Consider the following 51,753-nt stretch of genomic DNA (forward strand, 5'->3'; position numbering starts at 1 on the left):
CGTTCATGATCTTGCCCTGCACTGATCATCTCTGTATAGGGTATGGATACTTTCTGGAAAAAGCGGTTTCTACCTACCACATCCTCGCTCCTCAATTCGACGGAAAACAATCTGGAGGCTTGAGCCATTGCGAACAATACAACGAAGGATGCTAGCAGGATTTTTAAATATTGGTAAAAGAGCCAAGAGCCCAACTCCATGTCGAGTTGGGTTTTGTATGTACTGAGTGCAACAAACCCGACAAAAATCAATGTGATAAATATAAAGAACCGCTTGCTCATAGAGAGTAATGGTTGTTTCCAATTTAATGAATATTCCATTGTTTATTCCAGCTGGATAAAAATAACGTCCACTTAATCAGTGAATGGCAGAAGAGCTCCACCGTGTCAGGAAAGTTTGCTATCGAGATAGTGGGTTATTAGGATTTTTTTGGGGGGGGGCCGATTTATTCGCGATTGTCCGAATACGCTTCGCTATTCGAACCTACGAGTAGCCGTTCAGTTTAAATTCTCTAGCAAACTCATTTTTATGATTTCAATTCGTTAGTAATCCCGAGCGCTAAAGCAACTTCAGTTTGACGTTTAAGACTAAATTGCCATGCTTTTTTACCATCCCCAATTGATACGAATTGTCCATGTAAATCATCTGGCCATTGATGCTGCTCACTTACACCATAAACGATGAATGATTTAGGTGTTCTTTTCTTCATAAATATATCGATGGTAGTTGTATTGATTTCTTTTTTGAGACTTACTTTATCAGTTGATTGTTGTTTTGCACTTTCTTTAATAAGCCGTTTAACTTGCTTGGTTTCTACCGTAGGCATTGTAATCATTTCATCCATTACAATGGATAAATGACGAATAAGTTGCATGGATAAGTCACTGTCACCAATAAAATCTGCTTGAATACCACCAGTTCTGATTTCTCTTTTAAAGGCAGTAAGTTGTTTCCATTGTTCTGGATCGTGATCTTGGGGGAGTGGTTGTTTTGAGAAATATACAAGGGCTGGTCTCTGTTCTTTTATGAAATACTTAATTTCCTCAACAGTCCCTGATTTTTCTGTGCCAGTATTGGATCCTAATCGAGACCAAAAAACAGCAACTATTATGTCGCATTTTTTGACCATTAAATTATTAAGGATGCCTTGTGGTCTATCTCCTTGTAGTGGAGCTGAATCAGATTCCCACATGACAGGGATCAGTGTTTTTTCTTTATCTATACCATTAATAGAGTTCCATGTATGTATTGCGGATTCAACGATTTTTTTTCGTTTGATACATCGGATGGAGAGCCAATAAGAACTTTATATGCAGTGACTGGGATAGGCATTAAAACTCCGAAGTTACATTTGTAGTTAAATAATAAGCAGTGGTTGGCTAATTGATGATATTCATTTCATTTTCTAAAACTGAATTTCTACTGACCCAGCACTGCGCTTTGCCTCGCCGTGATAAACCGCTTCGATATTATTGCCATCCGGATCGAGGACAAAGGCGGCGTAGTAGCCGGGGTGATAATTTCGCTCGCCGGGGGCGCCGTTGTCTTTACCGCCATTGGCCAGAGCGGCCTGATAAAAGCGATCCACCATGGCGCTGTCTTGCGCCTGAAAGGCGAGATGGTGGCGACCGGTCAGTACTCCCAGCGCGGCGGGGCTATCGACAGTGGTGACAAACAGTTCGTCTGCCCAGAAGTAGCCATCACCGGTGCCGCCCAGCGGAATATCGAGGGCGGCCAGGGTCGCGGTGTAAAAGCGCTGGCTGGCGGCGAGATCTTTTACCACCAGCTGGATATGGTCGATCAGCCGACCACGATGCAGGGTTTGTGTTTCCATACACCACCTTGATTTGAATGGTTTGAGTAGGTCATTGGCTTGCCGGTTGCCTGGCGTTGACAGGAAAGGGGTCGGGCAAGATGTGGTATGGCTACCGCCCCTGAATTTCAGCCTCCAGTCTGCTGCGTTTCACCAACGGGATAGGGTTGGCATGGCTCATGAGAGACTCCGACGAGGCGTATGTTGCCAATTGGCTATATTAGCGGCGGGCGTGCTGAGGGAAAGGGGCAGATAGCCGATTCCTGAGCAAGCTCAACAAATTGATTGATAAAGCGGTCGAGTCGGCAGCTGGCGGGATGGTGCAAGCCTTGAGTGGGAGGGCTAAGGTGGGCGGGGAGTGGTGTAGAAGGAGCGGCTTGTGTTGCTCGCCGCTGGTTGGTTTTCAGATTTCAAAGAAGCGGAGCGGCCGTGCCGCTCCCTATCAGATTCACCCCTTGGTCGGATTTTCCATGCAGGTGAGGGTTGGCTGGCCGTAACGCTCCAGCGTGGCGTCGTCCCCCTTGGTGAAGAAGGTGAGGTTTTGCCCTTCATAACGGGCGCCGCTGGCGCTGGGGGCTTCATAGGCGAGCACTTGTTGCTGCTTGTCGCCCTCGCTCAGGTTGATCACCGCGGCGGGCAGCTTGGCATCGTTATAGAAGTAGGTGGAGAGGGTGACGCTCTTGCCGCACTGGTAGTTGATCGGGGTTGGTACCATCAGCTGGCCGCCGCTGATCTGCAACTCGGTGATCCGCAGCCGGTAGTTATCCTCCACACACTGGCGCAGGTCCTGCCCCTTCCAGCAGTCGTTGCGACCCTTGATCCAGCCGCGCTGCATGGCGCGCTCGGTCTTGAGCTGTTCGGGAGAGAGCGCGGCAATTGCCTTGGGGTAGAGGGCCGCCAGTTCGTTATCAAGGGCGGCCAGTCCGGCATCCTTGCAGATCAGGGTTTCGACCGACCCGGAGGCTTTGGCGCAGTCAAAGGAGGGGGTCGCGGCACAGGCCAGCAGAGGGGCAAGCAGCAGAGTGGCAAGCAAGGTCTTGTTCATCGATAGATTCCAGCAATGAGGAGGGCATATCTGCCTACTACAGCACACTCTACAGGGCAATGCAGCAGAGGTGCCGAGCACTTTTTGCGGCGCGGTGCATGCTGGCGAGCGGTTTTGTCGTTGCACTTCGGGGAGGGGAACCCTTGCAGGTTGAGACTTTTATGTGTGCAAAAAAGTCAGGAACGGTCGCTATTTTAAGCATTCAGGTTGGGCTGCGGCATTGCGGTTTCGCGCTGGCCCAAGTGGCGTGCTAGATTGCCGGCTTTTGTTAATTACAAGCAGGCTAAAAATATGTTCAGGTTTTTGCTCGGGGCCCTGATGGCCATCACGCTGTCCGGTTGTGCGGCCATGTTCAACGGCGCAAGCCAGCAGGTTTCCATTCGCAGTCAGGATCCGGATGCGGAGATCTACGTCAACGATATGCTGCTGGGCCATGGCAATGTGATCACCTCGTTCAAGAAGAAAGAGAATTACACCATCACGGTCAAGCGTGCGGATTGCTACTCGGTGACAGTGCCGGTCTCCAAGTCGTTCGATGCCACCACCCTGCTCGGGATCTTTATCGATTTCGGCGTGGTCTCCATTCTGGTGGTCGATGGGGTCGGCACTGGTGCCTGGCAGAAGTTTGATCAGAGCGCCTATATCGTTGACCCACTCTGCAAGAAAGCCTGACAGGCGTTGGTGGGGCATCGGGTGATGCATCCAGATACAGAGCTTTGCTGATGTGAAAAACCCGACACTCCTGGCCGGAATGTCGGGTTTTTTGTGGCCGCGATAAAGGGGGAGGCGGGTTGCCCGGTCGATCAGGCCAGCGCCAGTTGCTGACTGCGGGCGCGCCACAGCCGCTCGTGGAAGAAGAACACCATGGTGTTGATGGCCGGTTCGATCATCGCCATCACGCCGCCGGTGAGCAGCTCGCCGCTCAGCAGGAAGGCAACCCCGAAGGCGACGCTGAAGTGCACCAGTGCGAAGCTGCTGGTCTTGGCCTGCAGGCTGTGGTCTGGCTTGAGCTTGTGCCAGCCAAGGTCATGAAAGTAGAAGGCGACCGTGTTGACGGCGGGCTCGATCAGGGCGATCAGGCTGGCGGTCAGCAGCTCACCGGTCAGCAGGTAGGCCACGGTAAAGGCGACACCGAAGTGCAGGATGGCAAAGCTGATGGTCTTTTTCATGATGGCGGCTCCCTCTGTTGATGGTGAGAGTATCCGCCGAAATGAGATTAAATGAAAACTATTCTCATCTATTGCCAGGATAGAGAGAACCTATCAACGGGCGCGTTGCCGGTGCGGTTCAGCGGTTGCCAATCGCAGCCAAGGCGATAAAGTACAGGTTCTTCACACTTGCCCATGAAAAAGGATCTTTCATGAATATCAATGCCACCCTGCTTGGCCAGTTCATTGCGTTGTTGATGGTCATCGTCGGCGTCATCGCCTGGCGACTGGCGCGCCGCAAGAGCGAGCATCCGGCGCTGGTCACCCTTATCTGCTCCCTGCTCTGCCTGTTTCCGCCCTTTGGCCTGCTGGCCCTGTTGCTGGTTGCGCTGAAACAGGATCTACCTGCCCGCTCATGGGGCGCGCAGGTTCAGGCTGCTGCACACACCGGCCGCACCAATAGCAAAAGCCCCGTGATGGGGCTTTTGCGTTTCAACTCGGTGGTCGCCTTGGGGCGGGGGATTAATCCTCGGCCTTGTTGAGCCACTCCACCTTGTACTGGGCGCCGGCACCCTGCGCCAGCTTGGCACAGAGGGGTTTCAGGAAGGCTTCAATCTGCTCGTCCAGCATCCAGGGCGGGCTGATGATCAGCATCCCTGAGCCGTTCATGCCCCAGTCGGCGGTCTGACCGGCCACTTCCAGCTCGGCCACCAAGACGTTGCCGAAGTTCTCGCGCTTGATGGCGCGCAGCATGTCGCGGGATTTGTCCGCCTCTTGCCCGAGGATCGGATACCAGAGGGCGTAGATGCCGGTCGCCCAGCGTTTCTGCGCCTTTTTCAGGGTATCGACCACGGCGAAGTAATCTTCTTTGAGCTCATAGGGCGGGTCGATCAGCACCAGCCCGCGACGCGGGGTCGGCGGCAGCAGGGCGATCAGCCCCTCGAAGCCGTCACGGTGGTGCACGGCGACGCGAGGGTCATAGCCCATGTTGGCGCGCAGATCGTCCACTTCGTTGTTGTGCAGCTCCATCAGCGCCAGCTTGTCCTGCTCGCGGGAGAGGCGGCGGGAGAGCTCCGGCGAGCCGGGGTAGTAGTGCAGCTCACCGTTCTGGTTCATCTCTTCGATGATGCCCAGATAGGGGGCTATGGCAGACCACTGGGCCCGCTCGTCCCACAGGCGGCCGATGCCGTCGGCATACTCGGCCTTCTTCTGGGACCAGTCGCCGCGCAGGTCGTAGAGACCGCCACCGGCATGGGTGTCCAGCACGATGAAGGGTTTCTCCTTCTTCTTGAGGGACTCGATGATCAGGGCCTGAACGGCGTGTTTCAGCACGTCGGCATGGTTGCCGGCGTGAAAGGCGTGGCGGTAGCTCAGCATATTAGATCTCTGAGGGGGCCCTGCTGGGCACCCAGTAACGATAGATAGTTCAACAAATTGCGGCTGTTGCCGCGAAACAGGGAGAGGCTGCGCAGGGTCTGCAACAGGACGCCCTGCTGCAGCCGCTCCAGCTCCAGCTCATGGGCCAGCATCGACTGATACTCCTGCTCGTCGAGCCGCGCCTTGGCGCTCTGGCGCAGGGTGCGCCACGGGGTCAGCACCGTTTCGGTCTGCACCAGCGCCGGTTGCAGGTCGGTCAGATCGACCACGATGCCGAGTTGATCGAGCCGGTGCAGCAGCAGCGCCAGATTGACGTTGCCCCCCTGCGTCTGCACGGTGAGCCAATCCTGGCTGCGCTCACCATAGACCTTGCCGCTCCAGTGCCAGAAGCCGATCGGCGTCGGCAATTCGTGGACCGCGACCCGCTCGCTTGCCATCAGCTGTTCGTCACGCAAAGAAGGCTTGCTCCATGGTTTCCAGCTCTTCGGAGAGGCTCATCCACTCCAGCTCAACTTCTTCCAGCTGCTCCTTGAGAGGGCCCTGGGATTTGAGCAGCTCGGAGAGCTTGTTCTTGGCGCTCTCTTCGTAGATGGCGGGGTCGGCCAGCTGGCTCTCGATGTCGCCAAGCTTGCCTTGCAGCTTCTCCATGCTCGCTTCGAGTTTTTCCAGCTTCTGGCGCAGGGGACGGGTCGCTTGCCGGAACTCCGCCTCGCGCCGTTTCTGATCCTTGCGTGCTACTGCCGAGTTGGCAGAGACGGGGCCATCCGCCGGTTTGGCGTTGGCCTCTTTCTCCTGCTCGCCGAGCCACTTGTGGTAGTCGTCCAGATCGCCGTCGAACGGCTCGACCCGGCCACCGTGTACCAGATAGAAGTCATCTGTGGTGGTGCGCAGCAGGTGCCGGTCGTGCGATACCACCACCATGGCCCCTTCGAAGCCTTGCAGCGCCATGGTCAGAGCGTGGCGCATCTCCAGATCCAGGTGGTTGGTCGGTTCATCCAGCAGCAAGAGGTTCGGTTTTTGCCAGGTGATCAGCGCCAGCACCAGCCGCGCTTTTTCACCGCCGGAGAAGGGGGCAACCTTGTCGAGCGCCTTGTCACCGTGGAAGCCGAAGCTGCCCAGATAGTTGCGCAGCTCCTGCTCCGATTTGTCCGGCGCGAGGCGGGCCAGATGATCGAGCGGGGTATCGTCGAGGCGCAGGGTCTCCAGCTGATGCTGGGCGAAGTAGCCGATACTGACACCGGCGCTCACCTCCAGCTTGCCCGACAGCGGCGGGTTGGAGCCGGACAGCATCTTGATGAAGGTGGATTTACCGGCGCCGTTGCGACCGAGCAGACCGATACGGGAACCCGGTACCAGATTGAGTTTGATCTTCTCCAGGATCACCTTGTCGCCGTAACCGGCGCTGAGGTTCTCCATGGCGATCAGCGGGGTCGGCAGGGCCGACGGCTCGCGAAACTCGAAGCTGAACTCGGAGTCGGCGTGGGCGGGCAGGATCTTCTCCATCCGCTCCATCGCCTTGAGGCGGCTCTGGGCCTGACGGGCCTTGGAGGCCTTGTAGCGGAAGCGGTCCACATACGCCTGCATGTGGGACATCTCCCGCTGCTGCTTCTCGTACATGGATTGTTGCTGGGCCAGCAGCTCGGCGCGCTGCAGTTCGAAGTCGGAGTAGCCGCCGGTGTATTCGTTGAGCTTGCCGTTCTCGATATGGATGATGCGGCTGATGACCGAATCGAGGAAATCGCGGTCGTGCGAGATCAGCACCAGCGTGCCCTGATAGCCCTTGAGCCACTTCTCCAGCCAGATGACGGCATCGAGATCCAGGTGGTTGGTCGGTTCATCGAGCAGCAGCAGATCGGAGCGGCACAGCAGTGCCTGGGCCAGGTTCAGACGCATGCGCCAGCCACCGGAGAAGCTGCGCACCGGCGAGCTCAGTTGCTCGTCGCTGAAACCGAGGCCGTGCAACAGCTCGGCGGCGCGGGCGCGAATGCTGTAGGCGCCGATGGTATCGAGGCGACCGTGCAGCTCGGCCACCAGCAGGCCGTTGTCATCCTGCTCGGCCTGTACCAGCTGGGCCTCCAGCGAGCGGAACTCCTTGTCGCCGTCGATCACGTACTCGAGCGCCGAGCAGTCGAGCGCCGGGGTCTCCTGCGCGACGCCTGCGATCTGCCAGCCCGCGGGCAGGCTGAAGGTGCCGCTGTCGATGGCCAGCTCGCCCCGTACCAGTGCAAAAAAGGTGGACTTGCCACAGCCGTTTTTGCCCACCAGACCCACTTTGTGGCCGGGGTGAATGGTGGCGGAGGCGTTGTCCAGCAGCTTGCGGCCGCCGCGGATCAGTTCGATTTGACTGGCAACTATCATGGGTGGGATCTGCTTGCTCAAAATGGAGGAGAAAAACTGGCGCGGATCTTACGTGAAATGACGCAGATTTGCACTGTAGCGAAGGGCTGGCCACTGGCTGACGCTGCAAAAACATGCCATAACAGTGAAACCAGTTTGGATACCGGAGGTTAGCATGCATATCAGGGATATTATGACGACCCGAGTCGCCACCGTTTCAATGGATGATCGACTCAGTGTCATCAAGGATATCTTCGAGCAGGCTCACTTTCGCCACCTGCTGGTGCTGGAGGAGGGCGAGCTGGTGGGGGTGATTTCGGATCGGGATCTGTTTCGCGCCATCAGCCCTTACCTCGACTCCGAAGCCGAGATGAACCGCGATACCGAAACCCTCACCAAGCGGGCCCACCAGATCATGAGTCGTCAGCTCATCACCATCGCGTCTCATCTCACGGTGCGCGACGGCGTCAAACTGATGCTGGAGAAGGGGGTCTCCTGCCTGCCGGTACTGGAGAATGGCGCCCTGGTCGGCATCATCAGCTGGAAAGATTTTCTGAAAGTGGCGCTGGAGAGTGACGCGCTGGATTGAACCTGCAGTTCATCGCCACCAGCTGACAGAGAACCAACATGCAGAGAGGGGAGCCAAGGCTCCCCTCTCTCTATTTGAACGCCACTGATAGAGCACCACGGACGCCGCCGGGTAGTGTGCTGTTTGGCTCACGACGACTCGGGTCGCCCCTCGATAAGGCAAGAGGGGCCACTGGCGGAGAGGTGCGGCTGCAGGTGGCTGCGGATCTCGTGCAGGGTGCGGTGGTACTGCTGGGCATGTTGATCGAGAAACGCGGGGCTGTGTTTGAGGCGCCGCTCCAGGGTATCGACCAGTAGTGCCACTCTGGGGGCGGCCATGCCCGCTGGCCAGCAGTGTTGCAGCAGCTCCAGCAGTTGCCAGGCATCGCCGGGCAGGGCGGGGAACTCCTCCAACAGCTGCAAGCCCGCTTGCAGTGCGGTCTGATACTGGCTGGCCTGCATCGCCTTGTGGCGCAGCTGGCGCAGTTCGCTCAGGCGCTGCTCTCTCGCCGTCAGGCGCTGGCCCAGCTCGGTCACCAGATGGTGGAACTGCTGATGGGTGAGCGGGTGGGGCGCCACTCTGGCGCGGTAGTGGGTCAGCTGGGTCAGGTAGCGCCGGGCGTGGTGCGGCAACCCGCAGAACTGGCTGACCGCAAAGCCGAGCAGCAGGGCGAGGTGGTTGTCGTTCCCCTCGTCCGGCTGGTGGTGGGCAATCAGGATCAACGCCTCGTCGAAGCGGTAATCCAGCCCCAGCATCAACGCCTGCAGCAGCTCATATTCGTGGGGGGCCAGCGTGGCGGTGCGTTTGAGGTGCTCCCACTCCTGTTGCAGGGAGCGGATCCGGTTGCTGGAGGGGGCGTGCCACAACACCGCCAGACTGGCATTGAGCATAAAGCTGTCGATGGCGAGCCGAGTACGCTGCTCGCTGAAGTGGCGCAGAGTCAGACTGTTGGCCTGCTCCAGCACCTTCTCCTCATCTTGCAGCACCAGCCCGAGCAGCATCGCCAGCTGATGCCAGCGTGGTTGATGGGGGCGAAGCTGCTGCAGCTCCCCCATGGTTTCCCACGCCGCCAACCAATGCTGCTGGTGCAGTTGGCTGGCGAGTCGCAGCTCCAGCCGGGTGGCGGAGGGCAGCCTGGCCTGATGGCGCTGCAGGTCGGTCTGGGCGCTCTGCAACTTGCCGAGCCCCAGCATGGCGTAGAAGAACCCGGCCCTTGGCCAGCTCGCCTGATATTCGTTGGCACAGAGGGCGTAGTGCTGGGCGGTGGTGACCCGCTCGGCCGATTGCAGCAGCAGGTAGCCCTTGAGCCGATCCAGCCAGGGGGTCAGCTCGCGATGCTCCCGCTGAAACAGCAGGTCTTCGCACAGGGCGGTAGCCAGTTGCCACTCCCGCAACAGAATGGGGGCGGCCAGGGTGCGAGTCAGGCTGCTTAATTTCACCAGCGGGCCGAGCACGGTGGCGAGCTGCCGGGTCATGAAGGGGAGCTGCAGATAGAGGGAGAAGTAGAGATCCGAGGGGAGAAACTCCTGCTCGTTCTGATCGGCATCGAGCAATAGCAAAACGCAACCGGGTTGCAGCAGGCCGAGAAAGTGAGCCTCGTGCAGCAGCCGGGCCCCTTCAAGGCCCTGTTGCTTGTCCTGCTGACAGATGATGGCGTCGAAGGGTTGCTGTTGCAGCAGCGTCAGCAGGCCACTGCGCTCCTGGTTCGGATGGCTGTGGTAGTGGATCCGGTCGGCGGGCACACCCTGTTCGGTCAGTTCCCGGGTGATGGCGCTACGGAGCAGGGCATCCTCTTCGAGCAGCAGTATCGTCATGCACGCACTTCCTTTGAGCAGACCATTGAATGGATCATGGTAGAGCCAAGGCGCACATAGGCCCAGTTTTGGGCGAGTGAAAAGTTGACAGTAGTCAGCAGGGCAATAGATGGCGCATGATGGACAGTTATTGTACTGGTGCGCTGCTGGCCAGGAAGCTGCATTCGGTCTGCCGGATCAGGCGAGATCCATCCCCTCTCGTTCCCTGCCAGTTCAGATCGAGCTGTCCGAGGCGGCCCAGATGGCGCAGTTCAAATTCGTAGCGCTGGCAGAGGTTGTCCTGAGGCAGGGTCGCCATGCTCGCTGGCAGTCGGTATTGATAGTGAAGGATCGGCCCATCCTCCAGCTTGCTGCTGACCGGCACCAGCCCCTCGGCTGTGGGCTGCGGGGCACCCAGATAACGGCGCAAACTGAGCGGTGCATCGATCGCTTTTTGATAGTGCAGGCCGTTCATCGCCGCCAGCTCCTCTTCCAGCCGTTGCAACTCCCCTTCCAGCCCATTGAGCGCAGCCCCCAACTGCTGGTGAGTCGTTGACGAGGCGCAGCCACCCAGCAACAGGGTGGCAAGTAGCAGGGCGGCTCTCATGGGGGGCATGGCTTCTCCTTGGCAATGACGATAAAGAGTGACGGTCAACTCGGCTGGCCCTGACTATAGCAGGGGGTTGCTGGGGGGCGTCCCCTGCAGCAGTTGCGCCAGTCGGGCCAGCCCTTCGCCGACCCGGGCGTCGGTGGCGGGTTGGCTCAGGCTCAGGCGCACCCCTTGCGGGGCGGCAAACTGGCCGGCGGCGAAGTGTTCCCCGCTCGCCACGCCGACGTCAAGGGCATCGGCGGCAGCGGCAAACTGCTGGCTGCGCCAGGGCTCCGGCAGCGGCAGCCAGGCGTGCATACTGCCCGGCTGCCAGCGGGCGGTCGGCAGCAGGTGGTGCAGCAGTTCTCCGCGGCGTTTGAGGATCTCCCGCTGCTGCGCGATGAGCGGCATGATCTGGCGCTGAGAGACCATTTTGCAGGCCAGCTCGATCAATAGCGGGCTCACCATCCAGCTCGACAGCCGCATGGTCTGGGCGAAGGCGCTGCGCAGGGCGGGGGGCGTCAGCACAAAGCCGACCCGCAATCCGCCGCAGGCGATCTTGGCCAGACTGCCCAGATAGATGACCCGCTCCGGTGCCAGATTGACCAGTGGCTCCGGGTGGGGCTCCGGCAGCAGGCCGTTGACGTCATCCTCGATGATCAGCAGATCGTGGCGACGGGCGATTGCAATGATGGCCTCGCGCCGCGCCAGACTCATGATGGCGGTAGTGGGGTTTTGCAGGGTTGGGGTGAGGTAGAGCAGCTTGGCCCGGCGGGTGCGGCAGGCGGCGTCCAGCGCCTCGGGCTGCAGCCCCTCCTCATCCATCGCCAGCCCCACCACCTGATTCTTCAGCTGGCGAGCGTTGCCCAGCATACCGGGGTAGCTCAGCCCCTCGCACAGGATGGTCTCCCCCACGCAACCGGTCGCCAGCAGCGCCAGCATGATGCCGTGCTGGGCGCCATGGCTGAACAGCAGGCGATCCTCACTGCAGGCCACCCCTTGCTCCGTCAACCAGTCGACAAACTGTTGGCGCTGATCCGGCCGTCCCGCCTCCTTGTCGTAGCCGAGCAGGGCGTTGAGATCCCCGTCCGCCACTTCTCCCAGCATGGGGCGGATGATCGCCGCCCGATCCAGCTGCACCGGCAGGTTCTGCCACAGCTCGATGCGATGCCCCTCCTCCTGGCGGATCACCCACTCACTGGCGGGATCCGTGTTTGCCCCGTTGACCCCGCGCGCCTTGACCCAGGTGCCGTGCCCCACCCGGGCGGCCAGCAGGCCGCGTCGCTCCGCCTCGCCGTAGGCGCGGGTGATGGTGCCGACGGTGACACCCAGTCGATCCGCCAGAGATCTGTGGGTGGGCAATCGGGTCTGCGGGGGCAGCTCGCCGCTTGCGATCCCCTGTTCGATCGCCTTGACCAGCTTGAGGTAGAGGGGGCCATCGAAGGCCGCCAGGTCGGGAGTCCAGATTGTCATGGTGACAATAAATCCATTGATCCAAGTTTGTTCCCAATATAGCGTGAATTTCAGCCTATTCACAATCAAATAGCACACATTGTATCGATACAATGTGGCAAGTAAGGAGTCACAATATGACGATGGAGTGGTATGTCACCCTGTTCGGGTTTGCCGTGCTCACCTGCGGTACGCCGGGGCCCAACAACCTGATGCTGACGGCCTCCGGCGCCAACTTCGGGGTGCGCCGCACCCTGCCACATCTGCTCGGGGTGGGGGTGGGGCAGCCGGTGTTGCAGCTGGTTCTGGCGCTGGGGATCTACCCCCTGTTCGAGCGCTGGCCTTTGCTGCGGCTCGGTTTGCAGATCTTCGGCAGCCTCTACCTGCTGTGGCTGGCCTGGCGTATCGCGGTGGCCGGTGCCCCGGGGGATCCGGCCCGACGCGCCCGTCCGCTGACCATGCTGGAGGGGCTGGGCTTTCAGTTCCTGAACCCCAAGGCGTGGATGATGGGGATCTCCGCCATCAGTCTGTTCAGCCTGCCCGGCGCCAGTTACTGGCCGAGTCAGCTGGCGGTGATGACAGTGTTTGTGCTGGTGGCGCTGCCGGTCTGCTTTGTCTGGGTGCTGTTCGGCCATCAGCTGAGCAACTGGATCAGCTCGGATCGGGGCTGGCGGCGGCTCAACGGCTCCCTCGGCCTGCTGACGGCGCTCTGCGTGGTGATGCTCTGGTATTGAGCCGTGTTGCGCCGATGGGCGAGGGGCCGAGAAAGAGGCATTTCTGACTTGTCGCCACGGGGTCGGCTCTGCATATTAGAAGGCTTTCCCCATAACGGGGGCGTTGCATCGACAAGAGGTTGAGATGGATCTGAACTGGTTACTGCCCCTGGCGGGGTTTGCCCTGGTTACCTGCGGCACGCCGGGGCCCAACAATATGCTGCTCACCAGTGCCGGGGCGGCGCAGGGTTTTCGCCGCACGATTCCCCTGCTGGTGGGGGTGGTGGGGGGGATCAATCTGATGATCCTCGCCACCGCGCTGGGGCTCGGCGTGGTGTTCGAGAAGGTGCCGCTGCTGCACGATGGCCTCAAGTTGATCGGCTCGGCCTATCTGCTCTGGCTGGCGTGGAAGGTGGCGACCGCCAGTGGCCCGGCCGAGGGCAACCGGCCGCTTATTCCCGCCCATCAGGGGGCCATGCTGCAACTGCTCAACCCCAAGGCGTGGATGATGGCGCTCTCCGCCATCAGCGGTTTCACTCTGGCGGGGGAGGCTTACTGGCCCTCCGCGCTCTGGGTGCTGGTGATCTTCTTCATTACCGGCCTCTACACCGGGGCGTTCTGGGTGCTTTTTGGTGCCCAGGTGCGGCAAATCATTCGCACTGCCCGGGGTTGGCGGCGTTTCAATCTTGGCATGGGGCTGGCGACGGCTGCCTGTGTCGGGATGATCTGGATTTAGCCCGGGGTTGACCCGGGCCTTTACCGGCTGTCTTGTTGGCCCCGCGGGGCCTTTTTTATCTCGCCCGCGTGACCTTGCCTGCAAGGTGGCGCGGTGCTGCCATCCCTTGGGATGAAAGGAGTTCCTATGAAATGTATCGGTCTGCTGGGTGGCATGAGCTGGGAGTCCACCGTCAGTTACTATCAGGCGCTCAACCGCGGGGTGCGGGCACAGCTCGGCGGTTTGCACTCGGCGCGGGTGTTGCTCAACAGCGTCGACTTTGCCGCTATCGAGCGGCTGCAGCATGCCGGTGACTGGCCCGCCACCGCCCGTCTGCTGGCGGCGGAGGCGCGCAAGCTGCAGGATGGCGGCGCCGATTTCTTGCTGATCGGCACCAACACCATGCACAAGGTCGCCCCCGAGATTGAGACGGCCATCGATATCCCGCTGCTCCATATCGCCGATGCCACCGCGGCCAAATTGCAAGCTGACGGGGTAACCCGGGTCGGCCTGCTCGGCACCCGCTTCACCATGGAGCAGGATTTCTACAAGGGGCGCTTGCAGGAGCGATTCGGGTTGGCGGTGCTGGTGCCCGATGAGGCAGGACGGGATCGGGTGCACAGGATCATCTATGACGAGCTCTGTCTGGGCGAGATCCGCGCATCGTCGCGGGCCGAGTATCTGGCCATTATCGCGGGGCTGGCGGCCGCTGGCGCCGAGGCGGTGATCCTCGGCTGTACCGAGATTGCCCTGCTGGTGGGCGATGCCCGCGCGGCGGTGCCGCTCTACGACACCACCGCCATCCATGCGGAGGCGGCAGTCGCGCTGGCATTGGCATCCGATTAATAAACTGGTCAGATCTCACTATTCTTGCTTGTCACATACCCCTTGCCATAAAAGCGTGTAAAATTGCGCCCTGAATTTTCCCCAGCCAACGCGGGTTGGCTGCGGTTCCCTAGCATGCAAGGCTGACATTGTGACTGAAGTAGATAGATTCGCGGATATCCGTCCCTACCGCGATGAAGAAGTGCCGGCAGCCATCGAACGGCTGATCCAGGATGATGAATTTATCGGCGCCATCGCCAAGTATCGTTTCGGTTCCCTGATGAACTGGTTTGGCTGGGCCATTCGCCCGCTGATCCGCCTGTTCCTGCGTCGCAAGTGGTCAAAGGTGACCACAGTGCATCAGGTCCAGATGGGGGTCACCCGCTATATGTCCCGCATGATCGCCACTTCCACCAAGGGGGTGACCTTCTCCGGGATTGAGCATCTCAAGAAAGAGCAGGGCTATCTGTTTGTCTCCAACCACAGGGACATCGCCATGGATCCGGCGTTCGTCAACTGGGGGCTGCACAGCCATGGCTTCGATACCGTGCGCATCGCCATCGGCGACAACCTGCTGCGCAAACCCTGTGCCACCGAGCTGATGAAACTCAACAAGAGCTTTATCGTCAAACGCTCCGCCAAGGGGCCGCGGGAGATGATGAAGGTGCTGGGCGAACTGTCGGCCTATATCGGCAACTCGGTTCACGAAGGGCACTCCATCTGGATCGCCCAGAAGGAAGGGCGCGCCAAGAATGGCGATGACAAGACCGATCCCGCCATCCTCAAGATGTTCTACGTCGACGGCAAGAAGCAGAAGATCGACTTCGTCGACTACATGCGCAGCCTCAATATCGTGCCGGTCAGCATCAGCTATGAGCTGGACCCGACCGACAAGGCGAAGGCGCGCGAGCTTTACGAGAAGTCGGTCAACGGCAGCTACGAGAAGGGCGAGTTCGAGGATATCGAGAGCATCGTCGCCGGTATTGTTGGCCAGAAGGGGCGGGTACATGTCTCCTTCGGCGCCCCCATCACCGAAGGGTTCAGCGATCCGGACGAACTGGCCGCGCTGATCGACAAGGCGATCTGGAGCAGCTATCGCCTCTTCCCCAGCAACTATCTGGCGGCAGATGTCTCCGGCAAGGCCAATACCATCGAACAGGCCGCCTTCCTGACCCGTCAGTCAGAGGTCCCGGAAGAGCACAAGGCGATCTGGCGTGCGATGTACGCCAAACCGGTGGAAAACGCCGAAAAGGCTTGAATGAAGCCGGTTGTTAAACGGTTTTGCGAAAAAAACGGGCGCTGATGCGCCCGTTTTTGCGTCTGGTCAAAGTCGAGGATGAAAGGGTGGTGAATAATATGGTTTCAGCTGGTACGATCACCATGAAAATGGGATTATGCCTCTTGGCAAGGTGCGTACCAGTGTGTAACAGTGCCCCCATAGCAGAACATGAGCAAACGCTCTAAACTGCTTTGCACGGATTGCAGACGGCATTATTGAAGGACCTGTCACAGGTCCTTTTTCATTGGCTGGCAAAGATGCCGCCCAGATATACCTAACAGGAAACAGACGCCATGATCACCGGTAGCCTGAACACCCTGCAGCGGACGCCGCTGCCCGCCCCGCTGGCCCGTATCATGGCCGAGGTGGTGAAGAGCGTGGCTCACTGGGGTGACGCGCCGCTCGGCAAGACCGAGATCGATGGCCTGAACCTGTTCTGTCTGGTGAGCGAGGATCTGACCGAGCCAGCCGCGGATCGCCGTGGCGAATTCCATCAGCAGTATCTCGATATCCAGCTGCTGCTGCGCGGTGAAGAGTGGATAGGTGTGGGCCCCCACGACTACGTGAGCGACGGCGCCGACCATCCCCATCCCGACCTCTGGTTTGTCGATGACGAGCAGACCAGCTATCTGGCGCTGCAACCGGGGGATTTCGCCATCTTCTGGCCGGGGGAACTGCACCGTCCGCTCTGCACCTTCAACCAGCCCGCCAAGGTGAAGAAGCTGGTGGTCAAGGTACACCGGGATCTGCTGGCCAGCTGCTAAGCGCTATCCTTGGGTGTCAGAGACCCGATCACAGCAGGGCCGCTTGCCCCGTCATGCATTGAAGCGAGTGCTACGCACCAGTGATGCGTTGAAACTCGCAAGAATTGAAACGAGTGATACGCACCCTTAATGCGTTGAAACTCCAAAGAATTGAAAAATTGGGCGCACCCTCCTGCGACCATAAGCCCCCGGCAGGGGAATCCCATCCTCTTTTGGATGACACGACACTGTCGGCATAAAGCCGAAGCACAGGAAGATGTAGAACATGAGCAAGTTGGTATTGATCCTTAACTGCGGTAGCTCTTCCCTGAAATTTGCCGTAATGGACGCCGAAACCGGTGAGGACATGCTGTCCGGCCTGGCCGAATGCTTCAATCTGGATGATGCACGTATCAAATGGAAACTCCACGGGGTCAAGGGCGAAGCCATGCTGGGAGCGGGTGCCGCTCACCAGGAGGCCCTCGACCATATCGTGGGTCACATCCTGCCGCAGGATCCGACTCTTGCAGAGCAACTGGTGGCCATCGGTCACCGTATCGTACACGGTGGCGAGCAGTTCTCCCGCTCCGTACGCATTGATGACGGCGTGATCGCCGGTATCGAAGCCGCCATTCCGTTCGCCCCGCTGCACAACCCGGCGCACCTCATCGGTATTCGCGCCGCGCTGAAAGTGTTCCCGCAGCTGTCCGAGAAGAACGTGGCCGTCTTCGACACCGCTTTCCACCAGACCCTGCCGCAAGAGGCCTACCTCTATGCGCTGCCGCACAAGCTCTACCGCGAACACGGCATCCGTCGTTACGGTGCCCACGGTACTTCTCACCGCTACATTGCGGAAGAAGCCGCAAAAGAGCTGGGCAAGCCGTTGAATGAGCTGAACATCATCAACTGCCACCTGGGTAACGGTGCCTCTGTCTGCGCCATCAAGAACGGCGAATCCGTTGACACCTCCATGGGTCTGACTCCGCTGGAAGGTCTGGCGATGGGTACCCGCTCCGGTGATATCGATCCGGCCGTAGTCTTCTTCATGCACGACCAGCTCGGATACAGCGTGGAGCAGATCAACCACACCCTGACCCGTGAGTCCGGTCTGCTGGGTATGACAGAAGCGAGCAGCGACTGCCGCTACGTCACCACCAACTACGCCACCGACGCCGGTGCCAAGCGCGCGCTGGATGTCTTCACCTACCGTGTGGCCAAGTATGTCGGTGCCTATGCCGCTGCGATGGACGGTCGTCTGGATGCCGTGGTCTTCACTGGCGGTATCGGTGAGAACGCCGCCATGGTGCGCGAGATGGTGCTGAACCGTCTGGCCCTGTTCGGCTTCAAGGTGGACAAAGAGGCCAACAACGCCGCGGTACTGGGTGGCGAAGGTCGCATCACCACCGCCGACAGCCGTTGCGCCATGGTGATCCCGACCAACGAAGAGCTGGTCATCGCCCGCGATGCCCTGAGCCTGGTCTGCTAAGTCAGCCTCGCTTTGAAACAACGCCCGGCCTGTGCCGGGCGTTGTCATTTCTGGCGTACGCCGATTTGACATGGGGGAGGGGAGCGGTACCCTGACCACCACTGTTTTTGCAGCCAGCGGGCTGCCCGGTTCGGGAGAGAGCAATGTTCGGGAGAGAGCAATGAAAGAGGCGTTTTTTAACTGGTTGTCGGGCCTTGGGGTGGAAGTGACCAACCTGATGGCGCTGGTGATCGCGCTGGGCTTTATCGTCATCACCTCGCTGCTGCTGCACATGGCGCTGCACCGGGTGTTGCTGGTCCGGCTGGTGGGGATCCTCGGCAAGGCCAAACAGGTGTGGCTGCCGCCCCAGCTGCAACAGCGCCTCTTCAACCGGCTGGCCTTCGTGCTGCAGGGGGCCGTGCTGCTCGGTCAGGCGGAGATCTGGCTGCCCCGTCAATCGGATAGCCTCAAGCTTATCGAGATGGTGGCCCAGCTCTGGATTCTGCTGTTCCTGCTGCTGGCCTTCTTCGCCCTGCTCGACTGCCTGTTGTCGGTAAGCCGCTACACCCGCCTTGGCCGGGATTTGCCCCTGCGCGGCATCTTCCAGGGGGCCAAGCTGGTAGGCAGCATTCTGGTGGGCATCCTGATGATCGCCCTGCTGCTCGGCAAATCACCGCTGTTCCTGTTCAGCGGTCTGGGTGCCATGACCGCAGTGCTGATGCTGGTGTTCAAGGACCCCATCCTCGGGCTGGTAGCGGGGATCCAGCTCTCCGCCAACCGGATGCTGAGCGTCGGCGACTGGCTGCAGATGGACAAGTACGGTGCCGATGGCGAGGTGACCGACATCGGCCTCACCACGGTCAAGGTGTCGAACTGGGACAAGACCATCACCACCATTCCCACCTATGCCCTGATCTCCGACTCTTTCAAGAACTGGCAGGGGATGACCGAATCGGGTGGCCGCCGCATCAAGCGCAGCGTCAATATCGACATGACCAGCGTGCGCTTTCTGACGGCCGATGAGCAGTTGCAGCTCAAGCAGGCGCAACTGCTGGCACCCTATCTGAGCCGCAAGGAGCAGGAGCTGAGTGCCTACAACCAGCAGCTGAGCGATGCTCTAAGCTGCCCCATCAACGGTCGTCACCTCACCAACCTCGGCACCTTGCGCGCCTATCTGGATGCTTATCTTCGTGCCCATTCCGGCATTCGCAAGGACATGACCCTGATGGTGCGCCAGCTGGCGCCCACGTCAGATGGGCTGCCGCTGGAAATTTACTGCTTTACCGCGACCACCGCATGGGCCGATTACGAAGGGATCCAGGCCGATATTTTCGACCATATCTTTGCCATCATTGAGCAATTTCATCTGCGGTTGCATCAATCTCCCACAGGTTACGACATGCGTGGCTGGCAACGGGGATAAACAGGGAGACCGGGCGGGTCGGGGACGCGTAAAAATCCGCATATTAATCATCGACCCGTCGCCACTTGTCAGTTGAAATTTGCCGTGCAGAGGAGAAAAATGGCGGCCTTCTCTTCGCGCCCCTGATCCCGCTTGATCAGCTGCCAGCCCAGAGACGTCACTTCAAGTCATCATCATGGGAAAGTTATGAAGCTCCTTCGCAATAGTGTGGCAACACTCTGCTACAGCCTGCTGCTGACCGCTGCGCCGGTTTTCGCTGTTGAATATGCTCTGCCTGCGGCCAACAGCCGTCTGGTAGGGGAAAATCTGGAATACGTGGTCCCGGCCGAAGAGAACGGCCAGCCGCTGGAGGCCATTGCGGCGAAATTCCAGCTGGGGCTCACCAACATGACTGAAGCCAACCCCGATGCGGATCCCCTGCTGGTGCAGACCGGCGAGAAGCTGGTGATCCCCCAGCAGCTGATCCTGCCGGATGCACCGCGAGAAGGGGTGGTGCTCAACGTGGCCGAGATGCGCCTCTACTACTACCCCAAGGGTAAAAAAGTGGTGGAAGTGCTGCCCATCGGCATCGGCCAGCTCGGCACCGACACCCCGGAAAACTGGGTGACCAGCGTGCAGCGCAAGAAAGCGGGCCCGACCTGGACCCCGACTGCCAAGATGCATGCCGAATATGCCGCCCGTGGCGAGAGCCTGCCTGCGGTATGGCCGGCCGGTCCGGACAACCCCATGGGTCTGTTTGCCCTTTACATCGGCAAGATGTACGCCATCCACGGTACCAACGCCAACTTCGGCATCGGCCTGCGGGTGAGCCACGGTTGCGTGCGTCTGCGCAACGACGACATCGCCTACCTGTTCAAGCAGGTACCGGTCGGTACTCGCGTCCAGTTCGTCAACCAGCCGATCAAGGCATCTCTCGAACCCAATGGTGTCCGCTATCTGGAAGTGCACCAGCCGCTGTCGCGCAGCGAAGAGGAGTTCAACTCCAAGCTGCCGGCACCGCTGCCGATGACTCCGGCGGTGACCCGCTTCATTGCCCACGCCGACAGCGACTCCCAACTGGTGAAGCAGGCGTTGGAGCAGCGCAACGGCATGCCGATGGCAATCAACCGCTAACGGCAAATCCCCGTTATGACAAAGGGCGAACAGCATGCTGTTCGCCCTTTTTGTTTCTGCTGCGTTGACTCAGCTTCGCAGCAGATTTGCCTGCAGCTCGCTACCGAGCTGGTCGAGCAGCTGATAGCGCGCCTTGTAGCTGGCCCGTTTGCGGGAGGGGATCTCCTCCAGCGTCTTGCGGGGCACTTCCAGCGGCAGGCTCATCCAGAGTTCATCCTGCACGCAGCCCTGATGCTCCTGCCACAAACCGTCGAGATCGAACTTGACCCGATCGGCAGTGCGCTTGCTGCTCTGATAGACGTGGCTTTGGGTGCGGATCCCGAGCAGGCTCTTGCACGCCAGCCCCCGGGCCAGCTCGGCGGCCATATAGACCAGCAGGGACATGGGGCGCAGCCCGCCGCATGCCTTGGTGACCAGCTTGATCTCCTCGCTCTGCCCCTTGCCGCCCTGCAGCGAACAGATCTCGAGGGGCGGGCTGGGTGTAGGGCGCAGATTGAGGGCCATGTAATAGAGCGCCGCGTCACCCAGCTTGAGGGTCAGGCTCATCTCCCCCTCTTTGCCCATGTGGGTTTGGTAATCCAGTTGCAGGGTCAGCGGTGCCGTCAGCTTGTCGCTCTGCCATTGGGCCAGCAGCAGGCCGTGCCCGCTGTAGATTGCCAGCTGTTGCGCCTTGGGCAGCTGACGTGCCAGCTGCTGGTAGTGGCCGCTGATAAGCCCGGCTCGCAGGCGCTTGCGGAGCCCCTTGTGGCGATAGGGGTGGATCGGCTTTTCCAGAATATCGGGGAAGCGGCTGATCGCCTGCGCCAGCAGCGGTTGCTCCTGCTGCTGGCGATAGAGGGCGCGGGCGCCGGGATTGAGCCAGAGACGCCCCACATACTTGGCCCGTCGGATGAGATGACCCGACTCCTCCACCGGATGAAGGCGGCGGGCGAGGGTTCGCAGGTGTGACAGATGAGATGACATGGTGCCGACCTCTGGCTGGTGTGATGAGACAGGGCGGGGAGTGTAGGAGCGGGGCGCTGGCTTGTAAAAAATGGATAGTAACAAAATGTGAAAACAGAACGCTCAGTAGCGGCGGGCGCTGCGATATGGACAATACGACCATGGCAGGAAATCTGGCGCCATCCTCTTGATGCGGCAGATGATTTGATGCGCAAAGGTTTTTATTGTGTTTTGTGTTTGTTAAAAGTGGTTGAGCTGGCGCGAACGGCTGATTAAGCTAGGCCGGTTTTTTAGGGATGAGCCCGTCACCAGAGCGGGCAGAAAATGACACAAAACGGAGTTTTGCATGACAGCTAGCACACCCATGTTAATCACCTTCCTGGTGTATATCCTCGGAATGGTGTTGATCGGCTTCGTCGCCTATCGCGCCACCCGCAACTTTGATGACTACATTCTGGGCGGCCGCCGGATGGGGAGCTGGGTTACCGCTCTCTCCGCCGGCGCCTCCGACATGAGCGGCTGGCTGCTGATGGGCCTGCCCGGCGCCGTCTTCGTCAGCGGCATCTCCGAGAGCTGGATCGCCATCGGTCTGGTCATCGGCGCCTACCTCAACTGGCGCTGGGTAGCGGGTCGCCTGCGGGTGCATACCGAGAAGAACCGCAACGCCCTGACCCTGCCGGACTATTTCACCTATCGCTTTGAAGATCACAGCAAGGTGCTGCGCATCCTCTCGGCGCTGGTGATCCTGCTCTTCTTCACCATCTATTGCGCCTCCGGCGTGGTGGCCGGTGCCCGTCTGTTCGAAAGCACCTTCGGCATGGATTACAACACCGCCCTCTGGGTCGGTGCAGCAGCCACCATCACCTACACCTTCTTCGGCGGCTTCCTCGCGGTGAGCTGGACCGACACGGTGCAGGCAACCCTGATGATCTTCGCCCTGATCCTGACCCCGGTCTTCGTCATCATCGCCGTCGGCGGGGTGGACAGCGCCATGATCGAGGTGGCCGCCAATAGCGCTACCAACCTCGACATGTTCAAAAATCTGGATGTGATCGCCATTGTCTCGCTGATGGCCTGGGGCCTTGGCTACTTCGGCCAACCACACATTCTGGCCCGTTTCATGGCGGCGGACTCCCACCACTCCATGGCCAATGCCCGCCGAATCAGCATGACCTGGATGGTGTTCTGTCTGGCTGGCGCGGTGGCCATCGGCTTCTTCGGGCTGGCCTATTTTGCCCGCTTCCCGGAAGTGGCGGCTGGGGTAACCGGCAACCCGGAGCGGGTCTTTATCGAGCTCTCCAAGATCCTGTTCAACCCCTGGATCGCCGGTGTGCTGCTCTCCGCCATTCTGGCGGCGGTGATGAGCACTCTAAGTTGTCAATTACTGGTCTGCTCCAGCGCCATTACCGAGGATCTCTACAAGCCGTTCCTGCGCAAGAACGCCTCCCAGCGTGAGCTGGTGTGGGTGGGTCGCCTGATGGTGCTGCTGATCGCGGTGATTGCCATCGCCGTTGCCATGAATCCGGAAAACCGGGTGCTGGGGCTGGTGAGCTACGCCTGGGCCGGTTTCGGTGCCGCCTTCGGCCCCGTGGTGCTGCTCTCGGTGCTCTGGCCGCGAATGACCCGCAACGGCGCCCTGGCGGGCATGCTGGTCGGTGCCATCACCGTCATCGTCTGGAAGCAGTTCGGCTGGCTGGGGCTGTATGAGATCATCCCGGGCTTCCTGTTCGCACTGCTGGCCATCGTGGTGGGCAGCCTGCTTGGCGAAGCGCCCTCAAAAGCGATGCTGGAGCGTTTCCGCGATGCCGAGGAGGAGTACAACACTCCGGCCGAGAGCGCGGGAGAGCCGGTCGCGGTGAACTGATCCCCCTTACCGCTTTCTGATTGAGAGCCCCGCCCCCGGACAAGGAGCGCCCTGGTTGGCCATCCTTGCACCGGTTTGGCGGGGCTTTGTGCTATCTGATTCACTCTTGGGCACTTTTTTATGTTCGGCCGGGGGCTCCCGGGTGCTCGCTTTCTTTTGTCTTGGCACCGAATATGGGACACTAGGCCGCCTGAAGGAGACCTAGTGCATGCGGCTATTCACCCTGATCCTGATCCTCCTGCTGGGGGGACTGCAATATGACCTCTGGCTGGGGAAGAACGGGCTATCCGATTATCAGAACCTGTCGGAGGCCATCTCGCAGCAACAGCGGGACAACCAGACTCTCAAGGATCGTAACGACCTCATTTACCGCGAGATAGATGATCTCACCTCTGGCCTCGAGGCCATCGAGGAGTTGTCGCGCAACGATCTGGGTTATATCAAGCAGGGGGAGACCTTCTACCGGATCATCCCCAAAGAGAAAGACAAAGAGACAGCGCCGGACGATGAGCCCTACGATGACTGATGCCAGCCGGGTATCCGGCCTGACGGCGATCGTCCCTGCCGCCGGTATCGGCAGCCGAATGGGGGCCGATTGCCCCAAGCAGTACCTGCAACTGGCGGGTAAAACCATTCTCGAACATACCCTGGAGAGGCTGCTCTCCCACCCGGCCATCGCCCAGGTGATCGTGGCGCTGGCGCCCCATGACCGCTGGTTCGAGGCTCTGCCCGTGGCGGCCGACCCGCGCATTGTGCGGGTAGAGGGAGGCGCCGAACGCGCCTTTTCCGTCCTCAATGGCCTTCATGTGGCGCAAGGGGAGTGGGTGCTGGTGCACGATGCGGCCCGTCCCTGCCTGACTCACGGCGATCTCGATGCGCTGATTGTCGCGGCCATGGGCTGTGGCGGCGCCATTCTCGGCAGTCGGGTGCGCGATACCATGAAACGCTCCGATGGGGAGGGCAATATCATCGCCACCGTCGAGCGCGAGCAGCTCTGGCATGCCCTGACGCCGCAGATGTTCCCGACCCGTGCCCTGAAACGGGCGCTCGAAGAGGGACTGATTCTGGGCGCCGCCATCACCGACGAAGCCTCCGCCATGGAGCGGGCCGGATTCACGGTGCGGATGGTGGAGGGGCGCGCCGACAATATCAAAGTGACCCGGCCGGAAGACTTGTCGCTGGCGGGGCTGTTTTTAAGCCAGCAGGCATAAGCCCCTCAGTCAGAACAGACCGTTCAGAGCAGAGTGCCTCGAACAAACAGGCCCGAACAAGGAGTTAGCATGATCCGGATTGGACATGGTGTGGACGTACACAAAATTGATGGGGTTGGTTTCAGCATGTTGGGAGGTTGCCGCTGATGATGCGCATTGGTCATGGTTTTGATGTTCATAAATTTGGTGGTGTTGGCCCCTGCATGCTGGGTGGCGTGCCGGTTCCCTACGAGCAGGGGCTGGTTGCCCACTCTGACGGCGATGTGGTGCTGCACGCGGTAAGCGATGCCCTGCTGGGGGCTATTGGTGCCGGTGACATCGGTCGCCACTTCCCCGATACCGCTGCCGAGTTCAAGGGGATCGACAGTCGCATTCTGCTGCGTGATGTTTTTGCCCGGGTACAGAAGGCGGGGTATGCCATCGGCAACCTGGATGTGACCATCATCGCCCAGGCCCCCAAAATGGCCCCCCATATCGACGCCATGTGCGCCGTGCTGGCCGCCGATCTGCAATGTGATTTGAACCGGGTGAACGTCAAGGCGACCACCACCGAACAGCTTGGGTTTACGGGGCGCAAGGAAGGGATCGCCACCGAAGCCGTCGTCCTACTGGTGAAACAATAATGCTGGAACAACTTGCCTATCTGCACGGGGCACCCACTGCCCGCGGTATCCTCAAGGCCGAGGCCGCCGATTTCGTGGTAAATGAAGATCTCGGGTTTGAGCCCTGTGGCGAGGGTGAGCACATCTTCGTCCGGGTGCGCAAAACCGGCGAGAACACCGCCTGGGTGGCCGGTCTGCTGGCCGATGCGGCCGGGGTCAACCGCAATGCGGTGACCTGGGCGGGCCTGAAAGATCGCCACGCGGTGACCGAGCAGTGGTTCGGCATTCATCTGCCGGGCAAGGCGGAACCTGATTTGTCGGTCATCGAGAGCGACAGCATCCAGATCCTGCAAGCCAAGCGTCACAACCGCAAATTGCGGGTCGGTTATCTGAAGGGCAACCACTTCACCCTGCGTCTCACCGGTCTGGAACAGGCCGACGGGCTGGAAGCGCGCCTGCAGGCCATCGCCGGGCAGGGCGTGCCCAATTACTACGGTGAGCAGCGTTTTGGCCGTGATGGCAACAACCTGGAAGCGGCCAAGGCGATGTTTGCCGGCAAGCGGATCAAGGATCGCAACAAGCGTTCCCTCTACCTCTCAGCCGCTCGCAGCATGCTGTTCAATGCCATCGTCAGCGCCCGCATCGAGCAGGGGCTGGCTCACCAGCTGCTGGCCGGTGATTGCGTGATGCTCAAGGGCAGCCACTCCATCTTCAGTGAAGAGGTGCTGACCCCCGAGCTGGAAGCGCGTCTTGCTTCCGGCGACGTGCAGCTCACCGCGCCCCAGTGGGGCCGTGGCCGTCTGGCCAGTCAGGGTGCCGCTGCCGAGTTTGAACAGGCTGTGCTTGCTCCTTACAGCGATTGGTGTGACGGGCTGGAGAAGGCCGGGCTGGATCAGGATCGCCGCCCGCTGCTGCTCAAGCCGGAGCAGATGAGCTGGCAGCTGGACGGCGAGGCGCTGACCCTCTCCTTCTTCCTGCCAGCGGGCGCGTTTGCCACCAGCGTGGTGCGCGAGTTAATGCAGGCCGAAGAGGCCGATCATGGTTTCAGGAATCAGACCGATGCGAATTCTGGTCAGTAATGATGATGGTGTGCATGCCGAGGGCATTCGAGCCCTCAGCGAGGCGCTGCGCGCCTGCGGCGAGGTCATTGTGGTGGCGCCGGATCGCAATCGCAGCGGCGCGAGTCACTCCCTGACGCTGGAAGTACCGCTGCGGGTCACCCGTATCAGCGAAACCGGTTACTATGCGGTGAAGGGCACGCCGACCGACTGCGTGCATCTGGCGGTCAACGAGCTGGTACGCCCTGAACCCGACATGGTAGTGGCCGGTATTAACCACGGCGCCAACCTGGGGGATGATGTCATCTACTCGGGCACGGTCGCCGCAGCCACCGAGGGGCGCCATCTTGGCTACCCCTCCATCGCCATCTCGCTGGTGGGCAAGACCCACTTCGCCACGGCGGCCCACTATGCGGCCCTGCTGGTGAAGGGGCTGATGAAACACCCCCTGCCTGCCGATCAGATCCTCAACGTCAACGTGCCGGACTTGCCCCTCGAGCAGATCAAGGGGATCAAGACCACCCGCCTTGGCAACCGCCATCGGGCGGAGTCGGTGATCTGCACCGAGGATCCCCGTGGTCAGCCCATCTACTGGATTGGCCCGCCTGGCAGTCAGCAGGATGCCGGTGACGGTACCGATTTTGCTGCCATCGAGCAGGGCTATGTCTCGATTACCCCCCTGACCATCGATATGACTGCCTATGACAGTCTCGCCGGTCTGGGGGCCTGGTTAGATCTGCAGGGATGAGGGTGGTGTGATAGTACAGCGCCTGTTAAATCAGCTCATTGCGCAGGATATTCGCGATTTTCGCGTGCTGGCGACCATCGCGAAAGTGCCGCGCCAGCTGTTCGTGGACGAGGCCATGGCGCACAAGGCGTGGGACAACACCGCCCTGCCCATTGGCCACGGCCAGACCATTTCGCAGCCCTATATGGTGGCGCGAATGACCGAGTTGCTGATGCAAAATGATCCGGCCCATGTGCTGGAGATTGGCACTGGCTCCGGTTACCAGACGGCGATCCTCGCCCATCTGGTGGAGCATGTTTATACCGTTGAGCGGATCAAGTCGCTGCAGTTCCAGGCCCGGCGCCGACTGCGCCAGCTCGATCTGCACAATGTCTCGGCCAAGCACGGCAACGGCTGGCTGGGGTGGCCCAACAAGGGGCCTTATGACGCCATTCTGGTGACGGCCGCGGCGAGCGAGATCCCCACGGCACTGACCGATCAGCTGGCCGAAGGGGGGCGACTGGTGTTGCCCGTGGGTGACAGCCAGCAGACCCTGCAGCTGATCGAACGATCCGGCTCCCAGCTGACCAGCCGTATTCTGGAGCCGGTACGTTTTGTTCCCCTGATTGACGGAGATGTTGAGTGAAGTTGTTTTCCCGTTTGTACGTACTGGTGATGCAGTGGGCCCGCCACAAGCATGCCCCCTGGTATCTCTCCATCACCGCCTTTATCGAGTCGGTGTTCTGGCCGATCCCGGTGGACGTGATGCTGGCGCCAATGGCGCTCGCCAAGCCGCACAAGGCGTGGCACTACGCCGGGTTGGCAACCCTCTTCTCGGTGCTGGGCGCCCTGTTCGGTTACGCCCTTGGCTATGCCCTGTGGGATCCGGTGGTGCTGCCGCTGGTGGAGTCTGTTGGCTATCAGGACAAGATCGGGATCGCCCGCCACTGGTTTGAGCAGTGGGGGATCTGGGTCATTTTCATTGCCAGCTTCACCCCCATCCCCTACAAGGTGTTTACCGTGACGGCAGGGTTGTTGCAAATGGCTCTGCTGCCCTTCATCATCACCTCCCTCATCGGTCGTGGCATGCGCTTTTTCCTGGTGGCGGGCCTGATGCGCTGGGGTGGCGAGAAGATGGAACGCAAACTGATGCACTACGTGGATGTGCTCGGTTGGCTCTGTATTGGTCTGGCCGTTGTGGCCTATTTCTGGTTTAGTCGTTAAGGATCCATTATGCGTTCGCGTATTTGGCAAGGAAGCAGTGTCGTGGTGTTGTCATGGCTGCTGCTTGCCTGCTCCTCCAGTAAAAATGCAGCTCCGGTGGATGGGGTAGGTGATGATCAGTTCGTCTCGACCATTCCGGCTCGCCAGAGCGGCACTCAGCTCAACGCCCCCATTCAGGGCGGCAGCTATGTGGTGAAGCGGGGCGATACCCTCTACTCCATCGCCTTCAACTCCGGCAACGACGTGCCGTCGCTGGCCAGTCTCAACAACATCAGTCCGCCCTACAATATCTACCCGGGGCAGCGGCTGCGTCTCGACGCATCGGGCTCTGCGGTGACCAGCAGCAGAAGTGCCGGTACCTATGAAGTACGCCGCGGCGATACCCTGAGCAGCATCGGGCGCCAGTTTGGCATGACGCCGCAGGTGCTGGCCCAGAGCAACAATCTGAGCGCCCCCTATGCGCTGCAGCCGGGTCAGGTACTCAACGTCCAGACCGCTGGTGGTGGTTCGACCCAGATGGTGGCTGCGACTCGTCCGGCAACTGTAACGCCGGCGGCAGTGAGCCGTCCGAGCAGCGGACCGCGTCCGTTGGCCGAGCCGAGCGGATCTGGTCAGACCACACCATTCATCGCTCAGAAATCCGTTGCTCCGGCGGCACCGAAGGAATACGCTCAGACCAAAGAACAAAAAACAAACAACTCCCAGTCGAGACTTGCTTGGCACTGGCCCGCAAAAGGTCGGATCGTCGAGGGGTTCTCTGTTGCAGAACAGGGTAACAAGGGTATCGACATAGCCGGCCAGAAGGGGCAACCCGTCTACGCCGCCAGCGGTGGTAAAGTGGTATACGCTGGCAGTGCTTTAAGGGGGTACGGCAAGCTGATCATCCTCAAGCATGATGATGACTATCTCTCCGCTTACGCACACAACGATGAGTTGCGGGTGAAGGAAGGGGACAGCGTCAAGGGGGGCTCGGTCATTGCCAACATGGGTAGCACGGACGCGCCGGATGTGCGATTGCATTTCGAGATCCGGTACCGAGGCAAATCGATCAATCCGATGAGCTATTTGCCAAAGCGTTAACCCCAGAGAGACCGTCTTACTCTGGTAACGTCAGGGAGACACACCATGAGCCAAGAACAACTGGTAATGCAGGATGCAGAGTTAGAGTTTGACGCTGAACCCGAATCGAGCGAAGAAGAAGTAGAAGAGTTGCATGAGGTAGTCGCCGAGGCGGAAGAGACTATCTCCGATGAGTTGCTGGCACCGGAACTGAACAAGGTGATGGATGCCACGCAACTCTATCTGGGGGAGATTGGTTTTTCCCCGCTGCTCACTGCCGAAGAGGAAGTCTACTACGCCCGTCGTGCCTTGCGGGGTGACAAAGCAGCCCGCAAGCGCATGATCGAGTCCAACCTTCGACTGGTGGTGAAAATCGCCCGTCGCTACAACAACCGCGGCCTGGTGCTGCTGGATCTCATCGAAGAGGGCAACCTCGGTCTTATCCGCGCGGTCGAGAAGTTCGACCCCGAGCGCGGCTTCCGTTTCTCCACCTATGCCACCTGGTGGATCCGCCAGACCATTGAGCGGGCCATCATGAACCAGACCCGCACCATCCGTCTGCCTATTCATGTGGTCAAGGAGTTAAACGTTTACCTGCGTACCGCGCGTGAACTCTCGCACCGTCTCGATCATGAACCGACCGCCGAGGATATCGCCTTTGCGCTGGATTGTTCGGTGGACAGTGTGAACCGCATGCTCAAGCTCAACGAGAAGATCACCTCGGTAGATACCCCCATCGGTGGCGATCGCGACAAGGCGCTGCTGGATGTGCTCTCCGACGAGCGCGGCATGGGGCCCGAGCTGGAATCTCAGGATGACGACATGCGCGCCAGCATTGTGCACTGGCTGGAAGAGCTCAATCCCAAGCAGCGGGAAGTGCTGGCACGCCGTTTCGGCCTGCTGGGTTACGAGCCTGCTACGCTGGAAGATGTAGGGGCCGAGATTGGTCTGACCCGCGAGCGGGTGCGTCAGATCCAGGTCGAGGGACTGCGCCGCCTGCGGGAGATCCTGCTGAGCCAGGGGCTCTCCATCGAGGCGCTGTTTCGTACCTGATCACGATGGCTGCCGGCTGACAACAAACGGCTGAACAAGTGAATAGCACGAGGGGAGCAATCGCTCCCCTCGTTTTTTATTGCCTGTCGTCTGGCGATGGCGGCGTGGTTATACCAGCTCGGCCAGCATGGTGTCGGCGTAGGGCACCAGCGCTTCGCCCTTCTTCACCTTGGCGAGATAGTCCGGGTTGGCGATGAGCGGACGACCGATGGCCACCAGATCGAAGCGGTTGGCCTCGATGGCCGCGGCGGCGCGCTCGGCGTCGTAGTTGCCCACCCCGACCAGATTGCCCTTGTAGTGGGCGCGCAGATAGTCGGAGGCGCGGCCACCCAGATAATCGAAGGTGAGGTTGTCATCGAAGATGCCGAGGTGGATATAGGCCAGCGGGCGATCGTTGAGCTCGGCCAGCAAATAGTCGAACACGGCGCGATCTTCCGGGCTGCCCGCCAGATGAACATAGGCACCCGGGGAGAGGCGAATGCCAACCCGATCACCGCCGATACGGGCGCTGATGGCATCGACCACTTCCAGCGCGAAACGGCTCATCTTTTCCGGGCTGCCGCCGTAGTTGTCGGTGCGCAGGTTGGTGGAGTGGTGCAGGAACTGATCGATCAGGTAGCCGTTGGCACCGTGGATCTCCACTCCGTCGAAGCCCGCTTCGATGGCGTTGGCAGCGGCCTGGGCGTAATCCTGCACCAGCTGGGCGATATCGGCCTCGGTCAGGGCACGCGGCACCTGATAGGTCAGCTCACGCATGCGGGGTACAGTGCCATCAAAGGCCACGGCAGAGGGGGCCAGCACTTCAGCCTGATGGAAGAAGGGGTGGGAGAGGCGGCCGACGTGCCACAGCTGGGCGAAGATCTTGCCGCCCTTGGCGTGCACGGCGTTGGTCACTTTCTTCCAGCCATCGATCTGCGCCTGGGTAAAGAGGCCCGGGGTATTGGGGTAGCCCTGCCCGTCGGGGCGAATGATGACGGCCTCGGAAACAATCAGGCCGATGTCGGCGCGGCGGCCGTAATAGGCAGCCATCTGCTCGGTCGGCACCAGACCGGGGCCTGCCATGCAGCGGGTGAGCGGGGCCATCATGAAGCGGTTGGCCAGGGTCAGAGTGTCATTGAGTCGATACGGCTGAAACAGGGTATTCATGATAGTTTGTCCTGAACGGGTTATTCTTGAATGTGCATTCAAGACGTTTTTTGCGTCGGGCGCAAGCTTTTTTTGAATGCGCGTTCAAGAAGGTTGGCCCGAGCGGGCGGCTGGGGTAAACTTGCCGCCCTTTCCAGCCACTCTTTATCGGCGGGCCTGTTTGCCCCTTGCCGGTGAACCATTTCTCACGGGAGGAACCATGCGCATAGCCGAGTTTGATCGGGACGAGGTGCTGCGAAATGCCATGGAAGCGTTTCGCGCCAAGGGGTACGCCAAGACCACCATGCAGGAGCTGGTGGCCGCCACCGGCCTGCATCCGGGCAGCATCTACGGCGCCTTCGGCAACAAGCGCGGCCTGCTGCTGGCGGCGGTGGATCACTATGTCGAGGGCAAACGCACCCTGCGCCGCGCCCTGCTCGACAACCCGAGCCCGCTGGCGGGCCTTGCTGCCTATCTCGACGGAATTGTGGGAGAGGCGCTCTGCGGCTCCTGTCTGGTGACCCGCACCATGATGGAGTTGAGCGAGCAGGATGAGGAGCTGACCCAGCGGGTCAAGGGGATCTACGGCGAGCTGGAGCAGGACCTGGCCGAGTTGCTGACGCAGGCGCAGGCAAAGGGCGAGCTGGCCCCGGATAGCAATATCCGCACCCTCACCGCCCTGCTGCTGATCAACCTGCAAGGGCTGGTCACCTTCGCCCAGTGCCGCCCCGATCGCCCCCTGCTCGACGACGTGGTCGCCCAGCTGATGCGGGCCCTGCGGGCGTAACGCGATACCGTAGACACAACAGTGGCTCCCGAGGGAGCCACTGTTGTTTTCGGGAGGGTTACCTCGGCCCCACCAGCTCCTTCATCAAATCTTTCAGCGATACCCGCGCCGGTTGCTGCGCGTGGTGACTGGGCATGCCAGACGCAGCGGCCTTACCTCGGCCCCACCAGCTCTTTCATCAAATCTTTCAGCCACACCAGTGCGGGTTGTTGGGCGTGCACGGGATGCCAGACGCAGTTGAGGTGATAATCCGGCACGTCTGCGGGCAGCGGCAGGCTTTTCAGCGGCCAGTGGGTAGCGAGCAGCTCGGCCACCATGCTGGGCAGAACCAGCAGGTGATCGCTCTGGCTGACGATGGCGGCGGCGGACATATAACTCTGGCTGTTGACCGAGATGGTGCGGCTAAAGCCCAGACTCTTCAGATAACGGTCGAGGCTCGCCTCCGAGGTGCCGAGCGGCGAGTGGAACACGTGGGGCATAGCGATGAGCTGCTGCAAGGTGATGCGCTCCTGCCATTGGGAGGGATCATCCTCTGCACCAGCGTGGGCCGATTTGGCAATGGGCAGATCGGCGCGCACCAGCCCGGCCAGCGGCTCGGTGAGCCAGGTCTCCTTGCCCAGATACCCCGGCACCTGCATGTACTCGTCAAAGCCCAGCACCAGGTCTATCTCGCCGCTCGCCAGCTCCGCCTCCGGCAATGTGTCGCGCAGTATGCGGATCTCGATGGTGACCCCGGGCGCCAGCTTCCTGAGGCGCTGGATGAGCGGCGGGATCAGCACGCACTCCACGTAGTCCGTGGTGCAGAGCACGAAGCGGCGTTTCGACTGGCGCGGCTCGAACAGCTCCTCCTCGCTGAGCTGCTGCTCCAGCAGCCGCAGCGCCTGCTGCACCCCGAGATGCAGCCGCTGGGCGCGCGGGGTTGGCAGCATCCCCTGCGGGGTGCGCACCAAAAGCGGGTCGCCGAGAAAGGTGCGCAGCCGATTGAGGGCATGGCTCATGGCGGGCTGGCTGATAAAGAGCGCCTAGGCGGCGCGGGTGACGCTCCCTTGCGTCATCAGGGCGTCAAAAGCGAGCAGCAGATTGAGGTCGAGCTGGTGCAGTTTCATGGGGGGGGATTATTCGCCGTGTTTATGGGACAATCCATCCTATTCATTTGATGGATGGGGGCGCAACGTCTTAATCTGCGACCCACTCTTATTTTTCCGGGTTCCCGCGCCGCATCGGGCGTAATCGGGGGCCTCAATCCATGCAAGGAGCCTTGCGATGAGCATCAAGACCATTAACTCCACGCCGGCCGCCGACGGCTTCACCATGCCCGCCGAGTGGGCGCACCAGCAGGCCGTCTGGATGATCTGGCCGTTTCGCCCGGACAACTGGCGCGTAGCCGGTCGTTTCGCGCAAGAGACCTTCGCCAAGGTGGCCGATGCTATCGGCGGTGCCACCCCTGTCTTTATGGGGGTTCCGGCCCAGTTTATGGAGCAGGCCCGCGCCATCATGCCCACCCATGTCACTCTGGTTGAAATGAACAGCGATGACTGCTGGGCCCGCGATACCGGCCCCACCATTGTGACCAACGCTGCCGGCGAGTGCCGTGGGGTGGATTGGGGCTTCAACGCCTGGGGCGGCCACAAGGGCGGTCTCTACTACCCGTGGAATCAGGATGAAGAGGTCGCAGCCCAGATGCTGGCCCAGCACGGCATGGCTCGCTACGATGCGCCGCTGATTCTGGAAGGGGGCTCCATCCACGTCGATGGCGAAGGCACCTGCCTGACCACCGCCGAGTGCCTGCTCAACGAAAACCGCAACCCGCACCTGACCAAAGAGCAGATCGAAGCGCACTTGCGCGACTATCTGGGCGTCACCAGCTTTATCTGGCTGGACGAAGGCGTCTACATGGACGAAACCGACGGCCACATCGACAACATGTGCTGCTTCGTGCGTCCGGGTGAAGTGGCCCTGCACTGGACTGATGACCGCAGCGATCCCCAGTACGCCCGCTCCGTGGCCGCCCTCAAGGTGCTGGAAGCGGCAGTTGATGCCAAGGGGCGCAAGCTGAAAGTGTGGAAGCTGCCCCAGCCGGGCCCGCTCTACTGCACCGAAGAGGAGTCTGCCGGTGTCGAGAGCGGTACCGGTGTGCCGCGCGAGGCAGAAGGCCGTCTGGCCGGTTCCTACGTGAACTTCCTCATCACCAACGATCGCATCGTCTATCCGCTGCTGGATGCCGCCACCGATGGCGAAGCCCTGCGCATTCTGGAAGAGATCTTCCCGGAGCACACCGTGGTCGGCGTACCGGCCCGCGAGATCCTGCTGGGCGGTGGCAATATTCACTGCATTACTCAGCAGATCCCTTCCGGCAAATAAGAACCGGATGACGATCCTGCTGCGAAGCCGTGATCAAGGCTCATGTGCTGCTCGGAATCCTCATGTATTCACATACACTCCGGTTCCTGCGCTGCTCTTCACCTTGCTGACGGCCTCTCGCGACGGGTCGTAAACCGGTTCCGGTGAGTATTCAAAACCCCACGCCGTGGGGTTTTATCTCTTGATGACATGATGGTCGCAGGCGCTGATGCGGCGATCATCATGACAAACAGTCACCCTTTTACAGGAGATCCCCATGATCGAAGTGACCGAGGTTTCCATTGCCGAGCTGCGTGCCGCGCTCGAATCAGGCCGCACCACAGCGGTCGAACTGGTCAAGGCCTATCTGGCCCGGAGCGAGGCCTACAACGGCCCCGAGACCGCCACCAAACTCAATGCCGTGGTGGTGCATAATCCCGATGCGCTGAAAGAGGCGCAAGATTCTGACGCCCGCCGCGCCCGTGGCGAAACTCTGGGGCCGCTCGACGGTATCCCCTACACCGCCAAAGACAGCTATCTGGTCAAGGGGCTGACCGCCGCCTCCGGCAGCCCGGCTTTCAAGGATCTGGTGGCCCAGCGCGATGCCTTTACCGTTGAGCGCCTGCGCGCCGCCGGTGCCATCTGCCTTGGCAAAACCAATATGCCGCCGATGGCCAATGGTGGCATGCAGCGCGGCGTCTATGGCCGTGCCGAGAGCCCCTACAACGCCGACTACCTGACCGCGCCGTTTGCCTCCGGCTCCTCCAATGGTGCCGGTACTGCTACCGCCGCCAGCTTCTCCGCCTTTGGTCTCGCCGAAGAGACCTGGTCGAGCGGCCGTGGCCCGGCTTCCAACAACGGTCTGTGCGCCTACACCCCGTCCCGTGGCGTCATCTCGGTGCGTGGCAACTGGCCGCTGACTCCGACCATGGATGTGGTGGTGCCCTATGCCCGCACCATGGCCGATCTGCTGGAAGTGCTCGACGTAGTGGTCGCCGACGATGCCGACACCCGTGGCGATCTGTGGCGCATGCAGCCCTGGGTGCAGCTGCCCAAGGCCTCCGAAGTGCGTCCGGCCTCCTATCTGGATCTGGCAGCCAAGCCTGATGCCCTCAAGGGCAAGCGCCTCGGCGTGCCGCGCATGTTTATCAACAAGGATGAACTGGCCGGCACCAGCGAAAACCCCGGCATCGGCGGCCCGACCGGTCAGCGCATCCACACCCGCCCGACCGTGATTGCCCTCTGGGAAGATGCGCGCAAGGCGCTGGAAGCCGCGGGCGCCGAGGTCATCGAGGTGGACCTCCCGCTGGTCTCCAACTGCGAAGGGGACCGACCCGGTGCGCCGACCGTGTTCAATCGCGGCATCGTGTCACCTGAGTTTCTCAACGACGAGCTGTGGGAGCTCTCCGGCTGGGCGTTCGACGACTTCCTGCGCGCCAACGGCGATCCCAAGTTGAACAAGCTTGAGGATGTCGATGGGCCGAAGATCTTCCCCCACGATCCGGGCACCCTGCCGAACCGCGAGGGCGATCTGGCGGCGGGCATGGACGAGTACGTCAATATGGCCAAGCGTGGCCTGAAATCGTGGGACGAGATCGCCACAGTGCCGGACGGCCTGCGTGGTCTGGAGAAGACCCGCAAGCTGGATCTGGAGGACTGGATGGACGGGCTCAAGCTCGACGCCGTGCTGTTCCCCACCGTCGCCGACGTCGCCCCGGCTGATGCGGATGTGAATCCGGCCTCCGCCGATATCGCCTGGAGCAACGGCATCTGGGTTGCCAACGGCAACCTCGCCATTCGCCACCTCGGCGTGCCGACCGTTACCGTCCCCATGGGCATCATGGCCGATATCGGTATGCCGGTGGGCCTGACCTTCGCCGGTCGCGCCTATGACGACAACAACCTGCTGCGCTTCGCCTCGGCCTTCGAATCCACCGGCAGCAAGCGTATGGTGCCGCCACGCACGCCGCCGTTGGGGTGATGCGAGGTTGGCGCAGAAAAGGTATGCTCGTTAGGAAGCGATAAAAACCACCTGCTATGCAGGTGGTTTTTATTTTAGTTTATTAATATGATTTATTATCTACTCTAGGTTGAAGAGTTTTAGAAATGCTTTGCTCTACAATTTACAATATTGACTTACTAAGTGGATTGATGTCGCCTTGATTAAATCTAATATTTATGATTGGCTTTTAATTGTTAATTAATGTTTTTTGAGATTGGTGTTGATATTTAACATGTGCTTTGATTAATTGGTTGCATATTATCTGGGAATGAATTTATTTATGTTATTCTCTCTTGCTTAAATGAGTATAAATAGTGAGTTCAATGCATGAAAATTATACCAAATAACTTCAATTTACCATGTAAAATACTCTGCTATTGAATATTCGTTGACTTTGTGTAAATGGCGACAACAATTCAGTATCATCTTGTTATCAAGTTCCGCTAGGGGAGGTGCGAACAAGTCTTTAGTGTGAGATCATGGTTCTACTTGATATCAAGGATGAGGTTCAGCATGAGTTACCAGCTCACCTTCGTGGACTGCGAGTTAAATGACAAACGCCGTAAAACTCGCAAAGAGGCATTTTTTGCTCGCATGGAAGCTTTGTTCCCATAGTCAAGGATGCAGGGGGCCATCACGCCCATCTATCCCAAAGTAGCTAACGGGCGTTATCTCCCGGAGTCGATTTCAAAAGTGGCTATACCCATAGTCTGAAAAGCATGCCAGCCAACGAGCATGACCTCAATCAGGTGGGTCATCTGCTCCATGCAAGGAATCGTTTGTGCTCACCGACGAGAGATGTCAGGGGGGGAACCGTGAAGAGTTGGCCGATGTGGAAGCTGAGTGGACGATTGCGGTGCGCCTTGGCAAGCTCAAGGAGCTCAAAAAAGTATCCTCGTAACAACAAGGCGGTAATTGTCTTTGAAAAGCTCAAATCAAATATTTGTGCCTGCGGGGGGCACCCGTTCCCGTTCATCAAACGTCAATTTTGCTTTGTGTTGGAGTAATGAAATTTTAAAATGTAGGCATGCTACTCATAAGGGAGGTGCGATCCACTGGTTCGCACCCTCCTTAGGAGACAATGCCCCTTCAACTACAATCAACCACGGCTCACAATCGCATCATTTAGGGAGCGAACAATGGTATCAATATAATTTGGTTCAGTGCTAACCAGCGCCTTATTTTGACCCGCAGCGGTACTCAATATAACTGAGTACGTTGTTTTATTTTCTCGCCATATCTTCGCGGCATATGCGAGGATTACTAAACCAGCAACGGTCCACCAACTACCGATGAACATTATGGCAACACCAAATAATCCAATTAATATTTCTGCTCCGCGTTGCGGAGTCTGGATCTTACTTTTGACAGATGTAACTGAGTTCATTACGTATGTTTGTCCATTAACGATGAATCGACTGTTGCTGACGCTGACTTTATCATCGCTAAAAAAAACTTGTTCTTCCATACATCACTCCATAAAAAGTAAATTAGTTTTCTACGATATAAAATAACACCAAGATTTTTAATTTCAACTTCAATCTCAAAGAAATGAATTTTAATTATCGGGAACGAAATCTGGCCCCCCACCTTTTTAACTGGGACGTTACGTACCGAAATCTCGGGCATCGGCCTTTTCCTTTATGCACTTCGATGGGAGATTACGCGATATCAGGGACGTAGACTCAATTAGTGAAGCGCATTCGGACGATCGCGAAAGGGGGGGGCCAGGAGGCCGTTGACATCCAAGAGGGCATGCCTGTCTTGCCATGACTCGGTGCGCAGCGGTAAACGGACGGTTACGCTGCGCTAATCGTCCCTACAGCAAGGCGCTGATTGCATGCTCTGACCATTTCCCTCCCTCCACCCTGCGCACCGTAAATCGCCATCTTTGTCGTGGTTCGCCGCCGATTCCCCCTGATTTTTCTGAATTCCCCCTGACTTCACCCAGACTTCACAGAACCTCATTTTCCCCTCACAAATCCCCCGTATCTTCTGCCCACTGCTTAAAAGGCCCGGCTTGCCACAGGGGTGGCGAGGGGGCGGTTGGTTCGAGGGAGCAAGATGATGAAAGGTTGGATGAAGTGCACATTAGCCGGGGCCGTGGTGCTGATGGCGAGTTTCTGGGGTGGCAGCGTGCGGGCGGCGGGGATCTCCCTCAAGCAGGTGAGTGGCCCTGTGTATGTGGTTGAAGATAACTACTACGTAAAGGAAAACTCCATGGTCTATTTCGGGGCCAAGGGGGTGACGGTGGTGGGGGCGACCTGGACGCCGGATACCGCCCGCGAGCTGCACAAGCTGATCAAACGGGTCAGCAGCAAGCCGGTGCTGGAGGTGATCAACACCAACTACCACACCGATCGGGTGGGCGGTAATGCCTACTGGAAGTCCATCGGGGCCAAGGTGGTGGCGACGCGCCAGACCCGGGATCTGATGAAGAGCGACTGGGCCGAGATTGTCGCCTTTACCCGCAAGGGGCTGCCGGAGTATCCGGATCTGCCGCTGGTGCTGCCCAACGTGGTGCACGATGGCGACTTCACCCTGCAAGAGGGCAAGGTGCGCGCTTTCTACGCGGGCCCGGCCCATACGCCGGACGGCATCTTTGTCTACTTCCCTGACGAGCAGGTGCTTTATGGCAACTGCATCCTCAAGGAGAAGCTGGGCAACCTGAGCTTTGCCAATGTGAAGGCCTATCCGCAGACCATCGAGCGGCTTAAAGCGATGAAGTTGCCGATCAAGACGGTGATTGGCGGTCACGACTCGCCGCTGCATGGCCCCGAGCTGATTGATCACTACGAGGAGCTGATCAAGGCGGCGCCGCAGTCATAGCCGCTGCGCGACAGACTGGCAGCAAGCCTTGCCATTGCTGCAATCAGCAGCCATAACGGCACACCACAAAACGCCCGCTTTCAGGAAATAAGCGGGTGTTTTGCATTGGCGGCTTTTTTGGTGGCTGTGAGTGCGTGGCATTAACGCTGTTCAAGGGAGGTGGGCTTTCATAAGATGGCCCTCTCTCTTTTCCCTGAAAGTTATCCATTTTCGTTATGCAATACGCCTCTCTCGCGCGCCTCAAGCAGGCCTTTATCACCGGGATGTGGGCCTCGCTGGTCAGCATCGTTATTGGCTTCGCCTTCAAGGTGTGGCTGGCGCAGTGGGTCGCCAAGGGGGAGCTGGCGCTGTTCAACAGCGTGGTCGATTTGATCTCCCTCTCCTTTATCCTGATGACAGGTTTTCGCTCCTCCATGGTGGTGAGCTACTCCCAGACCAAAAACGATCGGGACATCATCAATATCTTCCGCTACTTCCTCATCGGCATCGTGCTGCTCACCTGGGGGGCTGTGATCCCCTATATCAAGCACGGGCTCCATATCCGGGTGGAGTATCTGCAACTGGTGGGGGTCATCTTCGGGTTGGGGCTCAAGGTCTACTTCACCAATCTGGTGGCCATGTACCGGATGTATACGCTCTCCAACCGGGTCACCTGGCTGGAGCCGCTGGCCAATGGTCTGCTGTTTATGGCCTGCTACTTTGGACTCGGGATGGATGCGCTCGCCTCGCTCTTCTACGGGCTGACCTTCTCGTCGCTCGCTATCGCCGGTTTTATGTATATTGCGCGCCGCCGGGCCATCGCCACCAGGCCGCTCGCCAAGGTGGCGCTCGGCCCCGAGATGGTGAGCTATGTGAAGAAGAGCTTTACCGCATCCCTGGAGGCGGGAGCCAGCATCCTGATGATTTACATCACTGTGCTGCTCACCATCCGCCACTTCAGCATCGACGAGCTGGGGGATTTTCAGGTAGTGGTGCGCCCCATCTTCACCTATATGACCACCTTGTTTGTCTTCCCCATCTACCGCTTTGTGCTGCCTGAGCTGGCGGTCAATCTGCGCAATGGCGACCACCGCCAGATCAGGATGATACGGCGCTGGATCTTCCGCCTCTCCGCCATCGTCAGTCTGGCCTTCTTTGGCTTGATGCTGCTGGCGGGCAAGCCGCTGGTGTTGCTGTTCTTCCCCGCCGACTACGTGGGGGCGGTGCCTGTGCTGTTCCACTTCTCCATCTTCTTCATCTTTATGATGCTCAACGGCTATCAGCTCGCCTATATCAAGGCTCACGGCCACTTTACCCGGAGTTTGCTGATCCGGCTGGCTGGCATAGTGGCGCTGGTTGCCGCCTACTATCTGGTGGCCGAGTTCACCGCCAACGTGGTGGCGATTATCGTGGCGCTGGGCCTCGGTTATATGGTGATGTTTATCCTCTCGACCCTGGCAGAGCGGCAGATCTTGCGATCCCTGCCACTGGTGCTGGCGACCCGCTAGGGTGCTACTCGCCAAGAGCAGGCTCCTGTCAGATAACAAAAAACGCCCGTGCGGGCGTTTTTTTATTGGCGGCGCTGGGCGGCTTAACGCTTGCCCTTGCCCCCCTTGCTGCCTGCGAGGGCCTGCTTTCTGGCGCGCTGCTTCTGGGCCGCCTTGCGGTTGCGGCGCGGCTCGGGCTCGAAGCGGGTGAGATCTGGCTCAAAACCGGGAAACCACTGCTGGGGCAAACGGGCGTCGAGTACAGCTTCCACCTTCTCCAACAGCGGTGCATCTTCCGGGCTGAACAGGGTAATGGCGAGCCCCTTGTTGCCGGCGCGGCCGGTGCGACCGATACGGTGGACGTAATCCTCGGCCACAAACGGGAACTCGAGGTTAATCACGTAGTTGAGATCCGTGATATCGAGGCCGCGGGCTGCCACATCGGTGGCGACCAGTGCCTGCAGGGTGCCGGCGCGAAACTCCAGCAGCACTTTTTCACGCGCGCTTTGCGACAGATCGCCGTGGAAGGCCAGCGCATTGATGCCTGCTTTGCCGAGCTGCTGGGCCAGCTTGTCAGCCCCCTGTCGGGTGCGGCTGAAGATCAGCGCCGGTGCCCACCCTTTCACTTTCAGCATATGTTCGACCAGCGCCAGCTTGCGATCGCTATCTACCGTGTAGACCCGCTGCTCCACCTCGGCTGCCGTGGTGTTGCGCGGTGCCACTTCAATCAGCTCGGGGTCGCGTAGCAGCACCTTGCTCAAAGCAAACAGGTTGTCGTCGCAGGTGGCGGAGAAGAGCAGGGTCTGGCGATCCGCCGGGAGCTGTTTTAGCAGCGCCTTGATCTCGTCCATAAAGCCCATGTCGAGCATGCGATCCGCCTCGTCAAACACCAGATGGCGCAGGCTATCCCGGCTCAATGCCCCCTGACGCAGATGGTCGAGCAGACGGCCCGGGGTGGCGATCAGGATATCCACCCCGGCTTGAAGCGCCTCTACCTGAGCCGCGATACTCACCCCGCCGTAGACCAGCGTGCTGGTGAGACCGGTGCCCTGGCCGTAGCGCGCCACGCTCTCGGCGACCTGCACCGCCAGCTCGCGGGTCGGCACCAGCACCAGCGCGCGGATCGGGCGGGGCTCTGCTTGTGGCTGTTGTAGCAGCTGCTCCAGCAGCGGCAGCACAAAGGCGGCGGTCTTGCCGGTGCCGGTCTGGGCGCCGGCCATCAGATCCCGCCCTGCCAGAATGACGGGGATGGCGCGAGCCTGGATGGGGGTCGGTGCGGCATAGCCGAGTTCGGTCAGAGTCTGCTGCAGACGGGGGGAGAGGGCCAGTTCGGCAAAGGAGGCAATGGACATAGAAGGCACCAGTAGGGGGTTATCGCGGCCAGCGGCCACAACGACACAATCATCGTGGCCGCGATGGTAACAGATGCGGGGGGATCGGCAGAAGGCGGCTATGCCTCTGCGTCGTCCGGCAACGGGCGGATCAGCCGGATCGTCTTGCCCTCGTAGCAGGCGATGTTGTGCTTGCCGTGCTGTTTGACGTGGTAGAGCAGCTCGTCGGCGAGATGCACCGCCTCGGTGACGGTGAGGTAGTCGCGAATGCGGATCACCCCGGCGGAGAAGGTGATGGGGGTGGGCAGCTCGGGGATCCCCAATGGCCGATCCAGCAGGCGACCAGCGGAGTGGATCATCATCTCGTCATCCTCCATCCCCTTGAACAGCACGATAAACTCCTCGCCGCCCCAACGGATGGCGCTGTCCACCTTGCGGATATTGCTTCTGAGGTGGCGGGCAAAGGCGACCAGTGCCAGATCCCCGACGCTATGGCCATAGGTATCGTTGATCGACTTGAAGTTGTCGATATCGAGGATCATCAGGTAGTCGTGCTCGTGGAGCAGACTCTGGCAGAGCACATCTCTGCGTGGCAGCCGGGTCAGGTGGTCGGTGTGCGCCAGGGTGCGCAGCCGCAGGTAGATCTGCTTCCAGGCCACCATGCCCATCAACAGCACGATGAGATAGACCTTGAAGGCCGCACTTTGCAGGGCCAGCTTGACGAAATCAAACCAGCTGTAGGACCACTTCAGATAGAGATCATCCCCCGCCTTGGTGCGCATAAAGGGTTTGCTCAGGCAGAGATGCTTCGGGCGGCAGGGCTCGGCGGCTTCAAACGATATGTTGGTGCGGGTCGGGTTGATGGTGTCGAAGGGTCGCAGCACATCGTTAAATGCTTCATCGACGGCGATGTCGATACCGAGCAGCCCGTATTTGTAACCGCCGCGCCCCGACTGATGAATGAAGGGGAAGTACATCACTATGGTGTTGCGCATGCTGAAGCTGTCGATCTCGATATCGGAGACAAAGGCCTCATCGGCGCTGCACAAGGGGCGGCCGGGGGCAAAGCTGGCGCAACCGAAGTAGTGATACCAGGCGGGCAGGGTCATCAGATCCACCTTGATCGGCGCCAGTCTGGTGGGTAGCACATTGTTGTCGGCAACCATGCCGATCAGCCGGTAGTCATTCCAGATGGTGTAGATGTTGATCACCTCCGGATAGGAGAGGGCATAGCGGAAGGTGTTGAGGAGATTGGCAGCCGGGTATTGCAGCGGAATATCGGCAAAGCGGTATTTGCTTTTGAGGTCATACCCGTAGAGATAGTCGCTGCCGACGCTATTCGGGGGCGGTGGCTGATCGAGCAGATGGTGTTGTGCCAGATAGCTGGTGATGTTCTCCACCTTGAGGATCTTGGCTCGCTGGTAGAAGACCTCGAACACGTTCTTCTGTCTGGCGGTGATGAGATCCATGTCGTGCTGGATAGTGAGATAGGTGTAGTAGAAGACAGTGCCCAGCCCGGTCAGGGCGAGCAGGGCCAATCCGGCCACTTTGACGATGAACTGGCGAGCAAACGCGGATGGCCAGCGCAAGGCTGGGGGATTACCTGAAAATAAGGTCATAGGTGTCTGGGTGCAGTACCGATAGGGGCGCGGGCGCCATACGGGCAAAGTATACGCGAAGGAAATCCCGACAGGATCCACCGACAAACCTTGCCAGAAGCTGAAGCCCTCACCACTTATTTATCCCTACTCCACAATCAGCACGCTCTCGCTGGCCAGATGGTGCAGCCACTCCCTGACGATCAGCAGCACGGCCGCAAAGTGCTCGTCGCGGGGCAGCAAGCTGGCGGCGAGGGGATCCCCTTCCGCCATGGCGGCCAGCTGGCCAAAGGCTTGCTCCACCAGATCCCGGTCGAGCTGGTTGTCCCCCAGCACTTCGGCCAGCGACGGCTGGCTGCGCAGGGTCAGCTGCAAGCCGGGCGGGATCTGCGGGGCGATGCGCATCAGCTCATCTTCCACCACCATGATGGCCCGCTCCAGTTCGAGCGGGGTGGGTGGCGCATTGCGAAACGGTCTGGGCTGGATGGCGTGGGTGCCAAAGGCCAGCAGGTAGTGTGACGGGGCCGCATCTGGCTGGCTTAGCCAGACCTGGCTGCTCTGTTCACCAATCTCCAGCAGCAGGGTCATCATCTCCGGTACGGGTTGTGTCATGGTGCTGAGCTCCTGTATTGTAAACGTTTTCCAATTCTGCCTTTGATACCCCCGCTGTCGCCGTTTGGCGAGCACAATTTCTGCGAGTCGTCCCTCACTTTGTTGCAAACCCCTTGCAAAAAAATCCATTGGTGGCAGTCTGGATGTCTAAATGGCTGTTGCCGTTTCGTTATCCTCAGATGATTCAGGAGTTCAGATATGGATATTCGCACCGCTCCCCGCGCCATCGTGCTCGCCCTCATGCTGGCAAGCGGCATCGCCGCCGCCAACGAAGCGCTGGTGATCCAGACCGATTTCGGCCTCAAAGATGGCGCCGTGTCGGCCATGAAGGGGGTTGCCTTCGGGGTGGATCGCACCCTGCCGCTCTATGACCTGACCCACGAGATCCCGGCTTACAACATTTGGGAAGCCTCCTACCGCCTCTACCAGACCCTGCAGTATTGGCCCAAGGGCACCGTGTTTGTCAGCGTGGTTGATCCCGGTGTCGGCACCGAGCGCAAGTCAGTGGTCCTCAAGACCAAGAGCGGCCAATACATCGTGACTCCGGACAACGGCACCCTGACCCTGGCGGCCGAACACTTCGGCATCGAGGCGGTACGCCAGATCGATGAGAAGCTCAACCGCCTCAAGGGCTCCGAGAAGTCCTACACCTTCCATGGCCGCGATGTGTACGCCTATACCGGCGCACGGCTCGCCTCCGGCGCCATCAGCTACGAGCAGGTCGGCCCGCTGCTGCCCGCCGAAGTGGTGAAGATCCCCTATCAGCCTGCGGTAGCAGAGAAGGATGGCACCCTCAAGGGCACCATCCCGATCCTCGATGTGCAGTACGGCAACGTCTGGACCAATATCGACGATGCCCTGCTGACCAAGGCGGGGATCAACAAAGGGGATACAGCCTGCATCAAGATCCGCGAAGGGGATGTGGTCAAATATGACGGCAAGGCGCCGTACGTCAGCAGCTTCGGCGATGTGCCGGAAGGTCAGCCGCTGGTCTACCTCAACAGCCTGCTGCAGGTGTCGGTGGCGCTGAACATGGACAGCTTCGCCGCCAAGCATCAGGTGCAATCCGGTGCCAACTGGCATATCAGCCTGAAGAAGTGCTCCTGAAGATTGTCGGGCTTTCGACAAGCGGGTTTGAAGCAAGAGAGGGCAGCCAAAGAGGCAGCCCTCTCTCATTGGGTGGTAAGGCGTTGCGGATAAGGAGTTGTTGTCAAAAAGCATATTAATTGAATGCAATTGATAATGATTGGTATTTGGTTGGATAATCGCGCACTTGTCTGACCACCCAACCATACCGAATGAAAACCAGCCTCTTACTGCTCAGCCTGCTGGCTCTGACCGCATGCAATTGCAATGATAATCACAGCAATACGTCTGTGGCCCCCTCACCCGAGGTGACCCCGCCGGTCGTCAAGCCGACCGAACCGCCCATCACTCCGCCAATAGTACCGCCGGAAACTCATACCCGGGTTCCTCTGACCATTGAGGTCAATGTGGCTGATCGACTGGGGGCGGGAGCACAGCTTGAGGTGAGACAGGTCGCCACCGGGATCCGCGTGCAACAGGCCATCGAACCGGGCCAGCTTGCCCGCATCACCTTGCCTGAAGGTCTGCAACTGGATCAGCCGCTGGAGCTGCTTGGCAGCGACGAGGGCTATCTGCTGCGAGCGGTATCGGTGCGGGTGGCGAATCTCTCGGCCGGGATCACTCTGGCGCGCCGCAACAGCGTGCCGCGGCTGGGATTGAACGAGGAGGAGACGGCGCTCTTCCTGCTGGCGGATCAGAGCGGAGATGGCTCCCTCAGTCAGGCCGAGTGGGGTAGAGCAGAGGAGATCCGCGTGCAACAACAGGCGGCTCTTCAGGATTATGCAGCCTTCCTGCTGGCCCAGCGCCAGCCGGGCGCCGTGCTCGACTATGCCGACAGCTGGCAGATGCTGTTGGCCCTGCGCGATGACAAGCAGGCGCGCAGCTGGTATCAGCGCAGTAACAGTGCCCAGATCCAGTCCGCCCGTACCCAGCTCTATCCCGCCAATCCGAGCCAGCCGGACGAGCCGGAGACGGCAGATCTGCTGCGCCTCGATGAGCAGGGGCTGCTGGTGGTGCGTGGCCCCTGGCAGTGCCTGCACGATGTGCGCACGGTCAGCGGGGTCAAGGGTAGCCAGTACTGGCTGTATGGCAGTGACACCAGTGCGTTGGCGGTTGCCAGCCAGCCACAACTGGCTGCGGGGCTGACCGCTTGCGGCCGCAGCGACTGGCGCCTGCCGACCCTTACCGAGTTCGAGAGATTGCTGAGCAGTGACAAGTCAGCATGGCGCTATCCCAATACCTTTGCTGTTGGCCTGCCCGCCCAGATCTGGCTGCAGGATGGGGTGGGTCAACCCCGTCTCTATCAACTTGCGACCCGAACCTGGCTGGATGAGGGAGAGGGCAGTCTGCTCTGGTATGCGCTGGCCTCCTATCCGGTGCGTCCCTCCGTGGTGCGCGACAGCAGCAAGCCTGACATGGCGACTCTGCGCGCCCAGTACAGCGGTTCATCGGCCCAATGGCCCGCCGCCCGGGTGGATGACGGGGTAGAATGGCAGGAGCTGGGGCCGCTGCCGGCGGTTCCCTTCCCGGCCGACAACCCCTATAGCCGGGCCAAGGTGGTGCTGGGTCAGCAGCTCTTTTTCGACAAGCAGCTCTCCAGGGGGCGGGACATCAGCTGTGCCAGTTGCCACGATCCGCAAAAGGGGTGGAGCGACGGCCTGAGCGTATCGGTCGGTCATCTGGGTCAGAAGGGTAATCGCAACGCCCCCTCCATCCTCAACAGCGCCTTCAGCTCGACCCAGTTCTGGGACGGGCGGGTCGCCACGCTGGAGGAGCAGTCGCTTCACCCGATCCAGAACCCCATCGAAATGGCGCTGAGCCATGACGAGCTGCTGGCCCGTTTGCAGGCCAGCCCCGACTATCAGGCAGCCTTTGCCACCGCCTTTGGCGATCAGGGGATCACGCTGGAGCGGATCGCCAAGGCGATCGCCACCTTCGAGCGCACCATCATCAGCCGCGACAGCGATTTTGAGCGCTTCGTTCAAGGGGATAGTCAGGCGCTCAGTGACAAGGCGCTGTGGGGGATGCACCTCTACCGCACCGATGGCCGCTGCATGAACTGCCACTCGGGCCCGTTGCTGAGTCAACACGGGTTCGAGAGTGTGGGGCTTACCTATTACGGTCGCGGCAAGCTGGAAGATCGCGGTCGCTTCCTGCAGACCCGCAACAAGTCGGACATCGGTCGCTTCAAGACCCCTAGTCTGCGGGATGTTGCTTTTACCGGCCCCTATATGCACAACGGCATCTTCCCGATCTTGGCCCAGCGTATCGGTGGCTCGGTGCAGGGGGTGGTGGCCATGTACAACTTTGGTGTGACCAAGTGGAGCAGCGGGGTGGGTTTCCCGACCGGTGCGGATCAATACGATCCCTTCTTCCCCAAGGCCTCCGATCACCTGCATGCTCTTGGCCTCAGCAATGACGAGCTCGATGCCATCGGCGAGTTTTTGCGCAGTGCCTCGGCCGAGCCGCGTCGCACCCCAGCCACGGTCGCAGAGCTGAGGGTGAGTGAGGCGGATGACCCGACTCCGGTGGGAGCGGTGATCACCGGATTGGCGGTGCTGCCTGCCCAGCCTCAGCTGGAAGTGGGGCGCTCACTCCCTCTGCAACTGCAGTGGCAACTGAGCGATGGCTCTCTCGGCCTGCTCGATGTGCCTGTTGAGTGGCGCAGCGAACAGACTGAGTTCGCCACCGTGAGTCCGCAGGGCGAGGTGCGCGGTGTGGCGGTCGGTACGGCACGACTGGTGGCGACCACGGCTCGTCACACGTTGACCGTGACGGTGCAGGTGGTGGATGCCCAGCCCGATTTTGCCCGGGGCTGCCGTCAACCCGAGCTTGTGGCGGGCAAGCTGGCTTTTGTCTGCCAGCTGACCAAGGACGAGGCGGATCGTCTGTCCATCTCCTATGACGGTGTGAGCAGTGACAGTGATGGTGACTACAATCCCTTCCCGCTGGAGTATGTGACCATGGGTCAGGCGCGGGCGCGGGATTACTGCCAGCAGCTGGTGGCGCGCGGCCACGATGACTGGCGTCTGCCGACCCGGGCCGAGCTGGAGGTGCTGTTTGCTGCCTACAACAAGGATGGCGCGACGGATCAGTTGCTTCAGCAGCAGGGGTGGCCGCTCTACAACCGCTACTGGAGCAGCGATGCGACTGCCAATGACGATGGTGAGCTGCCGCTGTTCGACCTGAGCACTGGCGACCCGCTGTGGGATCTGGTGGATGAAGCTCATGCCGCCACCTGCGTCAGGGCCATCTAACCTTCATAGATAGTCAGATGAAAAACGGGCGCTTCGGCGCCCGTTTTGTTCTCTGGTAATGAAGAAAGGGATCAGAACTCGTTGGAGAGCGCTTTGTACCCTTTAACCAGATCGATATTGGTGTGGGCCACGTCTTCGGAGAACTCGGCGGCATCTACCGAAACCCGCGGGATATGGGTCAGATCGCTCTGCTGGTTGATGCGGGTGGTGGAGGGGACGTAGAACTCCGGCGGCAGATCGCAGCCATCAATCACCGAGTTGTGACGCACCACGGCACCGTCACCGATATGGCAGTTGAACAGCACGCTGTTGAAGCCGATAAAGACCCGGTTTCCCACTTCGCATGGTCCGTGGACGATGGAGCGGTGGGCGATGGAGGTGTACTCGCCGATGGTGACGGCGGCGCCGGATTTGGAGTGGATCACCACGCCATCCTGGATATTGGAGTTGGCGCCGATGACGATGGGTTCCATATCTCCACTCTCATCCACCTCGTCGGCACGGATCACCGCATAGGGGCCGACAAAGACATTCTCTTTGATGATCACCTTGCCGCAGATGATGGCGGTCTTGTCGATATAGGCGGATTCGTCGATGACAGGCAGATGGCCGGAGGGATTCTTGCGGATCATGTTACATCCTGTGGTTGCTTGAAATGATGCGGTGGCGCACCCGGCGCCAGGATGCCAGCTTACGCCTCGTTAGTATCCGGTGAAACCCCGAAGTGGTCTGACCCTTGTCGCAAGCCTTGGCGGGAGCACTGTTTCCGCGTGCTGGAATATGGGAGCATTGCAGCCATTCCCGAGTTGGTTGAAATGGACATATATAGATGAAGAAGATGATTGCCCTGCTGGCGGGTGGTTTGTTGCTCTCCTCGGCCGCACAGGCCAAAGGAGAGGCGGGGGTGTTTGACTATTACGCCATGGCGCTCTCCTGGTCGCCCGAGCATTGCGCCGTCAAACCGGCGGATCGGGACCAGTGTTCCCGCAAGCTGGGGTTCGTGCTACACGGGCTCTGGCCCCAGTACGATCGCGGTTACCCTAGCAACTGCACCCGCGAACGGCTCGATCCCGATATGGAGAGCGAGTTTGCCGACCTCTACCCCAGCCGTTTTCTCTATCGCCATGAGTGGGAAAAGCACGGCACCTGCTCCGGCCTGAGTCAGCCCCAATTCCATCAGCTGGCAAGCAACCTGCGCCAGAAGGTGAAGATCCCTGCGGCCTATCAATCCCCGGAAGAGCCGCTGCGCAAAAGCACCTTCCAGCTCAAGGCCGATCTGGCGAGCGCCAACGAGTGGCTGGCCCCCGACAACATCACGGTGGCTTGCGCCGATGGTGGCCGCTTCCTGCGGGAGATCTACATCTGCGTCAATAAAGAGGGGACGGATGCGGTCACCTGCTCCGCCGAGATGCAAAAGCGTGAGCGCCGTTCCTGTGGTCAGCCGGACTTTCTGCTGCGCAGCGTGCGTTAAGCCTCCACTCTCTTCATCAGGCCCCTTGTGGGGCTGATGTGCAACCACGGCGATCGGAAAGGAGTCTGACAGATGGATGGCAACAACCGGTTTGGCCCGACAGAGCGGGCCCTGCTGCTCGGCGTGAAAGGGGTGGGGCCGACCGTTATCGGGCGGCTCGAACAGCTTGGCTACCATACCCTGGCCGGATTGGCCGAGGCCGACACCACCCATATTGTCCAGCTGGTGGCCAGCATGCTGGGCTCGACCTGTTGGCAGAAAAGCCCGCAGGCGCGCAGTGCCATCGATGGCGCCATTGCGCTGGCCCGCGCACATCTGGCGGCGGACGCGACAAACGGGGTGAATGGATGAGCCTCTTTACCGAGCTGGGAATGCGTTATCCCATCATTCAGGCGCCGATGGCCGGTGTGCAGGGAAGCGAGCTGGCGCTGGCCGTGACCCGTGCGGGCGGTTTGGGCTCCTTGCCTGCAGCCATGCTCACGCCAGCGGAACTGCGCAGCGAACTGGAGCGTCTTGCCAAAAGTGGCCTTGGGCCATTTAACATCAACTTCTTCTGCCATCAGCAACGGGAGCCGGATCCCGTTGCATTGGCTCGCTGGCAGCAGCGCCTTGCTTCCTACTATGCCGAGTTCGGTGTAAAGCCCTCAGCCGTCACGACGGCGCCAAACCGAGCCCCTTTCAATGAGGAACATGCTGCCATGGTGGCCGAGTTCAGACCGGCGGTGGTCAGCTTTCACTTTGGCCTGCCCGCACCCGAGCTGCTTGCCCAAGTGAAAGCGGCGGGTGCCAGAGTCTTTGCCAGCGCCACCACGGTGGCGGAGGCCGTATGGCTCGCTTACCATGGCGCCGATGCCATCATCGCCCAGGGATTGGAGGCGGGTGGTCATCGCGGCTACTTCCTCTCTGATGATCTCGCTTTGCAGCAGAGCACCTTGACCCTGCTGGCACAGATCCTCGCGGCAACCGATCTGCCGGTGATTGCCGCTGGCGGTATCGTCGATGGCAAGGGGATCGCCAACGCGCTGGCGCTGGGGGCCAGTGTCGTGCAGATGGGCACCGCCTTTCTCTGTTGCCATGAAGCAACCACCTCGGTGCTGCATCGCGCCGCTCTCCACTCGCCCCAAGGCCAGCAGACGGCACTGACCAATCTGTTCAGTGGCCGCCCAGCGCGGGGTATCGTCAACCGTCTGATGCGTGAGCTGGGCCCGCTCTCGGAGTTTGCCCCTCACTTTCCCTATGCCAGTGGCGCACTGGCACCGCTGCGTGCTGCCGCCGAAAAAACAGGTGACAGCGGCTTCTCTCCGCTCTGGGCTGGCCAGAATGTAGTGGGTTGCCGGGATCTTCCCGCCAGCGAGCTGATGGCGAGCTGGATCAAAGAGGCTGGATTGGGATAGGCACACCTATATATGCCTCTTTATATAGAAGCGGTCGTTGGTGCTGTGTGTCAGACGCGGCGGTGCAGCGATGATGGATGGGGGCTTGTACCGTTTTGAGGCGCATATCCGGAGACAAAACCCCGCATTTCACCCCTACCTGTGGATAAGTCTGTATAAAGGCTGTGTGTTGATATGAATAACTAATAAATTGCACTTTTTTGCAATTTTATTGCGGTAAAGCCTTGCCAATGTGAGCTGGATCTCTATAATACGCCACATCGACAGGGCAAGCGGCAACGCAAACAACCCGGTCGGTAACCTCGAAAAGCCTTTGA

General features: G+C 60.0%; 49 protein-coding genes and 3 pseudogenes. 32 read left to right on the plus strand and 20 right to left on the minus strand.

The window, feature by feature from the left end; translation table 11 throughout:
• The 4 genes and pseudogenes from BN1115_RS22645 to BN1115_RS05925 all read right to left on the minus strand — a co-directional run.
• Positions 1–320, minus strand: a pseudogene (locus BN1115_RS22645) (hypothetical protein); the annotation flags it as partial.
• 206 nt (positions 321–526) lie between these two features.
• Positions 527–1,192, minus strand: coding sequence for a hypothetical protein (locus BN1115_RS21250; protein WP_128821673.1), 666 nt, complete (start codon positions 1,190–1,192; stop codon positions 527–529).
• A 213-nt stretch (positions 1,193–1,405) separates the two neighbouring features.
• Entirely contained in the window at positions 1,406–1,834 is a 429-nt protein-coding gene (locus BN1115_RS05920) for a VOC family protein (RefSeq protein ID WP_042656450.1), read from the minus strand.
• A gap of 427 nt (positions 1,835–2,261) precedes the next feature.
• Entirely contained in the window at positions 2,262–2,858 is a 597-nt protein-coding gene (locus tag BN1115_RS05925; protein WP_042656451.1) for an MliC family protein, read from the minus strand.
• A gap of 291 nt (positions 2,859–3,149) precedes the next feature.
• Here BN1115_RS05925 and BN1115_RS05930 point away from each other — a divergent pair, with 291 nt between their 5' ends.
• Entirely contained in the window at positions 3,150–3,530 is a 381-nt protein-coding gene (locus tag BN1115_RS05930) for a hypothetical protein (protein WP_042059136.1), read from the plus strand.
• 131 nt (positions 3,531–3,661) lie between these two features.
• Here BN1115_RS05930 and BN1115_RS05935 read toward each other — a convergent pair whose 3' ends face one another.
• Complete coding sequence (locus BN1115_RS05935) at positions 3,662–4,027, minus strand: DUF2061 domain-containing protein (protein ID WP_042656452.1); 366 nt, start codon at positions 4,025–4,027, stop codon at positions 3,662–3,664.
• A 191-nt stretch (positions 4,028–4,218) separates the two neighbouring features.
• On the opposite strand from BN1115_RS05935, the pseudogene BN1115_RS05940 reads away from it, so the two are divergent.
• Positions 4,219–4,422 (plus strand): annotated as a pseudogene (locus BN1115_RS05940) (hypothetical protein); the annotation flags it as partial.
• Positions 4,423–4,528: 106 nt separating this feature from the next.
• Here BN1115_RS05940 and BN1115_RS05945 read toward each other — a convergent pair.
• From BN1115_RS05945 to BN1115_RS05955, 3 genes are read right to left on the minus strand one after another with little or no spacing between them, the layout of a single operon-like run.
• A complete protein-coding gene (locus BN1115_RS05945; protein ID WP_042656453.1) occupies positions 4,529–5,383 on the minus strand; it encodes a 23S rRNA (adenine(2030)-N(6))-methyltransferase RlmJ in 855 nt (284 codons plus the stop codon).
• Complete coding sequence (locus BN1115_RS05950; RefSeq protein ID WP_042656454.1) at positions 5,377–5,838, minus strand: DUF2390 domain-containing protein; 462 nt, start codon at positions 5,836–5,838, stop codon at positions 5,377–5,379. The genes BN1115_RS05945 and BN1115_RS05950 overlap by 7 nt, the downstream gene beginning before the upstream one ends.
• The gene (locus tag BN1115_RS05955; RefSeq protein WP_042656455.1) at positions 5,831–7,741 is read right to left on the minus strand and encodes an ABC transporter ATP-binding protein; all 1,911 of its coding nucleotides are present in this window, start codon (positions 7,739–7,741) and stop codon (positions 5,831–5,833) included. The genes BN1115_RS05950 and BN1115_RS05955 overlap by 8 nt, the downstream gene beginning before the upstream one ends.
• A 154-nt stretch (positions 7,742–7,895) precedes the next feature.
• Between BN1115_RS05955 and BN1115_RS05960 the strand changes: the two genes are divergently transcribed.
• Positions 7,896–8,309, plus strand: coding sequence for a CBS domain-containing protein (locus BN1115_RS05960; protein WP_042059128.1), 414 nt, complete (start codon positions 7,896–7,898; stop codon positions 8,307–8,309).
• A gap of 128 nt (positions 8,310–8,437) precedes the next feature.
• Here BN1115_RS05960 and BN1115_RS05965 read toward each other — a convergent pair whose 3' ends face one another.
• The 3 genes from BN1115_RS05965 to BN1115_RS05975 all read right to left on the minus strand — a co-directional run bounded on the left by BN1115_RS05965 (position 8,438) and on the right by BN1115_RS05975 (position 12,143).
• On the minus strand, positions 8,438–10,102 hold the full coding sequence (locus BN1115_RS05965; RefSeq protein WP_042656456.1) for a response regulator: 1,665 nt from the start codon (positions 10,100–10,102) through the stop codon (positions 8,438–8,440).
• 127 nt (positions 10,103–10,229) lie between these two features.
• Positions 10,230–10,697, minus strand: a complete 468-nt coding sequence (locus BN1115_RS05970) for a hypothetical protein (RefSeq protein ID WP_042656457.1) — start codon at positions 10,695–10,697, stop codon at positions 10,230–10,232.
• A 54-nt stretch (positions 10,698–10,751) separates the two neighbouring features.
• Positions 10,752–12,143, minus strand: a complete 1,392-nt coding sequence (locus BN1115_RS05975; protein WP_042656458.1) for an aminotransferase-like domain-containing protein — start codon at positions 12,141–12,143, stop codon at positions 10,752–10,754.
• Positions 12,144–12,259: 116 nt separating this feature from the next.
• Here BN1115_RS05975 and BN1115_RS05980 point away from each other — a divergent pair, with 116 nt between their 5' ends.
• The 8 genes from BN1115_RS05980 (at position 12,260) to BN1115_RS06015 (ending at position 20,398) form a co-directional block, all read left to right on the plus strand.
• Positions 12,260–12,856 carry a LysE family translocator gene (locus BN1115_RS05980; protein ID WP_042656459.1) on the plus strand — a complete coding sequence of 199 codons (597 nt, stop codon included), beginning with the start codon at positions 12,260–12,262 and terminating at the stop codon, positions 12,854–12,856.
• Positions 12,857–12,980: 124 nt separating this feature from the next.
• Positions 12,981–13,571, plus strand: a complete 591-nt coding sequence (locus BN1115_RS05985) for a LysE family translocator (RefSeq protein WP_005335534.1) — start codon at positions 12,981–12,983, stop codon at positions 13,569–13,571.
• Positions 13,572–13,697: 126 nt separating this feature from the next.
• Positions 13,698–14,396: an aspartate/glutamate racemase family protein gene (locus BN1115_RS05990; protein ID WP_042656460.1), complete on the plus strand. Its 699-nt coding sequence runs from the start codon at positions 13,698–13,700 to the stop codon at positions 14,394–14,396.
• Positions 14,397–14,526: 130 nt separating this feature from the next.
• On the plus strand, positions 14,527–15,633 hold the full coding sequence (locus BN1115_RS05995) for a 1-acyl-sn-glycerol-3-phosphate acyltransferase (RefSeq protein ID WP_042656461.1): 1,107 nt from the start codon (positions 14,527–14,529) through the stop codon (positions 15,631–15,633).
• 314 nt (positions 15,634–15,947) lie between these two features.
• Positions 15,948–16,418, plus strand: a complete 471-nt coding sequence (locus tag BN1115_RS06000; RefSeq protein WP_042059111.1) for a NanQ anomerase/TabA/YiaL family protein — start codon at positions 15,948–15,950, stop codon at positions 16,416–16,418.
• 265 nt (positions 16,419–16,683) lie between these two features.
• The gene (locus tag BN1115_RS06005) at positions 16,684–17,883 is read left to right on the plus strand and encodes an acetate kinase (RefSeq protein ID WP_005354534.1); all 1,200 of its coding nucleotides are present in this window, start codon (positions 16,684–16,686) and stop codon (positions 17,881–17,883) included.
• A 160-nt stretch (positions 17,884–18,043) separates the two neighbouring features.
• Positions 18,044–19,285, plus strand: a complete 1,242-nt coding sequence (locus tag BN1115_RS06010; RefSeq protein ID WP_042656462.1) for a mechanosensitive ion channel family protein — start codon at positions 18,044–18,046, stop codon at positions 19,283–19,285.
• A gap of 186 nt (positions 19,286–19,471) precedes the next feature.
• The gene (locus BN1115_RS06015) at positions 19,472–20,398 is read left to right on the plus strand and encodes a L,D-transpeptidase family protein (protein ID WP_042656463.1); all 927 of its coding nucleotides are present in this window, start codon (positions 19,472–19,474) and stop codon (positions 20,396–20,398) included.
• 69 nt (positions 20,399–20,467) lie between these two features.
• On the opposite strand, the gene BN1115_RS06020 is transcribed toward BN1115_RS06015, so the two are convergent.
• Complete coding sequence (locus tag BN1115_RS06020) at positions 20,468–21,361, minus strand: VirK/YbjX family protein (RefSeq protein WP_042656464.1); 894 nt, start codon at positions 21,359–21,361, stop codon at positions 20,468–20,470.
• Between the two features lie 325 nt (positions 21,362–21,686).
• Here BN1115_RS06020 and putP point away from each other — a divergent pair, with 325 nt between their 5' ends.
• From putP to rpoS, 10 genes are all read left to right on the plus strand, one after another.
• Positions 21,687–23,204, plus strand: coding sequence for a sodium/proline symporter PutP (gene putP, locus BN1115_RS06025; RefSeq protein ID WP_042656465.1), 1,518 nt, complete (start codon positions 21,687–21,689; stop codon positions 23,202–23,204).
• 208 nt (positions 23,205–23,412) lie between these two features.
• The gene (gene ftsB, locus BN1115_RS06030) at positions 23,413–23,730 is read left to right on the plus strand and encodes a cell division protein FtsB (protein WP_005335520.1); all 318 of its coding nucleotides are present in this window, start codon (positions 23,413–23,415) and stop codon (positions 23,728–23,730) included.
• The gene (gene ispD, locus BN1115_RS06035; RefSeq protein ID WP_042656466.1) at positions 23,723–24,415 is read left to right on the plus strand and encodes a 2-C-methyl-D-erythritol 4-phosphate cytidylyltransferase; all 693 of its coding nucleotides are present in this window, start codon (positions 23,723–23,725) and stop codon (positions 24,413–24,415) included. The genes ftsB and ispD overlap by 8 nt, the downstream gene beginning before the upstream one ends.
• A gap of 146 nt (positions 24,416–24,561) precedes the next feature.
• A complete protein-coding gene (gene ispF / locus BN1115_RS06040; protein ID WP_005335518.1) occupies positions 24,562–25,038 on the plus strand; it encodes a 2-C-methyl-D-erythritol 2,4-cyclodiphosphate synthase in 477 nt (158 codons plus the stop codon).
• A complete protein-coding gene (gene truD / locus BN1115_RS06045; protein ID WP_042656467.1) occupies positions 25,038–26,096 on the plus strand; it encodes a tRNA pseudouridine(13) synthase TruD in 1,059 nt (352 codons plus the stop codon). Before ispF ends, truD begins: the two co-directional genes overlap by 1 nt.
• Positions 26,077–26,823 (plus strand): 5'/3'-nucleotidase SurE, encoded by a 747-nt coding sequence (gene surE, locus BN1115_RS06050; RefSeq protein WP_042656468.1) that lies wholly within the window; start codon positions 26,077–26,079, stop codon positions 26,821–26,823. The genes truD and surE overlap by 20 nt, the downstream gene beginning before the upstream one ends.
• A 7-nt stretch (positions 26,824–26,830) precedes the next feature.
• A complete protein-coding gene (locus BN1115_RS06055; RefSeq protein WP_033138377.1) occupies positions 26,831–27,448 on the plus strand; it encodes a protein-L-isoaspartate(D-aspartate) O-methyltransferase in 618 nt (205 codons plus the stop codon).
• Positions 27,445–28,026: a YqaA family protein gene (locus tag BN1115_RS06060; RefSeq protein WP_042656469.1), complete on the plus strand. Its 582-nt coding sequence runs from the start codon at positions 27,445–27,447 to the stop codon at positions 28,024–28,026. Before BN1115_RS06055 ends, BN1115_RS06060 begins: the two co-directional genes overlap by 4 nt.
• 9 nt (positions 28,027–28,035) lie before the next feature.
• Positions 28,036–29,106, plus strand: a complete 1,071-nt coding sequence (locus BN1115_RS06065; protein WP_042656470.1) for a peptidoglycan DD-metalloendopeptidase family protein — start codon at positions 28,036–28,038, stop codon at positions 29,104–29,106.
• Positions 29,107–29,151: 45 nt separating this feature from the next.
• Positions 29,152–30,138: an RNA polymerase sigma factor RpoS gene (rpoS, locus tag BN1115_RS06070; protein ID WP_042656471.1), complete on the plus strand. Its 987-nt coding sequence runs from the start codon at positions 29,152–29,154 to the stop codon at positions 30,136–30,138.
• Between the two features lie 108 nt (positions 30,139–30,246).
• Here the strand turns inward: rpoS and BN1115_RS06075 are convergent, their stop codons facing one another.
• Positions 30,247–31,284: an alkene reductase gene (locus tag BN1115_RS06075; RefSeq protein ID WP_042656472.1), complete on the minus strand. Its 1,038-nt coding sequence runs from the start codon at positions 31,282–31,284 to the stop codon at positions 30,247–30,249.
• Between the two features lie 199 nt (positions 31,285–31,483).
• Here BN1115_RS06075 and BN1115_RS06080 point away from each other — a divergent pair, with 199 nt between their 5' ends.
• The gene (locus tag BN1115_RS06080; RefSeq protein WP_042656473.1) at positions 31,484–32,050 is read left to right on the plus strand and encodes a TetR/AcrR family transcriptional regulator; all 567 of its coding nucleotides are present in this window, start codon (positions 31,484–31,486) and stop codon (positions 32,048–32,050) included.
• Between the two features lie 152 nt (positions 32,051–32,202).
• Here BN1115_RS06080 and BN1115_RS06085 read toward each other — a convergent pair.
• Positions 32,203–33,156: pseudogene (locus BN1115_RS06085) on the minus strand (LysR family transcriptional regulator).
• A 157-nt stretch (positions 33,157–33,313) separates the two neighbouring features.
• Between BN1115_RS06085 and aguA the strand changes: the two are divergent.
• The 3 genes from aguA to BN1115_RS22765 all read left to right on the plus strand — a co-directional run bounded on the left by aguA (position 33,314) and on the right by BN1115_RS22765 (position 37,293).
• On the plus strand, positions 33,314–34,411 hold the full coding sequence (aguA, locus tag BN1115_RS06090; RefSeq protein WP_042656474.1) for an agmatine deiminase: 1,098 nt from the start codon (positions 33,314–33,316) through the stop codon (positions 34,409–34,411).
• Positions 34,412–34,667: 256 nt separating this feature from the next.
• Entirely contained in the window at positions 34,668–36,371 is a 1,704-nt protein-coding gene (locus BN1115_RS06095) for an amidase (protein ID WP_042656475.1), read from the plus strand.
• A gap of 802 nt (positions 36,372–37,173) precedes the next feature.
• On the plus strand, positions 37,174–37,293 hold the full coding sequence (locus BN1115_RS22765; protein ID WP_244152230.1) for a DUF3292 domain-containing protein: 120 nt from the start codon (positions 37,174–37,176) through the stop codon (positions 37,291–37,293).
• A 198-nt stretch (positions 37,294–37,491) separates the two neighbouring features.
• Here BN1115_RS22765 and BN1115_RS21575 read toward each other — a convergent pair whose 3' ends face one another.
• Positions 37,492–37,860, minus strand: coding sequence for a DUF6232 family protein (locus BN1115_RS21575; protein ID WP_082034803.1), 369 nt, complete (start codon positions 37,858–37,860; stop codon positions 37,492–37,494).
• Between the two features lie 596 nt (positions 37,861–38,456).
• Here BN1115_RS21575 and cphA point away from each other — a divergent pair.
• Both cphA and BN1115_RS06115 read left to right on the plus strand, forming a co-directional pair.
• On the plus strand, positions 38,457–39,221 hold the full coding sequence (gene cphA / locus BN1115_RS06110; protein ID WP_082034804.1) for a CphA family subclass B2 metallo-beta-lactamase: 765 nt from the start codon (positions 38,457–38,459) through the stop codon (positions 39,219–39,221).
• A gap of 215 nt (positions 39,222–39,436) precedes the next feature.
• The gene (locus BN1115_RS06115) at positions 39,437–40,708 is read left to right on the plus strand and encodes an MATE family efflux transporter (protein WP_042656479.1); all 1,272 of its coding nucleotides are present in this window, start codon (positions 39,437–39,439) and stop codon (positions 40,706–40,708) included.
• Between the two features lie 83 nt (positions 40,709–40,791).
• On the opposite strand, the gene BN1115_RS06120 is transcribed toward BN1115_RS06115, so the two are convergent.
• From BN1115_RS06120 to BN1115_RS06130, 3 genes are all read right to left on the minus strand, one after another.
• Positions 40,792–42,039: a DEAD/DEAH box helicase gene (locus BN1115_RS06120; protein ID WP_042656480.1), complete on the minus strand. Its 1,248-nt coding sequence runs from the start codon at positions 42,037–42,039 to the stop codon at positions 40,792–40,794.
• A 98-nt stretch (positions 42,040–42,137) separates the two neighbouring features.
• The gene (locus BN1115_RS06125; RefSeq protein WP_042656481.1) at positions 42,138–43,607 is read right to left on the minus strand and encodes a GGDEF domain-containing protein; all 1,470 of its coding nucleotides are present in this window, start codon (positions 43,605–43,607) and stop codon (positions 42,138–42,140) included.
• 156 nt (positions 43,608–43,763) lie between these two features.
• On the minus strand, positions 43,764–44,228 hold the full coding sequence (locus BN1115_RS06130) for a hypothetical protein (RefSeq protein ID WP_042656482.1): 465 nt from the start codon (positions 44,226–44,228) through the stop codon (positions 43,764–43,766).
• A 198-nt stretch (positions 44,229–44,426) separates the two neighbouring features.
• Between BN1115_RS06130 and BN1115_RS06135 the strand changes: the two genes are divergently transcribed.
• Positions 44,427–45,335 carry an SAM hydrolase/SAM-dependent halogenase family protein gene (locus BN1115_RS06135; RefSeq protein WP_042656483.1) on the plus strand — a complete coding sequence of 303 codons (909 nt, stop codon included), beginning with the start codon at positions 44,427–44,429 and terminating at the stop codon, positions 45,333–45,335.
• A gap of 191 nt (positions 45,336–45,526) precedes the next feature.
• A complete protein-coding gene (locus tag BN1115_RS06140) occupies positions 45,527–48,571 on the plus strand; it encodes a cytochrome c peroxidase (protein ID WP_042656484.1) in 3,045 nt (1,014 codons plus the stop codon).
• A gap of 71 nt (positions 48,572–48,642) precedes the next feature.
• Here BN1115_RS06140 and BN1115_RS06145 read toward each other — a convergent pair whose 3' ends face one another.
• Positions 48,643–49,203 (minus strand): gamma carbonic anhydrase family protein, encoded by a 561-nt coding sequence (locus tag BN1115_RS06145; RefSeq protein WP_005335471.1) that lies wholly within the window; start codon positions 49,201–49,203, stop codon positions 48,643–48,645.
• Between the two features lie 197 nt (positions 49,204–49,400).
• On the opposite strand from BN1115_RS06145, the gene BN1115_RS06150 reads away from it, so the two are divergent.
• The 3 genes from BN1115_RS06150 (at position 49,401) to BN1115_RS06160 (ending at position 51,436) form a co-directional block, all read left to right on the plus strand.
• Positions 49,401–50,042, plus strand: coding sequence for a ribonuclease T2 family protein (locus BN1115_RS06150; RefSeq protein ID WP_042656485.1), 642 nt, complete (start codon positions 49,401–49,403; stop codon positions 50,040–50,042).
• A gap of 72 nt (positions 50,043–50,114) precedes the next feature.
• A complete protein-coding gene (locus BN1115_RS06155) occupies positions 50,115–50,393 on the plus strand; it encodes a Pathogenicity locus (protein ID WP_042656486.1) in 279 nt (92 codons plus the stop codon).
• The gene (locus BN1115_RS06160; protein WP_042656487.1) at positions 50,390–51,436 is read left to right on the plus strand and encodes an NAD(P)H-dependent flavin oxidoreductase; all 1,047 of its coding nucleotides are present in this window, start codon (positions 50,390–50,392) and stop codon (positions 51,434–51,436) included. The genes BN1115_RS06155 and BN1115_RS06160 overlap by 4 nt, the downstream gene beginning before the upstream one ends.
• Positions 51,437–51,571: 135 nt before the next feature.
• Here BN1115_RS06160 and BN1115_RS22650 read toward each other — a convergent pair.
• The coding region (locus BN1115_RS22650) for a hypothetical protein (RefSeq protein WP_208597751.1) at positions 51,572–51,753 on the minus strand (182 nt) is incomplete at its 5' end.

The sequence above is a fragment of the Aeromonas allosaccharophila genome (assembly GCF_000819685.1).
Classification (GTDB): domain Bacteria; phylum Pseudomonadota; class Gammaproteobacteria; order Enterobacterales; family Aeromonadaceae; genus Aeromonas; species Aeromonas allosaccharophila.

What these genes read in the sequence shown, in the direction of transcription:
- BN1115_RS06005 (WP_005354534.1), top strand. Translation starts at nt 16,684, where the DNA reads ATGAGCAAGTTGGTATTGATCCTTAACTGCGGTAGCTCTTCCCTGAAA.
- aguA (WP_042656474.1), top strand. Translation starts at nt 33,314, where the DNA reads ATGAGCATCAAGACCATTAACTCCACGCCGGCCGCCGACGGCTTCACC.
- rpoS (WP_042656471.1), top strand. Translation starts at nt 29,152, where the DNA reads ATGAGCCAAGAACAACTGGTAATGCAGGATGCAGAGTTAGAGTTTGAC.
- BN1115_RS21575 (WP_082034803.1), bottom strand. Translation starts at nt 37,860, where the DNA reads ATGGAAGAACAAGTTTTTTTTAGCGATGATAAAGTCAGCGTCAGCAAC.
- BN1115_RS06155 (WP_042656486.1), top strand. Translation starts at nt 50,115, where the DNA reads ATGGATGGCAACAACCGGTTTGGCCCGACAGAGCGGGCCCTGCTGCTC.
- putP (WP_042656465.1), top strand. Translation starts at nt 21,687, where the DNA reads ATGACAGCTAGCACACCCATGTTAATCACCTTCCTGGTGTATATCCTC.
- BN1115_RS05985 (WP_005335534.1), top strand. Translation starts at nt 12,981, where the DNA reads ATGGATCTGAACTGGTTACTGCCCCTGGCGGGGTTTGCCCTGGTTACC.
- BN1115_RS06140 (WP_042656484.1), top strand. Translation starts at nt 45,527, where the DNA reads ATGAAAACCAGCCTCTTACTGCTCAGCCTGCTGGCTCTGACCGCATGC.
- BN1115_RS06065 (WP_042656470.1), top strand. Translation starts at nt 28,036, where the DNA reads ATGCGTTCGCGTATTTGGCAAGGAAGCAGTGTCGTGGTGTTGTCATGG.
- BN1115_RS06010 (WP_042656462.1), top strand. Translation starts at nt 18,044, where the DNA reads ATGAAAGAGGCGTTTTTTAACTGGTTGTCGGGCCTTGGGGTGGAAGTG.
- BN1115_RS05980 (WP_042656459.1), top strand. Translation starts at nt 12,260, where the DNA reads ATGACGATGGAGTGGTATGTCACCCTGTTCGGGTTTGCCGTGCTCACC.
- cphA (WP_082034804.1), top strand. Translation starts at nt 38,457, where the DNA reads ATGATGAAAGGTTGGATGAAGTGCACATTAGCCGGGGCCGTGGTGCTG.
- BN1115_RS06160 (WP_042656487.1), top strand. Translation starts at nt 50,390, where the DNA reads ATGAGCCTCTTTACCGAGCTGGGAATGCGTTATCCCATCATTCAGGCG.
- BN1115_RS06080 (WP_042656473.1), top strand. Translation starts at nt 31,484, where the DNA reads ATGCGCATAGCCGAGTTTGATCGGGACGAGGTGCTGCGAAATGCCATG.
- BN1115_RS05965 (WP_042656456.1), bottom strand. Translation starts at nt 10,102, where the DNA reads ATGACGATACTGCTGCTCGAAGAGGATGCCCTGCTCCGTAGCGCCATC.
- BN1115_RS06130 (WP_042656482.1), bottom strand. Translation starts at nt 44,228, where the DNA reads ATGACACAACCCGTACCGGAGATGATGACCCTGCTGCTGGAGATTGGT.
- ispD (WP_042656466.1), top strand. Translation starts at nt 23,723, where the DNA reads ATGACTGATGCCAGCCGGGTATCCGGCCTGACGGCGATCGTCCCTGCC.
- BN1115_RS05975 (WP_042656458.1), bottom strand. Translation starts at nt 12,143, where the DNA reads ATGACAATCTGGACTCCCGACCTGGCGGCCTTCGATGGCCCCCTCTAC.
- BN1115_RS05930 (WP_042059136.1), top strand. Translation starts at nt 3,150, where the DNA reads ATGTTCAGGTTTTTGCTCGGGGCCCTGATGGCCATCACGCTGTCCGGT.
- BN1115_RS21250 (WP_128821673.1), bottom strand. Translation starts at nt 1,192, where the DNA reads ATGTGGGAATCTGATTCAGCTCCACTACAAGGAGATAGACCACAAGGC.
- ispF (WP_005335518.1), top strand. Translation starts at nt 24,562, where the DNA reads ATGATGCGCATTGGTCATGGTTTTGATGTTCATAAATTTGGTGGTGTT.
- BN1115_RS06145 (WP_005335471.1), bottom strand. Translation starts at nt 49,203, where the DNA reads ATGATCCGCAAGAATCCCTCCGGCCATCTGCCTGTCATCGACGAATCC.
- BN1115_RS06015 (WP_042656463.1), top strand. Translation starts at nt 19,472, where the DNA reads ATGAAGCTCCTTCGCAATAGTGTGGCAACACTCTGCTACAGCCTGCTG.
- surE (WP_042656468.1), top strand. Translation starts at nt 26,077, where the DNA reads ATGCGAATTCTGGTCAGTAATGATGATGGTGTGCATGCCGAGGGCATT.
- BN1115_RS05935 (WP_042656452.1), bottom strand. Translation starts at nt 4,027, where the DNA reads ATGAAAAAGACCATCAGCTTTGCCATCCTGCACTTCGGTGTCGCCTTT.
- BN1115_RS06150 (WP_042656485.1), top strand. Translation starts at nt 49,401, where the DNA reads ATGAAGAAGATGATTGCCCTGCTGGCGGGTGGTTTGTTGCTCTCCTCG.
- BN1115_RS06095 (WP_042656475.1), top strand. Translation starts at nt 34,668, where the DNA reads ATGATCGAAGTGACCGAGGTTTCCATTGCCGAGCTGCGTGCCGCGCTC.
- BN1115_RS05945 (WP_042656453.1), bottom strand. Translation starts at nt 5,383, where the DNA reads ATGCTGAGCTACCGCCACGCCTTTCACGCCGGCAACCATGCCGACGTG.
- ftsB (WP_005335520.1), top strand. Translation starts at nt 23,413, where the DNA reads ATGCGGCTATTCACCCTGATCCTGATCCTCCTGCTGGGGGGACTGCAA.
- BN1115_RS06115 (WP_042656479.1), top strand. Translation starts at nt 39,437, where the DNA reads ATGCAATACGCCTCTCTCGCGCGCCTCAAGCAGGCCTTTATCACCGGG.
- BN1115_RS06000 (WP_042059111.1), top strand. Translation starts at nt 15,948, where the DNA reads ATGATCACCGGTAGCCTGAACACCCTGCAGCGGACGCCGCTGCCCGCC.
- BN1115_RS05925 (WP_042656451.1), bottom strand. Translation starts at nt 2,858, where the DNA reads ATGAACAAGACCTTGCTTGCCACTCTGCTGCTTGCCCCTCTGCTGGCC.
- BN1115_RS05920 (WP_042656450.1), bottom strand. Translation starts at nt 1,834, where the DNA reads ATGGAAACACAAACCCTGCATCGTGGTCGGCTGATCGACCATATCCAG.
- BN1115_RS06135 (WP_042656483.1), top strand. Translation starts at nt 44,427, where the DNA reads ATGGATATTCGCACCGCTCCCCGCGCCATCGTGCTCGCCCTCATGCTG.
- BN1115_RS05970 (WP_042656457.1), bottom strand. Translation starts at nt 10,697, where the DNA reads ATGCCCCCCATGAGAGCCGCCCTGCTACTTGCCACCCTGTTGCTGGGT.
- BN1115_RS05955 (WP_042656455.1), bottom strand. Translation starts at nt 7,741, where the DNA reads ATGATAGTTGCCAGTCAAATCGAACTGATCCGCGGCGGCCGCAAGCTG.
- BN1115_RS05960 (WP_042059128.1), top strand. Translation starts at nt 7,896, where the DNA reads ATGCATATCAGGGATATTATGACGACCCGAGTCGCCACCGTTTCAATG.
- BN1115_RS06120 (WP_042656480.1), bottom strand. Translation starts at nt 42,039, where the DNA reads ATGTCCATTGCCTCCTTTGCCGAACTGGCCCTCTCCCCCCGTCTGCAG.
- BN1115_RS05990 (WP_042656460.1), top strand. Translation starts at nt 13,698, where the DNA reads ATGAAATGTATCGGTCTGCTGGGTGGCATGAGCTGGGAGTCCACCGTC.
- truD (WP_042656467.1), top strand. Translation starts at nt 25,038, where the DNA reads ATGCTGGAACAACTTGCCTATCTGCACGGGGCACCCACTGCCCGCGGT.
- BN1115_RS06075 (WP_042656472.1), bottom strand. Translation starts at nt 31,284, where the DNA reads ATGAATACCCTGTTTCAGCCGTATCGACTCAATGACACTCTGACCCTG.
- BN1115_RS06020 (WP_042656464.1), bottom strand. Translation starts at nt 21,361, where the DNA reads ATGTCATCTCATCTGTCACACCTGCGAACCCTCGCCCGCCGCCTTCAT.